The sequence below is a fragment of the Adhaeribacter sp. genome (assembly GCF_057359045.1).
Window position 1 is genome coordinate 1 of the sequence record NZ_JBMQUD010000007.1, and the last position, 43,340, is coordinate 43,340.

Consider the following 43,340-nt stretch of genomic DNA (forward strand, 5'->3'; position numbering starts at 1 on the left):
AATGGATGTATACGGCAAGCTGCACTACAGCCAAGTAGTAGAAGTAAAAGAAAGCAATCCGGTCTTTGCCGTGCCGGCTAGTGTAACGGCTAACCTGAAAAACATGGCCCTGGTGCGTATCAGTGGTGTAAACAACCACCTTATTCTGAATGCTAAAATATTGGTGAAGTAAAAACAGCAATTACATTTTAACTATAGAATAACAAAGCATTATATACAATTAACTTAACTCAAAGGAATCAGAATATTTATTCTGGTTCCTTTTTCTAGTTTATAATAATTGGTGTAAATAAATATCATGAAACAAAAAAGCTGTACCTGCTGCTATACCTTTCCTCAATATTATATATTATATCTAATATTTTAGATTAGCTAAAATTAAAAGTATGCTTCTGAAATTCTAAGTTAAAAATTGTAATTAGCCACTAACGGTTAGTAGAAAGTAATCACCGGCGGATTGCCGATAATAGCTGCGGGTAAAATGCATAAATCAGGATAAGCCGGTATAATTTTTTGTTTCACGTTTGTGCGCAACGGTAACTATTTTCATCCTATTTTTTCTAATTTAGAGCAGCATTTTACTTGAAGTATGGACAAAGAAAACCTTAATCGTTTCGATCGTATTGTGGCCATCCTTATTCATCTGCAATCGGGGCGGGTGGTAAAAGCCCAGGAACTGGCCGACCGCTTTCAGGTAAGTCTGCGCACGGTTTACCGCGATATACGATCATTAGAAGCCTCCGGCGTACCAATATGTGGCGAAGCCGGTGTTGGCTATTCCTTAATGGAAGGCTACCGGTTGCCGCCGGTTATGTTTACCCCCGAAGAAGCCGATAGTTTTGTAGCCGCCGAAAAACTGATGCAAAAATTCAGTGATAAAAGCTTAGGCGCCAATTATGAATCGGCGATGTATAAAGTAAAATCGGTTTTGCGGGGCAGTGCCAAAGACCGGGTAAGTGCCTTAGAAAAGCAAATTTGGGTAAACTTTGGCCAGCAAATATTTAACCAGCACACTCCCGATGCCTTAAATATTATACTGGATAGCATTGCCGAAAAAAAACAAGTAGCCCTGCAGTACCAATCGCTTTATTCTGAGGCGGCAACCGAGCGTTGCATTGAACCCGTTGGCTTGTTTAATGAAAATAATTTCTGGCACGTTTTGGCTTTTTGCCATCTGCGCGCCGAGTACCGCCAATTCCGGACCGACCGGATGTTAGATTTAAAACGTACCGAGGTTCCTTTTACCCAGGAGCACACTAATATTCAGCGACAACCTGCCAGTTGCCCGACAAATCCCAAAATTAAAGTAGTCATTCGGGTAGATAAAGAATCGGCTAAGTATATCCAAACCGGGCGTAAATATTATGGTTTTGAGTCGGAAAGAATTATTGGCAACCAGGTAGAAATGACTTTCCAGACCGCCGATATTCAGGACGCTTTGCCCCGCTGGTACCTGATGTTTGGCGATCACGCCGAAATTATAGAACCGGCCAGCTTCCGGGAACGGGTGCAGGAGCTATTAGAGAAAGTTAAAAATAATCTTCAGCCTCAAAATGAGGTTTATTCTTAATCTTCTAATTCAGCGCAGGCAAAACCGGCATGAGCCAGATTATCTACAATTTCTGACGCCTGGAGCGAAATGGCTTCGACCCGGAGAATGTGGTCACAATCCTCCAGGTCAAAGTTCCATTTTTCGCCAGTATGCATCAGGTTATCCAGTAAAGGCTTAAGCTTGTTTACGCTCTGGTTATTGGTTACCGATGTTCTGAATACAAATACTGTTTTCATATTTTTAAAAATTAGAATATTATCTTTCCCAGAAATGTGGCGGAGTAATGCCCAGCGCCCGTAAATACACAAAGCCTTGTGCCCGATGATGAATTTCGTTATCGATAAAGTAAAAGATAGAAGACCAAACGGTGCCTTCGTATTGTCCAAAGGTAACAATGTGGTCGTGGAATCTTTCCGCCGGAATTAAAGCCCAGTACCGGTCCAGGTCAGCGGTTGCTTCATCCCAAAGAGCTAAAATATTGGCTTTGCTCGTAGCTTTTTCCAGGTGTTCGTTTAGTTCTTCGGGGCCACCGCCGGCAATTTCGCGCAGGCCGGGTACTGCAATCGCCAGCAACTCCTGAACCATAGCGGCAAACGGGCGCATGGTGCCTACGGTAAAATGGAATAATTCATTTTCCGGAAAAGCTTCAATTACGCGGCGGGTTAAGCCCCGGTGTCCCTGCCAGTGGTTCAATAATTCGGCGGGCGTAATAACAGTTGCAACCTGGGTGCTAGAGAGGGTATTTTCCATAGTGCTAATTGGTTTTTGTGAAAGTATATGGCAAAGCTAACACCGCCCAATGACAACCGCGTGTCAGGAGTATTCAGAAATGATTAATTAAATTTTAGCTTAAGCGCTGAGCCTTTGAAATAGAAAGGGAGCCCTTTGGAGCAGATAAGAATAAAGAGTAAAGCTATTCAGAACAGCGTTGTCTGTAAAGAGCCACACAGCAACCCCGAAAAGCAAAAAGGAAAAACACGAAAGGGGAGTAAATCTTAAATTTTGAAAAATAAATATTTAATTATTATATTAGGTAGATATCAAATATTACCCTAAAAATTACCAGTTAATATTCTACTTCATCTAATAGCCGTTTCTTAACTGCTTAATTGAGCTTAATTTGGTACAGGTTTGCCGGTTAACCATTCGGTGGCCAATGCTTTATTCGTAAAATTTTGAATCTGGTAAGAAAAAGGTTCGCTTTTTAAAACTTCTCCTTGCACCATTAACGCCATGCCTTCTAATTTACCCAAAGAGCTAACAATACGGGCTACTCTTTTTAAACGGGTTTGCTTCAGGTCCATAGATACCTGATAGATTAAATTAAAATAGGCAGTGTCGCTTAGTTCTACTACGGCCTGGCTGGAATCGAGCAGCAAATTTTGAATGTGGTAATTTTTAACGTACTCTACTATAATCGCAAAACATTGCTCGGCCTGGCTCAACTGCGAATTAAGTAAATCGGGTAAAGTAGCAAATAAAATATCCGAAGATGGCTCGTAGTTCAGTTGAAAAAAACCACTGCTAAATAATTTCATAATAATGGTAAAGTAAGGTAGAGAGGTGCTTTTAAGTTCTGGTTTGTTATGATGAGCCTTGGTAAACGGTTAAGGTAATCAGCAAACGAATAATCTAATTGAATTTAGCCGGCAAATTCTGTTCATTGCTTTTATTATACCTGCCGGGTAAATATTTGTTTTAAGAATCAATCTTAAATATTGCTGTCTGTGGTTTTATGCGGCGCATTAGAATGCGAAAGCGCTTAATCCGAAACTTTATACCTGTTTAAGAGTAGAAGCGACAAACCTATTTTTTAACAAATACATGCTTTCTCTTCAGTTTGCCAATAGTATCTATTCTGATTTCATTAACCAGATAAACGGTTACGCCGTTTTTTTTATGACTAAACACGGCTTTATTGCTACCTGGAACAACGGCGCGAACCGTTTAAAAGGCTACAGACCAGATGAAGTAATTGGCAAATATTACGGCATGCTATTTCCGGAAGAATACCAACTAGCCGGTAAACCGGAGGAAGAATTAGCCGCTGCTTTAGAAAAAGGTTCTTATGAAGTGCACGGCTGGCGCCGGCGGAAAGATGGAACGCTTTTCTGGTCATTTATTTCACTTACTGCTATTTTTTCGGAAGAAGGCGAACATATTGGCTTTACAAAAGTAACCGGCGATAAAACCGAACAGAAAGAACTTGAGGATAAATTAGACCAACGGCACAATACCTTAATTGATAAAAACAACGAATTAACAAAAATTAACCACGACCTCGATAATTTTGTTTACACCGCTTCGCACGACCTGCGCTCGCCTATTATTAATATAGAAGGGTTAATGCAGGTACTAAAGGAAGAACTAGAACAAGCCCAATGCCTGAGCGATAATACCGAAAAAGTAGTAGGGCAGGTTATAACTTCTGTAAACCGGTTTAAAGACACCATTGAAGATCTGACCGAAATAAGCAGAATGCACAAAAACATAAACGATGGGTTACAGGCAGAAGTAATTGATGTAAAAAAAATGTACAAGGCAGTTCTGGCTGATTTAGATTATCCTTTGAAACAAAAAATCGGTTTTTTACAAACCGATTTTCAGGTTAAAGAGCTTAATTTTTCCCGTAAAAATTTCCGGAGCATTCTTTATAACCTAATTAGCAACGCCATTAAATTTCAGTCGGACCAGAGAGGTTGCCTGGTGCAAATTTCTACGCGGTTAGCAGCGCCCTATGTTATTTTGTGCGTGCAAGACAACGGCTTAGGCATAAATAAACGCCAGCAGGAACAGCTATTTACCATGTTTAAGCGCTTTCACAAACACGTAGATGGTTCGGGAATTGGCCTGTTTATGGTGAAAAGAATTGTAGAGAATGCCGGCGGTAAAATAGAAGTAGAAAGTACCGAAGATATTGGCACCGAAATAAAAGTATATTTTAAATCAGCCCCTTAGCGCATGTTTAAATTTTATCCAATAATTAAAACTTGCCTCTTTCTCCCATTAATCTCCGTCATTCCCAAAGAATCTTATGGGTTAGCTAATCAGAAGATTCTTTGGGAATGACGTATTTCGTCTGATTCTACTAAATTTAAAATTACGCTTAACATATTAAATTAGGCGAGATAGTTATTCTACACATATTAAAAAGCATGCATATCTACTGGGTAATCTTAACTTAGAATGAATAAGCAATACCAGCCCGGATAAAAAACGGTGTGCCGGGCGTAAAGTGGATTTCCGAAATGGGTTCTGTTTCGGTTTTTAACCGCGATTCGGTTTCAAACTGCGCTTCTTTCCAGTTACTGTTTAACAGGTTTTCGCCGGTTAATTTAAATTCAACTTTTTTGTAGGTGTAACTTACTAACGCATCCAACAGAAAATAACCTTCGGCGGTTAAGCTATAATCTTCGTTGGCCGCGCGGTGGCCTAAATAGCGGTAGCGCAGGCTGCCTTTAACTTTTTTATTGTTAGTATAAGTCAGTCCGCCGGTGCTGGTAAAAGTAGGGGCCAAGGGTATAAAATTATTTCCTTTTTCTTCCTCCAGAAACCGGGGTTTAGCCAGGTTCAGGTCGGTATCTAAAATTAAATAATTATTTATTTGGTAACGCGCCGAAAAATCTAAACCGTACCGCCGCGTTTTACCCGAGGGTTCTACTACGCCTTCGTCGCCGACGTACACCAATTCTTGGTCTAAGGCCAGGTACCAAAGGGCACTGTTTACCAATAATTTGCTATTAGCTAAAAAAGATAAGCCTAAATCGGTGCCGCGGGCACCCGGCAAAGCCGCTTTATACCGGGCATTTACCGACACCCGCGCATCGTTGGCGTGAAAACCTACCCCTGATTTTAAATAAAACTGCAATTTAGGCGAGTGCGTGTAAGTAAAGTTAAGCTTGGGGCTAACCCGGTTGGGCGAAGCAGATTGTTTATCGTTTGCAGCCGCATCGTTTAACCTGTTCTGGTAATTAAAATTAAACTGGTCGAAGCGCAAGGCGGCATTGATGGACCAGCGGGGAGATATTTCTAAAGTCTGGCTCAGGTAAGCAAAAGCATTTAACTCGTGCGTATCGCCTTTTTTTATTTCGGTAAGCGTTATTTGCCGGTTTAGCGTGCGCGATAATTCTGAGCCCTTAATGATATCGTACCGCAAACCTAAACCTACATCGCTGCGGAGCGGCCGGCCAAATAAGGTAATTTCCCGCTGATAACTGTTGTTATAGCCGTAAATCTGGCGGTTTTCGCGTTGCCGAATTTGGTCGCCGTTTTGCGGATCGTTCAGAAAAAAGGTAAAGTTAGAATATAGCTCAAAATCATATTTACTAAAGTAAACTTGTTGCCGCAGTGAGGCCGAATTGGCCCAGGTTTTATCTAAAATAATATTGGCATTGTAGCGGGAGGTAAGCCCACCTTCGGTATCGTCGATGGAGCCAAACCGGGAAATAATACCGCTGTTAACGGCTCGTTCCGGAATCTGACCCGAAGCATTCCAGTTACTTTGGAATGCCGAAACGGACGCATTTATAATCAGGTTGTTCCGGAAAATACCCTGGTAGCGGCCAAAACCATTTAGCCGGTTTAAACCCTGCGACGATTTAAAATAGCCGTTGCTAAATAAATATTCGGTAGCCAGGTAAGCTTGCTGATGCCTGGCACGGGCTTGTGCTCCCAGCAGATTAAATAAACCTACTGCCCGGTATGTATTAAAACGACCAGCTTCCAGTTTTATTAAATTTTTATCTAGTGCGGCCTTGGTCCGGAAATCGGCATAGCCGGCAGTTGCAAAGTTTCCTTTATCGGCCTGGTAAGGCCCTTTGCCATAATCTACAGCTTGCACCGTTTCGGGAATAATAAAATGTAAGTCGGCGTAGCCCTGGCCGTGCGCATGCGAAACCATGTTTACCGGTATGCCATCGGTGGTAATATTTACATCGGTACCATGGTCAATGTCAAAGCCTCTTAAAAATATTTGTTCGGCTTTGCCGCCCCCGGCGTGCTGCGCAATAAACAAGCCCGGTACTAAGCGCAATATTTCCTGGCTATTCTGGATGGGCCTTACCTGTAAATCTACCGCCGAAATCAGGTTTAAAGCTTTATCCTGGCTGGCGGAGATAGCTACTTCGGACAGTTGTAAGCTGCCGGCTTGCAGGTGAGATATTATTTTTAAAGGCGCTATATTATCGACAGCCACCCATCTGGTTTCCTGCACAAAGCCTAAGTAAGAAATTTTGAGTTCATAATTACCCGGCACTACATTATAAAAAGCATATTGCCCTAACTGGTTAGTCGTAGAAATCGCATCTATTTGGGGAATAACCACGGTAGCGCCCACCAAAGGCGTGTTGGTGCCTTGCCCGTAAACTACACCTTTTATAGAAGCCTGGTGGGCCAAAGCACTACTACATAAAAAGAATACATAATAAAGAATGAAGTAAAATTTTTTCATGTTGTTTTTGATTATGACAGTTGGCACGAATAAACATAAGTATGAAGCCAACAAAAGGAAGTTGGTAACTACCGGCCAAAAGGCGTAGCCGGTAGCTTATAGAAAACCGGAAAAAATATTGGTTGAAGGTGCAGGCAAGCCAAAACAAAGACCACTTAGGCATTAACTGTTTATAATTTGCTAACCATTTGGCTTAATAAATTTTTGCCTTCGTCGCTAAAGGTGCTATGCTGAAACGGATCAGTGGCCAAGGATTTGCGGATGAGGTTTTCGCCGGCTAGTTGGTCTCCCATCCGGTATTTTACCAATCCCGCTAAACAAATTAAAGTAGCATCCTGGCTGCCGGTGCGGGTAGCTTCGGCCAGGTATTGGGCTGCTTGGGCATAATCTTTTTGCTGATAATAAATTTCGGCGAGTATTTTCAGAACATCAATATTTTGGGGCCGCCGTTTAAATTCTTTTTGGGCGTAAGCCAGGGCTTTTACTTTATCTTTTTTCAGGTCGAGGTAAATTTTAGCTAATTCCAGATCAACAATATGGCCGGCTCTCTGGTCTTCTTCCATGCCCGCAAGCATTTCGTTTAAAGTGCTTTCGGCTAAGCTTTTTCTGTTTTGTTTTTGGTACAACCGTACCAGTTCTTCCTGAAAAGAAAATTCCGGTAAAATAGTAGCGGCCTCGGTCAATAATTTAATGGCAGCCTGGGGGTTTTTGTTTTTATCGGCCAAACGGCCTAAACCGGCCACGGCAAAAGCATATTTGGGGTATTCGGCAAGCGTACGTTGGTACTGGGCCGCGGCCAACTGCAGGTCACCGGATTTTTCGTATAAGGTGCCCAAGGTTACACGGGTCCAGGCGGTTTGTTCCAGACCCGGAAAACCAGCCGTTACCGCCATTTGCATGGCTTCAATGGCCCCGGGTAAATCGCCGTAAATTTCGCGGAGATAAGAAATGCGGGAATATGATTTTAAGTCGGGGCGAAGAGCTGCCATTCGATCGGCCATTTTTATAGCTTCTTCATAATTACCCATTTCTACCTGCGCATCGCAAAGTACGCCGTAAACGGCTGCCCCGTGGGAGTTTAGCTTTAAAGCTTCCTGGCCGGTAATTAAAGCTTCTTTAAACTGGTGCAGAGAAAGCTGAATGGCCCCCTTGGCTACAGTAGCTTCGTACCGCATTACTACGTTATCTTTTTCGCTAGCTAAAACCTCGTTTATCAATTGCAATGCTGCCGGATAATAATATGGGTGATCGCCGGTAACCCGGGCTTCTTGCATATAGGCAAAACCCAGTAGTAATTTACTGTGTAGGTCGTTGGGTTTTGTGCGGAGTTTGCGTTGCAAACCCTGAATGGCGGCTTTGGTATTTAACCATTCGCTGGTAACCGAAATAGGACCGGTTCTTTCTTTTAACGGTGGAATTGGTTCTTGCTGGTTGCGATAAAAATAAAATAATCCGGCTACTAAGGCAATTACCCCCACGTACAAAATATTGTATAAGTATTTCTTTTTCATAGATATTAATTTAAATTATCTAAAATAAACCGGGCCGGCCAAAGCACCGCCAGCCCGGTTTACCATTATTTAGAAATTACAAATTTTAAAGATTCTGATACCTGATTGCCTTTTTGCACCCTTACCAGGTAAGTGCCGTTTTCGTATTTGCTTACATTCACCGGCACTTCGTAAGTACCTGCTTTCCGGGCTTGGTTTTTAACCGGCGTAGCTACCAGTTGGCCGGTGCTGTTGTAAATCTGCAGGGTTATTTCGGCGGGCTCGGTTATATGGTACCGGAACGTAGTTAAATCTTTCGCCGGGTTCGGATACGTTTCTACTTTCTGGATCATAAGCTCCGGTGTGTTTAAGTTAAGGCTACCGCCAACTCTGGCTCCCGGCATTATGGATGGCACCGTAGAAATTGCATTGCCGTTTACATCGCAGTTAATCTGAATGTGACCATCATTAAAACCATCCCAAGGTCTGGCCAGGAAAGGGAAACTGGCCGTAAAGTCTTTGTCATTTTTCTCGACTCCGGTAGTAAACGATAAAACATCTAACAAATCCTGGGTTAAGGGGCTGCCACCCGGCACAAAATCATCGTACCACAAACCTACGGCGGCCAGTACGGCGCCTCCAACGGCTTGTAATTCAATGCGGGTAACATCATCTTCTAAGCGGCGCCCATTCGGAAAGCCATCCATGTTCGGAATAAACTGCAAATCAGCATTGCGGTTAAACCGTTCATCGGCTAAACCCAGGGCGGCGGCGGCAATTAAACCTTCGCTGCTAAAATCGGGTGAATTACGGGGAGTAGACGGCGTAGCCATATTAACCCGCAGCATATCGCCGAAGGTTGGTAAAAAGTTGTTTATAAAGGGCTTACCGGCGGCCAGCGGGTTGCCATTTTTACCGGTAGCCAGTTGGTAAGGCCGTAAATTTGGTATGCCCGTCATAAAGATGGGTAAAATATCAACGGAGCGCGGCTGGCCCATCCGGAGCAAATAATTACCAAACAAATTATCGTCTAGAGCGGTACCGGCTAATGCCGGATTACCTTTTAAGCCGGCTAAGCCATTGGCCCCATTCCGGAAATCGAACTGACCCAAAGAATTGGTCTGGATGCGAAGTTTGGCAAAACCCGGAACCGCTGTTCCAAATTTAGAATCATCCATGTACAGGGCCAGTTCCGGATTGGTAAAGTAGCGCTCAAAATTGCGGTTATCGGCAGTAGAAGGAGTCGCGTTCCACTCATCTTTGCGGCCAATAGGAATAATGGCTTCGTTGGTAAGCGGCATACCCAATCGCGATACCTGCACGTACGGACCCGTTTCGGTTTTGGTACCATTGGCATTCCGGACGGTCATTTGCCGGCGGCTCGCCGAAGCCCAAACGCCGATAACATAATCCGGATCCAGAATATTACGGGCCTGATTCGCGAACTTTTTATCTTTTTGCAGGTTTTCAATCGGAATATCCATAGCAATGGTATGCACGTTTAATTTAGCTAAACCATCGGGCGCATTGTTGGGCCGGATATTTCCTAAATCTGCAATGCCGCCAATATCCACGAAGAAAGGATCGTCTACCTGGCCGCAGAATATTTTTTCGCGCTGGCCAGAAGTTTCAATTGCGGCGCTCATCAGGGCTTCGTAAGGTGTATTGAGGCCTACGGCACTTTCTATAGAACGCGGACCCGCATCGGGTGGTGCTACTTTGCCTAAATATACAATCCGGGACCAGGTTTTGCCACCATCTAAGCTTTTGCTGCAGAAGTAATTTGCTTTTACATTTTCTTTACCCAACCGGTATTTAAAGAAAGTAGTAGGGTCTTCATTTTTCAGGACAAACTCAAAACGGTAGATAATATCGTCGATAGTAGTACTGGCATTGTTTTTAATGTGGATGTCATAAGCAATATTTTCCCCGAAGTTGTAATAATAAGGTCCGCCGTGTGGCGCCTGCACTGGAATAAAATTGGCGATAATAACCATGTTGTTGGGGTTAGCCGGATTCCGAAACGCATACACATCGGTGTTATCGGCCAGGGGGTCGTTCATAATCATGGGCGCTTCCCGGTGACTGGAAGACTCAACAAAGTTGTTTTTAAACCCAATAATAGACAGTACGGCAATAGCCAGTACCATCAGCCAGATCTTAGGTCTGGTTCTGGTAAAAATTCTCATAGATGAAATATTTAAAGGATTTAGTGAAATATTTCGTTACCTACGGAGTGGGATAGCAGATCGGATTTAGAGGTTTTAAAAAATAATTAAATAAATTATTAAAAAAGTTAAATCTATATATTTGCGGGTGTAAATGCAGGAATAACGGTTGGAGCTACTATATAGCGATATCATCTGGTAAAAATTTAATTAGATTCTAACTAAAAGCAAAAGAGCTGTTGCCTGGCAACAGCTCTTTTACTTGGGTAAGTACTAACATATAAAAATTATGACCTTGCCATACTATGTCGCTTTCTTGGAAAAATTAGATGTAAAAAATATTAGAAACTTTTAACCTTTTTTCACCATTCTTTTTTGTGCCTTGCGTTGCTTTTTTTCTTCTTTCATCCGTTTACGAACCCCATCGTCTACACCGCGGCCGGCAGCCATGGGGTCATACACCGAGCCGGACGAAGCTGGAGCGGGCGGGGCTGTTTTTATCTGGTAGCGGTGAACTATATTGGCCGATAAACGTTCGGTAAATCGCGGAAAAAGTCGGTCCGAAATCCAGGCGCCTTTGGCTTTCCAGCCTACAGGCTTTTCGTTTCGGCCCCGGAGCGAAGCCCGAATGACCGCATTAACAACTTTTTGGGGCGGGTCCATAGCTGCCATCCGGGGAGTGCCGCCACTGTAATTAGCTGCATGCCGCCAGAAAGGCGTATCTACGGCCCAAGGTTCTACGGTAATTACCCGAATATTTTTATGCCCGTTCAGCCTAAGTTCCTGGTTTAATGCCTGATCAAAATTTAAAATAGCTCCTTTGGTAGCCGCATAAGAGGCATGGTAAGCCAGCGGAACATTGCTTTCTACAGAGCCCAAATTAATTAAAGTCCCGTAGCCTTGTGAACGGAACTGTTTAATGGCCGCATGGCTGCCGTATATAATTCCTTTCAGGTTAATGTCTACAATCTGCGCTTGGTCGGAGAGAGGAATTTCCCAGAAGCGCCCAATAGCACCTACGCCGGCCATATTAATCCATACATCAAATTTACCAAACTCCTGTAAAGTGGTTTCGGCGAGCCGCTGTACTTCTTCGGGTTTTGTTATATCGGTTGTAACCACCAGCGCTTTACCTCCGGCTGCCCTGATTTTAGTTGCAATTTCTTCGAGTAAATCGGTGCGGCGGGCGGCCAGTACTACGTTGGCTTTATACGAACCCAACTGTTCGGCAACGCCCCGGCCAAAACCGCTGGAAGCACCCACAATTACAAAGGTTTTACCGGCCGTTTTCTGTTGGCCCGATGCTCCTAATTTAGAGGTAGCACAACCACTTAGGAAAATGCAAACTAACATTAAAACCCCGATAAATTTTACTCCAGGAGAATATTTAAAATGCCTATATGGTTTGCCGTTAAAAACCTGGCGGCCGCTAATTATAGATATAATAAAAGTAAATATTGTTTGAAGCGATAAAATACCCGCGGCATTAATGAACTGGCGCTTTTTAAGATGGGCGCAAGCTGTTTCATATAGAAATTGAATAAACATATTTTAGAAATGGAATGGGTTAAAATATTTACTTGATTTAAAGAGATTTAATTGCCTTCCATTTCACGGTTTAATTGTATAATAGTTATACGTAAGTAGATATACGGAATACCCACCTTTACCTTATTCGTCTCAAAAATTTCATGGATTTAAACCAATGTTTTCGGCATTCAATTACCCTGTTCCGGCCTTCAAGAATTAATATTTTAAAATCCCTACTTCCCGGAATTACTTTGGGGTATGCTCTTATTAAAAACTTAACAAATCTGCTTTTAATAAGAGCGGAGTGGTTTCTTAAGCGAACTTACCTAACAAGAGAACTTTTAGATTTAATTCTATAAACCTTATACCAAATAGTAAATAGAGTATTACATAGTTGCCTGGCAAATAGTTTTCCCCACCGGTCATTCTATAGAATTAGAAGATTCCAGCCGGGAAAGAATGGTGGGAAGAGAATAATTGGTATTTCCCTTATGGAGGTGTTTTTTACTAACTAGTATTATTGTAATATTTCAATTAGCTGATAAATAGAAATTTATTGTCAATATATCAAACCTAAACTCTAACCTAAAACTATGAAAAAAATCACCTTTTGGATGTGCTTCTGTATGCTTAGTCTGTTTGGTACAGTAAGTTGTACCGAAGAAGAAACCACTAACATTTACCCCGACCAACCCCGCACGGAGGTGCCCGACGAACTGGTAGGATATTGGCTAAACGGCACTACGTCGATAAGCAATTTCTGGAACTACAACGGTACGTACCAGGGGGCAGCTTATGAGTTGGCATTGGGTTATCGTTTTTACAAAGACGGTAGGGCCAAAGAATATTTTTATTACACCAATACATCTTACAACTGCCGGTCACAAGTGTTAGGCTACAAAGAAGGAACGGTAGAAATTGATATGAACAACAAAACCATTAAGTTTCACCCGGCCGATGGCAATTACCGCAGCTATAATACTTGTTCCTCCAGCCAGAATGGGGTATCTAAAAATTATGGCGCCAGTGAATTATACCCGGCTAAATCAAGTAATTACAGCAATATAGAATTTGTGCCAGGCAATGGCGGTGTGCAAGCCTGGCGCGTACATTACAGCGATGGGTCGGTGGGTAATTACCAAAGATCGCAGGTACCTCAGGATTAACAATTTAGTTTCATAAACTTTTATAAATAGCTAAACCCCGGCAGTAAATCATGCGTCGGGGTTTTTACTAAATATTTAGATAGATTTAATACCTGAAGTGTTTTAATCAGCTTCATCAATCTATAATTTTTCGGAAACTAACCGGCTATTAAATCTTTTTATAAAGTGAGACTAGGTTTGTAAGGCCGCTACATTCCTGATTTAATTTACCTAAATTGGGGCATGCCTTACTTTATTTTTTTATTCGTACAAAAGATTGTTTTTGCCTTAAGTGCTGTTATTTACCCATTAAATTCTTTGCCGCCGGGCATTCAGATTATTACTCATCCGGTAGTACCGCTTATTGCCGAAGCTTCTGGCATAGCCGATAGTAAAACGCATCCAAAACATTTGTGGGTGCATGAAGACAGCGGCAACAAAAACCAGTTGTACTTAATAACACATACCGGCCAAGTAAAACGGCGGGTATATTTAAAAGGTATTAAAAACCGCGACTGGGAAGAAATGGCCTTGGTTTGGAACGAAATATTTATCGCTGATACCGGCGATAACTTAAGGCGTTACATAAATTATTCTTTTTACCGTTTCCCGGAGCCTAAACCGAGCCAAGATACTATTACCACAATAAATCGTATTCGGTTCAAATACCCCAATACATCACACGATGCCGAGGCTTTTCTGGTTGATCCGCGAACAGAAGATATTTATATCTTAACCAAACGCGACACTCTTTCGCTGATTTATCAGATTAAAGCCCCTTATAGTTTAACAAAAACAAACCTAGCTATTTTAGTAGGAAAATTAAAGTACACGGGTGTGGTAGGCGCTGCTCTTTCTCCAGATGGCAAACAGATACTGGTAAAAACATATACCAATATTTACAGCTACAGCCGCTTACCCAACGAAAATATTGCTACCGCTTTGCAAAAGCCTTACCGTGAACTGCCTTACCAGATAGAACCGCAAGGAGAAGCCATTTCCTTTGCCTTAGATAATTCGGGGTATTTTACTTTAAGTGAAAAAAGATTTAGCCCATTAGTTAATCTCTACTTTTATCCGCAGAAGTAAAATTAAAACATTATTTTTTTTATGATAGTGCACTGATTTACAAAATTCTAATAAGCATTGATTCATTTACAAGTTTAATAATATTATCCTTTGATAATGGCGTTTAACATTTTCATGTTAGGCTAAACAGTTCGTTACAACCTAATCTGATATACATAGAATTAAGAACTCTTTTGATAAGCACAGGAGGACTTTTATTATCAGTGTATAAAAAAAGCGGTAGCCAATTAAATGACTACCGCTTTTCTGATTTAACTTTTTAGATTATAAAGTTGTATCTCTGTCCCGGTCAGGATCATTATCTAAAATTCTGGTAGAACCCGTATTGTTGTAATCAGTGTCCGTGTCGGTTGTGTAACGATTATCGGTTCTATCTAAGGTACGGTCGGTACTTAGATTATCTACATCTACTTCCGTTTTCCGGACAGTATCCCGAATTACTTCGTCGCGTTCGGTTACCTCTTTGCCCAAGGTAATTTCTTCTACTACGCGGGCTTCTTTGTTAACTACCGGCACTTCGGCGTGTTCGGTAAGTTCTATTGTTCCTTCCCGGAAAGCATTTAAATCCGCATCGGTAGCCGGACGATTAACCGGGTTGCGCTCTACATGTACATGCTCTTCGCGTAAGCGTAAATGTTCTTCTACAGGGCGTTCTACAATACGGCTTCGTACCCGAACGCCGCCCGTTTCGGTTTCTCTTTTACCTACCGCCAGGTTTTCTTCTATAATCGGAATAGAAGTGCCACTATCACGGGTAAAATCATCGCGTCGGTCGGTGGTAAAATCATCCGTCAGGCTATTGGTGCGATTATAGTCTGTATCGGTGGTGCGGTTATAGTCTGTATCGGTGGTAGTGGTTCCGGTATTTATAACGCCGGCGGTGCCCGAGGTTAAAGCGCCGGTAATACCAGTAGTGCCGGTAGAGCGGTACTGCTGTTCTTTTTCATCCACATCAACAGCACCATTATCATCTAAAATATCGGCGGCACGGTCTGCCTCATCTTCTGATTGCGCATGTACGGTTACAGTGCAACCTCTGCGGGCTACTCTGGAATATTTATCGGCATCATCGTCAGTGCCAAATAAATTCCGGAAAAAACCGCCAATGCTGTCATCATCCCGGTCATTGTCGTAAGTACTGGTGTTGGTGCCGGTTGTGCTCCGGTCAGCTATATCTATGTTGTTACGCATAAAGCCATTGCTTACCAATTGTTGTACTGCATTTTGCGCTTCAGTTGCGTTGTCGAAAATTCCAATCACTGTTTGTGCCATAGTTTTAGTTTTTAAATTTAAAGGTTAAGGATTAATATAAATGGGCGTAAAGCCAGGTAATGTTTTACTCGTTACGGGTAGGTATAATATTTATTTCTACCGGATTCCCGTTACTTCGGTTAGCGCCTTCGCTTGTCCGGGTTACGTTAACTTCTTCTTTTAAAAGGGTAACCTGTTGCGAACTCGCCGTTTGTACCTGCCGGGCAGTAACCCGCAGCTCTTCTACCACTTTCAGACGTTTTTCTACTACCACTACTTCTTCCAGAATAGGTATTATCATGGTATTGCCTTCGTAGCGGATGGGCGGTGGCGCATCTACAAACTGGTTTACGGCTACCCGTTCTACATCGTGTTCGTTATAAGTTATCGGTACGTTTACCGTAACTTCTTCTGCGTGTACTGTTTTAGAAATGCGCATGGTACCAGACTCAACTACCTCTTTGTTTACCTGCACTTGTTCTTCTATTACCGGTATAACATTTTGGGTGTTATGCGGGTTATTTTCGTGCGGTTGCGGTACTGATTCCGGATGACGATTCATATTTTAATAGTATTTAATATCTGAATAAAATTATATTTGCAATTTTTAATATCAACATTGCTTTCACTATAATCATACGGTGCTTTATTATTAATGGTTGATTATGTTTATAATATAAATACCCTAATAGCCGTTCTGAGCCCTTTAACAAAGATTAAAAAAAATGACGTCCTAGTAAAGTATTAAAATAATACAATTGTATATTCTGTTAGATTGTGAGATTTAGGGCTAATAATTTGAATGATAAAAGACAAAATATTAAGGTAATTAAATCTGGATGGCTTAAAGAAGGAAAGTGGTTTATAAAACGCGAGAAAATGAATCAGATGATTTTTATTAGCCAATCGGAGGGACGTATAAACGTTTTAGCTGTTGTTGCGGCTTTTAAGCAAAGTAACTACCCGGCACAATTATTTAAGAAAATACCAGCAGTAAGCCTTTTACACAATTGCATTAAACAACATATAATTACTTTTGTTCGAAAGTAGCTCATAACCAAGGTGTATAGTAGTTTTAAGTTAAAAATAAGCATCTTAGCCAGATTAGCTAAGTACCAAAAAACCTTTTTGCCCGTTATAGAAACATTTGTGAGATTTTGCTTTTATTCTCTTAAACTAAGCTTAGGCCAGTTTATGGTTGAATATGGCCATAACTTGCCGCGGTTTAATTTGTTTAAACAGGGTTAAAGAGGTTAATAAAAATATTTAATTTAAATATATTTAACCTGCTTACTTTTACCGGTTGTAAAATATAGATATATGCAAACAAACGAAGAAACCGATAAACCGCCATTTTTTAACTCCTGGCGCCCGCTGTATGCTTTAGTAATGGTGGTATTGGTTCTGGAGATTGTAATATTTTATACAATAACCCGGTATTTCGAATGAGTATACTGGATTGGTGTGTACTGCTGGGCACCCTGGCTTTTATTACGTTATATGGTATCTGGAAAACCCGCGGCGAACAAGATATCCAGGGCTATTTAAAAGGCAATAATTCCGAAAAATGGTGGACCATTTGCTTGTCGATTATGGCCACGCAAGCCAGTGCCATTACTTTTTTATCTACGCCCGGGCAAGCCTACGAAGACGGTATGCGCTTTCTGCAATTCTATTTTGGCTTGCCCCTAGCCATGGTTATTATCTCGGTGTCTTTTATTCCTATTTTTTACAAGTTAAAAGTATATACCGCCTACGAATACCTCGAAAGCCGTTTCGATTTTAAAACCCGCTCGCTGGCCGCATTTTTGTTTCTGGTGCAACGGGGCTTAGCGGCCGGTATTACCATTTACGCACCGGCCATTATTCTTTCCTCTATATTAGATTGGAACATAAACATTACCATTTGGTTTTTGGGGCTGGTTGTAGTCTTTTATACCGTTATAGGTGGTACCCGGGCGGTAAGTGTTACCCAGAAGCAGCAAATGGCCGTAATGATGGGAGGCATGCTGGTAGCTGGGTTTATTGTGATCAATATGCTCCCCGCCGATGTAACTTTTACCGATGCTGTACAGGTGGCCGGCGAAATGGGTAAGCTTAATTTGGTTAGTTTTTCTTTTGACCTGAACGATCGGTATAATGTATGGTCGGGCATTACCGGTGGTTTGTTTTTGTTTTTATCTTATTTTGGCACCGACCAGTCGCAGGTGGCACGTTACTTAACCGGGCGTTCTATTACCGAAAGCCGTTTGGGTTTGCTGTTTAACGGCCTCCTGAAAATACCGATGCAGTTTATTATTCTGTTTATTGGCGTAATGGTGTTTGTGTTTTACCAATTTGTGCAACCGCCGGTGTATTTTAATAAAATACAAAAAGAAAAGCTTTATGAAACGCCCTACGCGGCCGATCTGATTGAATTGGAGACCCAGCATAACGTAAATTTCAAAGACAAAAGCCGTGTAGTAAAAGAAATGGTGCGAGGCATTCAATTCGAAAATGAACAGGTAATTGCAGAGTCGCGGGAGAAGTTAAGTGCACTAGAAACCACGAGTAAAGAAATTCGGACCGGGGTAAAAGACCTGATTAAAAAAGCCAATCCCAAAGCCGAAACCAAAGATACCGATTACGTTTTTATTTCTTTTGTAATGCAGTATATGCCCACCGGTATTATCGGGCTTTTGCTGGCGGTAATTCTATGTGCCTCAATGTCGTCTACCGCTTCAGAACTAAATGCGCTGGCTTCTACCTCGCTTATTGATATTTACAAACGCAATTTTAAGCAGCAGGGCAACGATCTGCATTTTGTACAGGTATCTAAAGTATTAACCGTCGTTTGGGGCTTATTTGCCATTGGGTTTGCTACTTTGGCTTCGCGCCTCGATAACTTAATTCAGGCAGTAAATATATTGGGTTCGCTTTTCTACGGTACCATTCTGGGTATTTTTGTGGTAGGCTTTTACCTAAAATATATTAAGGCTAGAGCCGTATTCTGGGCAGCCGTACTGGCCGAAACCATTGTGATTGTCACTTACCTGAGTACTGATTTGGCTTTCCTGTGGCTTAATCCGGTTGGCTGCTTGGCGGTAATATTATTCGGGTACATTTTCCAAACCTTTCTCCCGGAAGAAGACAAAAAGTAATTTATTTATAGACTGAGCGTACATAATTTTAAATAAAGCCCAAAATAGTTTATCGGTAGGAATATTCTTGTTAATATAGGAAATACAAACACCTGTATAACGACTATTTTCAAGCTGGCAGCAATTAAAATTAAATTAGTAATGGAGGAAAATACTTACGAACCTGATTGGGATATTTATAACTGTACCATTGATAATAAGCCTGCATTTATTGGACTAGACTTAGAACTAAGAAGGTTTGCGCCTTTAAAAGATAAAAAGAATGTATTAGAAATTACTGTAAAGCTGCTGTCTGATAGAGAGGATGGTTTTCCGGAAGAGAATGAGTGGGAAGCCTTAGGGCAAATAGAGGATGAGTTAGAAGAAACTATAGAATCAAAGTTGAATGCTTTTTTTGTAGGTAAAACTTTGTGTAGTGGTTTTAGAAAATTCTATTACTACGCAGAGAGTACCCTTTTGCATGACAAGTTTATTTCAGAGGTAATGGTTAGATTTCCTAACTATACTTATGAGTACCAAGTTTGGGAAGATGAAGATTGGGAATTTTATTTTGATTTTCTTTTTCCATGTCCGGAAGACTATCAGAAAATTACTAATATAAAAGTTCTTAGAAATTTAGAAGAACATGGAGACCAACCCGAAATACCCAGACAAATTGACCACTGGATTTATTTTAAAGAGGAAGCTAACAGGGAGCTTTATTGGGAGAAAATTAAGGATAAGGGCTTCAAAATAGAAGAACTTAGTTTTGAAGAGGAGTTAGATGAGAATAAATTTAAATTACATATTTCTCACATAGACAAGGTAGATGAAGAAACTATAAACAATATTGTTATTGACCTTTGGCGACTTTCACAAGAATATGAAGGAGATTACGATGGATGGGAAACATTTAGTATTAGAAATGAATAACTACCGCTAACTATACCTTTGCGGCAATCTGCCGTAACATAGCTGAACTGGAATGGGTAGTTGATACAATCATGAAAATACTTTTAGATATTGATGGCGTATTAATTAATACGCCAGCTTGGAAACCGGTAGAATTGCAGACTGATGGTTTTTTGAAGTTCAATGAAAAAGCATCCCAATGTCTATCTAAAATAATAAAAGAAACCAATGCTTCGATTGTTTTAACATCAACCCATAGAATAAATTATTCAATTACTGAATGGCAGAAGCTTTTCGAAGCAAGAGGTATATACCCTTGCGCTATTTCAAAAGTAAATAATAGTTCAACAGTTGCCGAAATTGAAAACCGTGCTGCAGAAATTATGAAGTGGGTTGAAAAGAATCGAGATACTGAAGATTTTATAATTATTGACGATGATCTTTCTATTAATGGATTGCCAGAAAAAATTAAAGAAAATTGTGTCTTAACTAAACCTATGATAGGTTTAAATGAGGAAGCAATGAACAAGGTCTTTGAAATTTTTAAAAAAATTAGTGTTTCCTAATAAATGTATCAGTTGTAGTGCAATCGAATATTTTGCTATCTCTATGCTAATAACTAATAACATGATATTAGAAAATTAAAAAAGCCACCTATTAAGGTGGCTTTTTTAATTTGCAAGAACTAATATTTATATACAGCAGCAGAACTCCAAGTAGATAATGATAAATGCTAAAGCGTTACTTTAATTATTTACTTAAGAACTTCTTAGAGCCGTCAAACATTAAATCTATAATTAGATTAATGATTATTTAGCGGTTTTCCATTCGGCAATGGCTTTCTCGTTCATGCGCACGTAATCGCTGTTTTTAGATTCTTTGGCCATAGCCATAGATTTTTCGGCGGTTGCAATGGCGCTTTTATAATCTTTGTTTTTAGCCTCAATTTTAGCTTGCGCGTGCAGGGTCCAGAATTTAGGATCTTTGGCGTTTGCCAATCTAATCCATTCTAGTGCTTTTTTCGGGTCTTTGTTCGTATCGAAGTAGTAATTAGCGGCTGCCACATACATTTCGGGTTTAACGTCTTTGGCATTAATTACCTGCTCCTGAATCTGGGCCATTACTTTGCTATCTACATCGGTAATGATTTTAACTTTAACCGACGTGTATTCCCATAATATCTCAAGATTGGCGGTGGCCGGGGTTAAATCTGCAAAGTTGATGGTCAGGGTTTCGGTTTTAGTCGACGTTTTAACCGGCTTCACTTTAAAGCGGGCCACATCGTCTTCGGCTTTATAATCCTGGGTGTTAGCGCCTATTTTAGTGTTTTTGCTAAAAGCAACGGTCCATTCGGTTTCGCCCGGAATGGTGTAGATGGCGTATTCGCCGGCCGGTACTTTGGTGCCTTGTAAGGTTACCGGTTCTTTAAACTCAATAACGGTAGCAGCGTTGGCACCGGTGCGCCAGGGCTCGCCGTAAGGGCGTACTTCACCAAAAACTTTACGTCCTTTAGCACTGGGCCGCGAATATTTAACGGTAATATCGGTTAATCCAACCCGTTGCGTAACCATAGCTTGCGGACTCGCCGCCGGAGTGGTAAGTTGGGCCGTTGCCGGCGCACCAAAAGCTGCTGCCAGGCCAATTAATACGGCAAAAGCAATTCCTTTTCTTTTCATTTTCATTAGGGCGTTTTCTAATTGTTATAACAAACCTACTGGTAAATTTAAGAAAAGGCTGGTAATAAAAACCTAAATTACCAGATAATAAAAATGATTAGTCATTAAAAGCTGGTGCCTACACTTAAAGCAAAAGCCGGCGATAGGGTATAGTTTTGCCGGCGGCTTTCTAAGTCTTTATAAAACAGCGGCACGTAACTTAACCGGAAAAGAAAACCACCCTTAGGTTTTTGAAAACGCAAACCCAGCCGGCCAGTTATGTAATAGTCGGGTTCGGTGGGCTCCGAAGAAAACCGGTGCGTATAGCCAATACCACCTTCTAAATTACCAGCTGCGCTGCCCACAAAGCCTAAAAACTCCAACGGTACAATAGGTATAATCTTTCGCTGACCATTAATGGTAGTGGGGTAACCGCCGGCGCCTAATCGTACACTACCTTTAAAGTTGCCCGATTCCATAGTTATGTAATCGAAATTAGCGGTTAAGCCACCGCTACCGCCTAACTCCAGGTATAAGGCTTTATCGGCACTATACCGCATTCGCGGTTCCTGGGCTCGGCTAATAAAAGGTACAAAAATACAACAGCAAAGAAATCCATAGAAAAAAGGAATCCGCATGGGCAGGTTTAGGTTACTTTTAATTACATTATTTAAGAATAATGCCTGATACGTAATTAAAAATATTCTGTACTATAATTAAAAAAGAAGTAATGCAGAATTTAAAATTAAACTAGTTCCAGCCATTAAAGCCGGCAATATCTGCCAAAAGAATAATTAAATAAAATTTTTCCTTTACCAAATATGGTTTATGCTGCCCCAATACCTATTAGTTAATTTCACAAAATAGAAAGCTTGCCAAATTAAGCTATGGCTTTCAGGTAGTTTAAGCCTTTTTTAGTAATAATATATTTTTGATTTATTGAGTTGCGCTTGCGCAAAAAGCTAGAGGCAATGTAGCGTTGGTCAACCAGTTTTATAACAAACTTGCTAAAGTTTTGCTGGTTTATTTCTACATTAATATGCTGCAAAATCTCTGATTTACCTTGCGGCAATACACAAAATTCTAATATTAGTTTTTTTACATCGTCTAGTACTACTGCATTTTCATTTTCTATCATCATAAGATAAGTAGTTGGTAGGAATAATGTTAAAGGTTATTACTCTTTTTAGTTCTGTAACCCTGCTGCATCAATATAGAATTAATAAACCGAAGAATATAGTTAAATAGATAGTAAAACTTAAGTGCGGTTACTTTTTAATTGAAGCAATTCCGGGTTAAATTCTCCTTCCTTCAATTCGGTACCATCGTGCCATTTACAATTGTATTTGCCATTTTTAGTAAAATAATCTATCGTCATGGTTACACCACCCGTAGCAGCAATAACTTTATCGCCGGTTTTAAATTTTTTTGTAAGTTGATTCATAATATAATTTGAAAGGAAAGGTTCTTTGTTATCGGATGCTTGCGCTAAATATGAACATGCCGTAGAAAAAAAGCGAAAGCAATGTAAAAGGGTCATCAGCCCTAAAACGAGTTGTTTTAAACAAATTAGACCTAAACCTTAAATGCTTTAAACAGCGGGTTTTAATAAAAACTGGCTTGCGTATTTTTACTTATACGCTAAAAACCAGATTTACACTGCACTTTTTTGAAACTATTAAGAGAATATTATTCAAGTATGCCCCACTTACCGCTTAACTGTCTTTAAAAGGGGATTTTAGCAAAGCGTTTATTTCATATAAGTATTTGCGTGAGCCGGTTATTATTAACCCGACCTGCCCAAATATGAAATAAAGGCTTTAAGCCGACTACTTAAATATTAATTGGCTACACGGGCTAATTTTAAACTACGCTGCAGTTTAAATTCGTCGTGGCCCAGTTTTTTTAACATGCGGTAATGCGATTGGAGCGCTTTAAAAAAGGTAGGGCTTTCCAGGTAAGGTAAATTGTATTCGGCGGCCGTTTGCTTTACAATTTTAGAAATAGCCGGGTAATGGATATGGCAAACTTTCGGAAAAAGGTGATGTTCTATTTGCTGGTTAAGTCCGCCTAATAAAAAACCCGCTAATTTACTGTTCGTTGAAAAATTGGCAGTGGTGTACATCTGGTGATTGGCCCAAGCCTCTTCAATATTACCGTGCTCGTTGGGTTGCGGAAAATGCGTGCCTTCTACCACATGCGCCAACTGAAACACCAGCCCCATTACCAGACCTTCGGCCAGGTGCATACAAATAAAACCTATAATAAATTGCCACCAGGTAATATCCAGAACCAACAAGGGCAATACTATAAATAAAAAATAATAAAGGGCTTTGTAAAAAAACAAGTTAAAATATTCGCGTTTGGGGTGGTGCGTAGTTGGGTGCTCACCTATTTTTTTCTGAAAAAACTTTACAAAATCTTTCCGGATTACCCACGATAAAGATGCCAGGCTGTATAAACCAAAAGCATAAATGTGCTGAAACCGCTGAATACTGTTTACTTCTTCTTCCGTCGAGATCCGGATTAAGCCCGGTGCTACTTCTATGTCTTCGTCGTGGCCCGGAATATTGGTGTAGGTGTGGTGTACAACATTGTGCGAAATGCTCCAGATATAAGGGCTGGCACCAATTAAATTAAAAACAAAAGCAAAGGTTTTGTTAATATTCTGGTTGGCCGAGAAGGAACCATGAATGGCATCGTGACAAATATTAAACCCAATAAAGGCACTAAAAATACCTAAGAGTAGAGTTAGGCCAAAAATTACGCCTAAATGAAAATTACCCAGTATAATAAGTAAGTAAAGCGAGAAAAAGCCACTTAAAAAAAATATAGCTTTTGCCCACATAGCTTTGTTGGCATGTTTAGAAACACCATTTTCTTTTAAGTAAGCATCCACGCGCTGGCGTGTAACAGCAAAAAAAGCAGATTTATCTTTATTAGTAAATTTAATTTTAGCACTCATAAATAATTTAGTTAAGCATTTGGCTGAAAGAAAAATATTACTGCTACAATTTTTTTAAAGCGGCATGCTTATCCAAATTAATATAATTTGGCTAGGCTAAAAATATAGGTCTTTACTGGCGATAAACCAGAAAGGGGTTATCAATAATTAATCAGGTAAGTAACAGAAAAGAACGCTTTTGGTTTAAAGCATTTATTTTGTATTATATTATAGACAATAAATGACGAAGTTAAATTCCGAATTGCCTTGTAAACTTAATACCAAAAGAGTTTCTTCTTCTAAAGCAAGCTAAAACCAGTATTGGTATATGCAAATAACGCAATAAAGCCGGACTTATTCTAAGTAGCTTAAATATAATAGCAGAATTGCTCCTTTATATCCTGAAAAACGAATCCTTTAATCAGACTTAAAAAGCGGAAAAAGAAGCAATTAGCTCAGATAAAAGCCTTTTGATTTTATCCTTGAAAAATCTTGGCGGATTAAGAATTTATGATTCTGGTAAAAAGCAAAGCACTTGCCAGATGCAAATATTGCAAAGGCAAGTGCTTTTTTGGTGCTAATTATTTTTAGCTTAACTCAAATTGCAGTTTAAGCAAATTAGCATATAAACCGTTTTCGCTTACCGAAAGATCTTCGTGCCGGCCCTGCTCCACAATGCGGCCGTTTTCAATAACTAATATTTTATCGGCTTTGCGAATGGTAGATAAACGGTGCGCAATTATAATGCTGGTCCGGTTTTTCATGAGTTCGTCCATGGCGCCTTGTACCAGCTTTTCTGATTCAGAGTCCAGAGAACTGGTCGCTTCATCCAGAATAAGAATTGCCGGGTTCTTTAAAATAGCCCGGGCAATAGCAATCCGCTGCCGCTGACCACCCGATAATTTTATGCCGCGTTCGCCCACCAAGGTGTCTAAACCTTCGGGAAACGATTGAATAAAATCATAAGCATTGGCTTTACGGGCAGCCGCAATGATTTCCTCTTCGGTGGCATTAGCCCGACCATAAACAATATTTTCGCGGATAGAACCCCCAAACAGCAATACTTCTTGCGGTACAATACCTATATTCTGCCGCAGTTGGGTTAAATTAATTTCGTTTATATTTTGGCCATCAATATTTATCTGACCGGCGCTTAGCTCGTAAAACTTCATGAGCAATTGCACAATAGTAGATTTACCTGCGCCGCTCGGGCCAACTAAGGCAATTTTTTCACCGGCATTAATGGTAAAGGAGATATCTTTAAGTACCGCTATATCGGGCCGGGTGGGGTAAGAGAACGCTACGTGCTGGTAAGAAATATTGCCCTGAATGCTAAAATCTTTTTCGGTGGGTAAAGTGGGGAGGTGCGTTGGTTCAACCGGCTCGTCTATAATTTCGAGAACCCGGTCGGCAGCGCCCAACGACGATTGAACTTTACCATATAAATCGCCTAAGCCACCCACTGAAGCTCCAATAAACGTTGTATAGATTATAAACTGCACCAGCTGCCCAATAGAAAGTTCTTTGCTTTCGACGAGTGAGGCACCAAACCAGAGTACCAGAATGATACCGCCAAACAAACCTACAATAATAAAAGAGACAAAAGCCCCGCGAAAATAAGCGCCGCGCAAAGCAAACTGAACGGCTTTAGACAAAGAGCGGTTATAACGACCAACTTCAAACATTTCGTTGGTAAATGCTTTTACCACATTAATGGCTTGCAGGGTTTCTTCTACAATGATATTGGTTTTGGCAATTTCGTCTTGGGTGGCTTTAGAAAGTTTTTTTATTCTTTTACCAAATATAAAAGCCAGGAGCACCAGAACCGGAAAAGTAGCCAGCATAAACAAGGATAACTTAACCGAAATAACCATAATAATAATGACCCCCACAATCAGGGTAACTAATTGGCGGAAAAGTTCGGCTAAGGTAATAGAAAGGGTATCCTGTAATTGTGCAACATCGGAAGTAATGCGGCTGGTTATTTCGCCTACTCTTTTTTGCTCGAAATACGGAATGGGTAAAACCACAAATTTGGCGTATAGCGACCGCCGGATGTCGGCTACGGTATTTTCGCTAACCTGGGCAAAAAAGTAAATCCGAAAAAAAGAAAAGATGCCTTGAAGTAAAATTACTCCAAATAAACCCAGGGCAATGTAATTGATATCTTTCAGGAGGCGCGAAGCCTGCCCGGTGGCACTATCTACCAGTTGACCGGTTAAGGCCGGGAAGATCATAAAAGTACTACTGGATAGCGCCAGGAAAATAAGGCCGATAAAAAACTTAAAGCGGTAAGGTTTTACGTAAGTAAAAATGCGAACTCCTTTTTGGAAACTTTCTTTGCTGATGCGTTTTTTAGTTTCTTTTCCGGAAGTTGTGTCCGGTTTTAATCCGGCGCGGTTTTTATCCATGAACTATAATATCTGGTAAGCAATGTAAATGGCAAACAGCCAAGCGTAAGGGCAAAGGTAAAAATTCCACGGCATTATTCCGGTAAATGTTTTAACCTTATACCGGTAATACAACATTCCCGGCTCCGGTTAAGTTTACCTTTGTCCTATAATTTATATACTGGCCGGTTAAAATTTGCGGCTAATTAAAATTATTAAGTTAAATAGCCGCTTCCAGCGTAACGGTTTTAGATTTAGATATACTGAGTAAACCCAGAATAGTTAAAATACCGTTTAGGATAAGCACTTCAAAACCAAATTCATAGCCCCATAACCATTCTTTTGAGTTTAGGTTAATAATGTACGTTAGAAGCGGTGCCAAAACGCATACCACCGGTACCAGATTATCGCGTACATTGCGCTGGATAAATACCCCAAAACTAAACAGCCCCAAAAGCGGACCGTATGTGTAGCCGGCAATTTTAAAAACGGCATTTACTACACTTTGGTCGTTTATAATTCTAAAAATTACAATTACCAGCATGAGCAAGCCCGAAAACCCTATGTGCACCAAAAAGCGGTAGCGCTGGCGTTCTTGCTCGGGCCGTTTATCAAAATTAAGGAAATCGACGCAAAAAGAGGTTGTAAGAGCGGTGAGCGCCGAATCGGCACTGGCGTAGGTAATGGCTACAATTCCTAATATAAATACAATGCCCGCAAAGTCCGAAAAATGATTTAACGCCAGGAATGGGAACACATCGTCGCCTTTGGCGGGTAAAGCAATGCCTTTATTAGCAGCGTATAAATACAGCAAAGCGCCCAGCGACAAAAATAAAATATTTACAAAAACCAGGATAATACTAAACCAGAACATGTTTTTCTGAGCATCGGCTAACGATTTGCAACTCAGGTTTTTTTGCATCATGTCCTGGTCCAGCCCGGTCATTACAATGGTAATAAAAGCACCCGATAAAAACTGTTTAATAAAATAGCGGGAATCTTTGTAATCCCAGAAAAATACCTGCGAATATTCGCTCTGGTCGATAGTGTTTACCAACCCTTGAAAAGAAAGATTCAGGTCCTCAGATATCAGGATAATGGTCGAACCCACACAAATCAGCATAGCCAATGTCTGGAAAGTATCGGTCCAGATAATGGTTTTCATACCACCCCGGAAGGTATAAACCCATATGAGTAAAATGGTAATAAGTACCGAAGCCCAAAAAGGAATACCCAAAGCATCAAATACGGCTAATTGCAACACCCCGGCTACCACATATAAGCGCAAAGCAGCCCCAATGGTACGGGCCAGCAAAAAGAAAAAAGCACCGGTTTTATAAGACCAAAAGCCAAAACGTTGCTCCAGGTAAGTATAAATAGAAATCAGGTTTAAACGGTAATAAAGCGGCATTAAAATAGTAGCAATTACCAGGTAACCCACTAAATAACCCAGAACCAACTGCAAATAAGAAAATTGGGATTGGGCCACCATGCCCGGAATAGATATAAAGGTAACCCCCGACAAAGAAGTACCAATCATACCAAAAGCAACCACAAACCACGGCGATTTCCGATTGGCTAAAAAGAAACTTTCGGTAGATTCGTTTTTGCTGCTGGTGATAAATGAAATAATCATAAGCAAGCAGAAATAACCCGCTACAATACTAATAATAAAAGTAGGCGACATAGAGTAAGGTTAGAACTTTGGGATAAGAACAGCAAAGATATTTAGAAAAAAAATAGTTGCCGGCAATTTTTAAAAAGACCAGGCTATGGTGCGGGGGAGAAAGCTATAGCCCAGAATCGTTTTAAACTATACACAAAAATAAGCCTGATTTTCATAAAACAATAAATATGCATATTTATATGCAGCATTTCTGAATGATTCTTTAATTAACTGTTTGCTTTATTAATGGTTATTTATTTATAATCAATTATTTATAAAAGATATTCCGTTTAGTAGATTATTTTATGCTTTAACGTTACGGGGTATTTTACACGGCCAGTACTTCTCCAATGGCTGGTAAAAGTAATTGCCCTTTTATTTTACCCGCAGCGGCAAATTGCTGCATGGCGGTTATGGGTTCGCCGGCCGGCTCATCCGATAAATCGAAGGTACCATAATGCATGGGAATAAAGTTTTTGCCTTCTAAATCGTGAAAAGCCTGAATGGCTTCCTGTGGGTTAAGGTGGCTTTGCTGCATCATATAATCGGGTTTATAAGCACCAATCGGCATAATACATATATCCGGTGCACCAAATAATTGCTTAATCTCCTTGAAATGTTCTTTGTAAGCGCTGTCGCCGGCAAAGAATATTTTTTTTGTGGGGGTTTGTAGCAGAAAACTTCCCCAAAGCACTTTGTTCATGTCGTTGAGGCCACGGCGGTGCCAGTGCGCAGCCGGTAAGTAAGTGATTTTTACGCCGGTTTCCTGCGCTAAACTAAATTGCTGGTACCAACCCGCTTCCTGGAATATCAAACCGGGCACCATTTGCTGCAACAGGCTACCCATAGCTAAAGGAACCATGGCTTGCAGCGCAGGATTTTGTTGGAACAATTGCCGTAAAGATTTTTGATCAAGATGGTCGCGGTGGCCATGCGACAGTAACAGAAAATCGATATTTTTAATGAATTCGGGGGAGCAGGGTAATGGCGTTCGTCTTTTAATAAAGGGTAAGCCGTAGAACACCGGATCGGTTATAAAGTTAAAACCATTTAAACGGATTAAAAAAGTAGCGTGGCCCAACCAAACCACCGCATCGTCGCCGGAAGTAAAAATATTTTGATCAGTAATAACCGGCGGTACGTAATTGTCTTTTTGCTTTTCGGTTTGTTGCGGGTTTTTACTTAATTTCCATTTAAAAACATTCAAAAACGACGGATTATACAGGGTATCGCCGTTCGCAAACTTACCGTTTATAACTTTGTTGCCGGGCCAATCGGGCTTAATTGTTTTAAGCTTAGGATTGAATTTGTAGCTTGTTTTTATCATTACTAAAATATAATAAACCTGTACTACGCCAATTTAAAAGATTAAGTAAAAGCAAGAGCAAAAAAAAGCCCACTATTTAAGTGGGCCAATGAATCTTTTAATGTGTTTTACTTTTTAATACCCGAAAGGATAACCCGGATTATTAAACTGGTTGTTGTAAACATTGCCATTGGAGTACCGGATGCCGCCCGAAACCGACAGGTGTTCGGTAACTTTATAATTGGCCCGTAAATGCAAGCCGCTGGTACCATTAAAGTTTAAACTGTTAAGCGAAGGCGGCAAGGGGTTTTTATTTAAATCGCGCCAAACACTACCGGTTAAATTAAGCCGGTCGTTTACCATGTAGTTACCACCCACATTTAAAATGTAGCGTTGGTTGGCGTAAGGTGTGTAATTAGGCCCGTTATTCTCTACCCGAGGCCCTAAAAAGTTAGATCCAAAGTTATTCAGGAAAGTTAAAGACGCGTAACCGCTGAAACGCTTGCTCACCGGGAACATAACGCTGGGCTCCAGGTAAGTAGTGGTACCAAACAAACGGCTAAATTGTGTGCCCGCCGATAAACCATAGCTCAGTTTACGGGGCGGTGCTAAGGTAGCGGTTGTACTTGGTTCGGCTGGTGAAACCTGTTGCACGGCAGGGGCAACGGCTGGGGGTGTACTTGTTAGCTCGGGAGCAGTATTACCGGAGCTTTGCGCCTGGCTACTCCAGCTAAAGCCTATTAATAAAGCTAATAAGGTTATATGTTTAATCATGATTATAAACTTCAGCAAAAATCAAACCCGATATGGAATTAATTTTATAAATCTAATCAGCAACAATGAATATTACTACTATTTAAACTTTTAATTTAGCCTATTATTGCCTGAGGCAAGTTATATGAAATGTAATAATTTTACTTTGTACTAAAGCATTGGTTTTCAAAAACCAGATTATATTTATTTAACCCCATTTAACTGATGCGCAATTTTGCATTCTAGTCACCACTATTATTCTTAAACAACTGGTCTTTTTTACTGCTGTGTTTGTTTAGGTAAATAGTGATAAATTGTTGTTTATCACATTATAAAGGAATATATAAATTAAAAAGCCTTACCGCTAATATCAGGCGGTAAGGTTAAATACAAAGTTTTATGATCTAAGGTTTACGCAATATTTTTTACTAAACTTTTAAATCATGACCTTATTTTTTTTCTAGTTGGCGGCGTAGTTTTTCTTCGAGACTTTTTAAAATGGGCAACCAGTGTTCGCCGGTATCAGAAGCATAAACATCGGTGCCCGGCACGCCCAACCTGATACCAATTTTGCGGTTATCGGTAGCCTGGTTTGCTTCTACACTTAAATAAACATCTACCCAGTTTATTTCGGAAACAAACCGTTGCATTTTGCTAATTGTATTCCGGATAGCGGCTTGTAAATCGTCGGTTATGGTAATGTCTACGGCCTGAACATCTAATTTAATGCCTTCAAAGTTTTCGGTATAGTTCATCGTTTTATGGTTTAAAGAGTACAGAAGCCCAAACAGCCATTAAAATAAATAGCTGTTTGGGCCAGATAAGTCTTGATAAAACGGATTTCTACCTACTTTGTTCCCCGTTAATATTTTATAAGGGTACCGAATTTTTCACCTCAATAGTGAAGAATATACTACAACTAAATTATTTAGCTTTAGCCGCTAACCAGTTTTTCCGGAACGTACGCATTTGCTTTGTAAGCGACAAACCAGCGTTTTCGTACAGTACTACTTCTATTAAAGGGTCTTCTATTAAGGTTAGAGTAGTTTCTTGCGTTTGGCCCATACGGTTTTGATAAGTTAGTTTTACCTGGTCGCCGGGCTTGTTACTAGTTAAAGCTGCCTTTAAATCAGAGGGTTGGGTAATATTTTTACCGGCTAGGGATACAATTACATCGTCGCGGGTTAAGCCGGCCTGGTACAAGGGGCTACCTACCAACGGATTGGTTTGCAGCACGGCGGCATTGTTGCGGTAAGAGATAAACGTTAATCCAAGGCTAGCTTGGCCGGCATTTACCGGACGTACTATAAAACCGGCTTGGCCCAATAATTTTTTATAATCGGCAAAATCTTTTCCTTTAATGTATTTATCGAAATATTCTTTAGCAAAAGCAGCATTGCGGGTTAAATCAGCTAAAACATTTTGTAAATCGGTAATGGTATAAGGTACTTCGTTCTGGCCGTGTTTCTGCCAAACAGCCCGCATGTAATCATCGAGGGTAATATTCTTGAACCGGCTGCGCAAAGTTAAGTCTAAAGCCAGACCAATTACACTCCCAAAAGGATAATAAGACACGTAGGTGTTTACCCGGTTTACCGGATCAATGGATTGGGCAGCATCGACAAAAGGGGCCTGGTAACTCATTTCGACTGCCGAAAAATATTTGCGGCCGGGCGAGTTGGCTACGTGGTTTAATTCGGCGGATATATTCTGGGCGTATTCGGCTGGGGTATTTACGCCACTGCGGCAAAGAAGCAAATCGCCGTAATAATTGGTAAAGCCTTCGGCAAACCATAACTCACCCGACATATTGGCTTCAGCAAAATTAAAGGGCTCCAGGGCTTGAGGCCGAATGCGTTCTACGTTCCAGGAATGAAAATATTCGTGCGACAATGTGCTTAAGTGGTTGTTTACATTATTTTGTAAGGGACGAGTGCTGGAAATAACGGTAGAATTGCGGTGTTCCATGCCGTCGCCGGTTGCCTGCGGACCGTAGCAAGCCAGGAAAGTATAGCGGCCATTTTCGTAATGGGGGTACTGCCGGAAAACAGCGCCGGCTTCGGCTACTACTTTTTTAGCTTTGGCGGTAAAATCATTAAAGTCGTCGGTAACGTCGCCGGGGTTGTGCAAAGCAATTCTAATCTGCTGGGTTTGCCCCGGTAAGGTCCATTCAGCAATTTTAAGTTCACTTATTTCTACCGGGCTGTCCATTAAATATTGCAGGTGCGGGGCCGAAAAGGTATTTTGCGCTGTTTCTTGTTTTAACTGGGTGGCAATTTGCCAGTTTTTACCCTCAGGTAACTGGAATTGAACGGTTCGCGACCGGTTATCTAATCCCAAACCATACATAAGTGTAGCCGGCATATTTAAATGGATATGTTCAGTGCTTATGCCGGCATACGTACCATCGGCCCGGTCGCCAAAGAGGGTGTAGGTGATGGTTACCTGTCCGTCATGTTTTGCAATATCCCACTGGTGCGGGTTGGGTCGGCTAATTTCCAGTTCAAGGCCCTGGCGATTTACAGCTTTTACATTATAAACATTTTTGGCAAATTCGTGCAAAGCATAGCGCCCCGGCGAAGAACGCGCCATTCGGACCGAGAAAGTACCCGCCGGCAAATCCGAAAAGATAACTTTTATTTCGGCTTCGTGGTGACGCGCATTGGGGAATGTTAACGTATAAGAAATGCTTTGCTGGCCCAGAGCCTTAAGCTGAAAAAGTAAAAATAAAACAGGAATAAATAGCCGGAATTTAAACATGCAGCAAGTATTAAAGAGAAGTAAAATTAAAGGGCGTATTTTTGGTACAACACCGACTTAATCAGATTACCGTAAAAATAAGCGGATTTTTGCGGATCTAAACAGCCATTACTCAGAGATTTTTCCCAATCGGGCAACTCCTTCGCTTTTACATTACTCATTACCCCAAAAAACAAGTACATGCTTTTAAGTAGTATTTTTTGCGCGAATGCCTTAAACCCATTGCCGGCCGGCGGTACAAAATCGGTAACGAGCCAATAGCCATTAACCCGTAAGTGCGGGTATACAGTTTTAACAAGATTGTTTAGGGTGGGTGCCGAAAAAAGGTCGAGTAAAAAAGGCGTAATTATTACATCAAATGTTTCAGTAGGGTAGAGGTCCCGCTCAGTACCTAATCTAAATTCCACTAGGTTAATGTTTGGCAAGTGAGCCGTTAGTTCCTGGCTTAGGCGCAGCATTTCGGCGGATGACTCTACATAAACTATTTTGTTAAAGGCGGTTTGGGTAAGTAGTTCATTTAACAACCAACCGGTGCCGCCCCCCAGTAAGAGCAAATTGCCGGAAGCGGGAAGTTGGGGAATAAAATGCAGTTGCGCCGTCCGGAGAGCATTTCCGAAAACTAATTTTACCAGCCCATCATAAACCGGAGCAATAAAATCAAAGCCTGTTTTATTCATCTATTTCTGTCATTCAGGTGCTGGTTGCAGCCATTCGGCCAGTTTAAATATAGGTTTATGATCTGAATATTTAGTTTTGTAAGAGCTACAAGGCAGTTGTACAATGGCCCGAAGTAATTTTACAATGTAAGATTTATAAGAATTCGGGTAAACAATACAATAATTTAATATAATTATTCAATTTAATTTTTTCGGATACTTAATATTTAAAGAGATTAAATACAATAGATGAATTAAACTTTATATACATTAATTATAAACTTTTAGGTAATTATATTTAATTAACAATATATTTTTAATTTAAATCCAAATTGTTATTATTGCCATTAATTATTCATTTTCAGTCATTTAGTTCTCACCTAACACCATTTAACCTAATTAACACTTATGAAAAAATTCTTCAAATGGACTGGCATTGGCCTGGCAGGCATTATTCTGCTGCTGGTGGCAGTAATGGCTTTTATTTACTTTAGTGTAGAAAGCCGTTTTAACAAAGAGTACCAGGTTGCCGTAGCACCTTTACAAATCCCTACCGATTCGGCCGCTATTGCTTTGGGCGAACACGTAGCCGCCATTAAAGGCTGCACCGATTGCCACGGCAAAGATTTTGGTGGCAACATTGTCATCGACGATCCGGGTTTAGGACTTATAGCCGCCCCCAATATTACTACCGGTAAAGGTGGTTTAACATCGCGGCACAACTCTTATACCGACGAAGATTACATTCGGGCTATTCGCCACGGTATTGGCAAAAATAACAAAACTTTAACCTTAATGCCATCTTACGAATACAATCCTTTATCTAAAAAAGATTTAACTTCATTAATTGCTTATTTAAAAACGCGCCCGGCAGTAGATAAAGAAATGCCCGCCATTAATTTAAAGCCGGTGGCTTATGTGTTAACCCAATTAGACAAAATACCTTTAATATCGGCCGAAAAAATTGACCATACCCTGGCCATGACAGAAGAAGTGCACCCCGAAGTTACCGTAGCCTACGGCAAATATTTAGCGGTATCATGCGTGGGTTGCCACGGCGAAAATTTCCGGGGCGGCGATGCGATTATTCCGGGCTCACCCAAAGTGCCTAATATTACCGGCAAAGGCAGCCTGGCCAATTGGTCCGAAGATCAGTTTATTCAAACCTTGCGCACCGGCGTAACGCCCGAAGGCAAAAAGCTGGATCCCAAATTTATGCCCTGGCCCATGGCGAAAGAATTTACCGAAACCGAAATCAAATCACTTTACTTATTCCTGAAAGAGCAACAGCCTAGCTAATATTTATTATTCGTGTTCAAAATGGCGGTCGATGGTTTCTTCTAATTTATGGAAGATATAATCGGCCGCTTTTTTGCGAATACCGGTGGCATCGCCGGTAAATTCTTCCCGGAACTCTTCGACCTTATTCTTGAAGAAAATAGCTATAAATACCGAGCCCACCGGCTTGGCCGATGTTTCGGAAGCGCCAACCCCGCCCAGCCCCGTAACGGCTATGCTCACTTCGGCTTTTAATAGTTTGTGCAAACCCATTACCATCTCGTTGGTTACCTGCTGCGATTCGGCGGTATACAATTTTAAAGTTTGCTTTTTTACGCCCAATACCTTTTGCTTTACTTCTTCGGCATACGTTACAATACTTCCTAACAACACATCAGAAGTGCCTTTGGCCTTAATAAACTCCGAAACCAGCATCCCGCCGGTTATGCTTTCGGCAAAGGCAATGGTCAGACCTTTGTCTTTCAGCTTCATGGCCAGCCGGGTTAAATCAGAAGTAGACATAAAAACGGGATTAGAATTTTTGCTTTTTACTTACCTGGGAACTAAATAGTTTAATATTAATGAGGGGCAGCTAAAGTAAATTCCTGCACAACCGAATATTCCGGATGCGGGCTCCCCAATTTAGATTGCCACAATGCTATTGTATTTACCTCGTACTCCGGGAAATCTATATGTTGCATGAGCGGAAGCGCCGGGCCGGATAGTTGCTCTTTTTTAAGCCGGGCAATGGTTATATGGGGAATTAAATCTGGATGCGCATTGCTTTGGCCGGGCAAAATCTGGCTTACCGCGTGGGCTAAAGCGGCGTAAGCCGGCTCTTCGGCAAACCGGACCCACACCAGCCGCGGCGATTTTAATTTAGGACCTGGGGCAATTTCCCGAAAGTGCAGCTTAAACGGATTGGTACTGGCCGCAATTGCTCCGAGTTGCTGAATTAGTAGCGGTAGTTTGTTGTCGGGTGTTTCGCCTAAGAAATGTAAGGTTAAATGCCGATTGGCCATTGGCACCACCCGAACACCCGGCACCTGGTAGGCGGGTAGCTGGGCCGTAATAGCAGCTTGTACAGTAGGCGTTAAAGGTGCGGCAATAAATAAGCGCATAGATAATTGTTAATTTTGACCAAATAAACCTAATGTTTTTTTTAACGGGTTTAAATGGTAAAATGATAATCCGGAATTTAGCTTTCTGGTAAAGATATGCGTATAGGTACTTCTGTATGACTAAATTGATCCGGAAATCGCTGGCAATATTTGCCTTATTTACCGTTGAGCTTTTATTTATCTGGGCGGTATTTATAACCTGTATTCTGCTGTTTTTTTTCCTGGCCCGCGAAATTTTAGAAGATCAGGAAATAAATTTTGATGCAGGTGCTTTTGCCTGGGCCGATAGTTTGGCTTCGCCGAAGTTTAATGGTTTAATGACCAATATAACTTTTTTTGCCTCGCGCAATTTTATAACCGCAGCCTCGCTGTTGCTCATCTTTTACTTTTTATTTGTGCGCAAACACCGCTGGTATTCTTTAAAAGTGCCGGTAATTGCTTTGGGTAGTATTTCGCTGAATTTAATTTTAAAGTATTTATTTAACCGCGAACGACCTATAATACCGCACCTGGTGCAATCGTATGGTTTAAGTTTCCCGAGCGGTCATGCCATGATTAGCGCTTCTTTTTACGGTTTGCTTATTTACCTGGTGTGGCAGCACGTTAAACCGCCTGCCTTAAAATGGGTGCTTACACTTTTTTTAATATTATTTATTCTTTTAATAGGTTTTAGCCGGGTTTATCTGCACGTACACTACGCCAGCGATGTTTTGGCTGGTTTTGCCGCCGGCTTTCTGTGGGTAATTATTGCCATTTACCTGCTCAAAAAGCTCGAAAAATATTCGCGGCGGCATTTAAACCCCGTAGTAGAAGCCAAGACTTAAAAAATATTTATTAACCATTTGCAATATTAAACCTAATTCTGCTACATTTGTGTCCCGATAATCAAGGTGCTTTTAAAGGCAAGTTGGTTAAACTTATTACCAGATAATGCGCACGTGGCGGAACTGGTAGACGTGCAGGTCTCAGAAGCCTGTGGGAGTTGTCCCGTGGGAGTTCGAGTCTCCCCGTGCGCACATTGCCAATAAGAAGAGCCTGTAAAGTAACAACTTACAGGCTCTTTCTTTTTTGTATCACATTAAGTATAACGCTTTTTAAAATATCGGTCATTTGCCTAAATTCTTTACCAGCCGGGTAAAAACAGATTTAATTAAGGTAAACGCAAATTATTGATGCCATTATCTTAGCCACTTGCTAAGATAATGGCTTGAGTATGAAACGAGTAATTTGCCTGGTATCTAAAAACCCGAATATTGAATAATGTATTTTACAAATATTTGAAATATTATGTGGTATTTTGCCGACCTTTAAGCTTGTAGAAACTTTGTTTAGATTAACCTGGCAGATATTTTTATACTAAATAAGCCGCGGTGGCAGTAAGCAGAAGTAACATGCCCTTATACATAAAAGCTTTAAAATTTAACAGTAATGATTTAGAAAACATGACTTTTGATGAATGTTATGAATTACTGTTGATTTTTAGGTATCTGCAGTTCCGCAACGATACCACCATCGAAAAGCAAGTGCTGGAAAATCACATGGAAGCCATCCGGAAACGCATGGCCGTTTTAAACGGCCCTACTGATAATAATCATAACTTAATTTAAAAATTAAGCCTCAATCCTATTTAGAGCATTATAATTAAATTTTGTATTGGTAAACTAAAAAAGAACAGGTTTCTTTCTGAATAGTTTGCCGCGCCAAATATTAATTTAAAACAAGCTCTCAAACTACTTGGCACACAAAATGAAACTTTGCTTGTAGTTTTAACCTATCTTTAGCTGTATAAAATCTGCCGGAAAATCTAAAGTAGCTCTAGCGGAGTAATGCAACAGATATGCAATATTATTTGCCGGAAGAATTTACCTGAACAAAACAGCGAATTATTTATTATACCTACATGAAAAGATTTTTATGCCTGGCTACCGTTATTTTGTTGTTTGGTTTATTAAACCTGACAGCGCAACCAGCCCCGGTAAACCATACCGTATTCGATAAACTCCTGAAGCAACACGTAAGTAAAACCGGCAATGTAAACTACAAAGGGTTTATCCGCGACAGTACTGAGTTAAACAAATATTTAAAAACCCTCAGCAGCAATCCGCCCCAGAATGCCTGGTCTAAAAACGAGCAGTTGGCTTATTGGATTAATGCTTACAATGCATATACCATACAGCTAATCATTAGAAATTACCCGCTTAAAAGCATTAAAGACATTGGTAGTAAAATAAAAATACCGTTTGTAAATACGCCCTGGGATATTAAGTTTATCCGCATCGGCAAAAATACCTATGACCTGAACAACATTGAACACGATATTTTACGCAAAAACTTTAATGAGCCCCGCATTCATTTTGCCATTGTTTGTGCATCGGTTTCTTGCCCAAAGTTGCGGAACGAGGCCTTTGTGGGTGCCCGGATTAATGAACAGCTAACGGCGCAGGCCCGCGATTTTATAAATGACCCCAGACACAATAAAATAACGCCTGCTAAAGCCGAGCTTTCATCGATATTTAGTTGGTTTAAAGAAGATTTTACCAAAAATGGGAGTTTAACTGATTTTATCAACCAGTTTGCCCAAACCAAAATACGCCCCAACACGAAAATTTCTTACCTGGATTATAACTGGAACCTGAACTAATAATAGGGAACAGCCTTTGCGCCAGCGGAGCAATATTTTAAAACATACACCCTTTACTTTTACGAATGGATACTTATTTAGATACCACTGCCGATGTTTATAAGAAAGCCGCTTTAAGTCCGGAGTTGGGTTTATGTTGTACTACTACGCCGGTTTGGCAATTACCCGGCCTTACTATTCCGCAAAAAATGCTGGAGATGAACTACGGTTGCGGCAGCACCGTACATCCGCGCGATTTAGTTAATAGTCCAAGTGTACTTTATGTTGGTGTAGGCGGAGGAATGGAGTTGCTGCAATTTAGCTATTTTAGCCGACGGCCAGGAGCCATTCTGGGCGTAGATGTGGTACCGGAAATGCTGGCTGCTTGCCAGGCCAATATAGCTACCGCCGAGAACGTAAATCCTTGGTTTAAGTCTGAATTTATTCAACTAAAAGAGGGTTCGGCTCTTAATTTACCGGTTGCGGACGCCAGTATTGATGTAGCCGCGCAAAATTGCTTGTTTAATATTTTTAAAGCAGCCGATTTGTGCCTGGCTCTTTCTGAGATGTACCGGGTTTTGAAACCACACGGTCGCTTGGTTTTATCGGACCCGGTTTGCGAAACGGCCATGCCCGAAAGTCTGCAAAACGACGAAAGATTACGCGCCCTTTGCCTCAGTGGCGCTTTACCATTAAACGACTATGTGCAATTGCTAACTGCAGTGGGATTTGGCACCATTGAAATTCGCGCCAAAAGACCGTACCGCATTTTAGCGCCGGAACATTACAATACCCCGGAGTTAATATTTATTCAGAGTGTTGAAGTTTGCGCCATTAAAGACCCCATGCCGGCCGATGGGCCCTGTGTTTTTACCGGTAAAACCGCCATTTACTACGGCTCTGAGCCCTTCTTCGATGATAATAATGGCCATACACTTTTGCAGAATCAGCCTTTGGCCGTGTGTGATAAAACCGCTGCTAACCTGGCTAATTTAGGCCGTAGTGATATTTTTATATCAGAATCTACGTATTTTTATGATGGCGGCGGTTGCTGCTGATCATATAATGTGTGCTATATCTTTAATTCTAAAATATAAACATGCTATTGCCAACTATATTAAATTATTTTATTTAAAAACAGGGTATTTATTTTAAAGCTATAAAACTTACTGTACTAGTTTAAGTTTAACTAATTTTTAACAGAATGAAAACGGCTTGCAAGTACTTCCCGATTAAATATTTTTTTATTGGATTTTACGTACTTGGCGGCTTGTTTATTCCTTACTTACCGTTTTCCGTGTCGGCCCAGAACCTTTCCGTAAAAGCCCAGCAGGGCGCTGTAGTTTCTATTGATGAATATGCCTCTAAAGCCGGGGTAGATATGTTAAAACAAGGTGGCAACGCCATTGATGCCGCTGTGGCAACTGCTTTTGCTCTGGCGGTTACACACCCCTTTGCCGGCAATTTAGGTGGCGGTGGTTTTATGCTTATCCGGTTGGCCAACGGCGAAGAAGTAGGCGTCGATTTCCGGGAAATGGCGCCGGGCAAAGCAACTCCCGAAATGTTTTTAAAACCAGATGGTACCGTAGATGCCGATAAAAGTAATTTTGGTTATTTGGTGGCGGGCGTACCCGGCACGGTAAAAGGTTTAGAAGCAGTTTGGCAAAAATACGGTTCTTTGCCTTGGCCAACTTTACTAAAGCCCGCCATTCTTTTAGCCGAAAAAGGTATTTATTTAAATAAATACGATGTAGCCAGCCTCGCCAAAAACAAAGAACACCTGGCCCGGTATCCTGAGTCTGTTAAAATATTCTTTAAGCCCGATGGCAGTACATACGGTGCTCAGGATTTATTTATCCAGGAAGATCTGGCCCAAACTTTAAAGACCATTTCGCGGTATGGCGCCAAATCCTTTTACCAGGGCCGGCTGGCAAATAAAATAGTAAAAGACTTTCGGGCAAACGGCGGCATTTTAACCAAAGATGATCTAAAAAAATACGAAGCTAAATTCCGGACGCCAGTAAAAGGTTCTTTTGCCGGTTACGATGTAATAGGCATGCCATTGCCCTCGTCGGGAGGTATTGCGGTGCAGGAAATGCTGAATGTAGTGGACAGACTTAAACTAGACTTAGAAAAGCCGCTTTCGCCGGAGAACCTGCATTTATTAATTGAAACCATGCGTCACGTTTTCCTGGATCGTACGCGTTATCTCGGCGATGCTGATTTTGTAGATGTGCCGGTACAAAAATTATTGGCCCCGCAGCACGCGCAAGCTACCGTCCGTAAAATTTCACCAGCCAAAGCTACCCCATCGGCAGAATTATCGAATAAAGTACTGGTAACCGATGAGAATATAGAAACTACCCATTTTTCGGTGATTGATAACAAAGGGAACATGGTTTCTACTACCATTACTTTAGAAGAGGCATTTGGTTCTAAAGCCGTGGTAAAAGGATTGGGTTTTTTGCTAAACAACCAGATGCACGATTTTAACATCAATCCCCGGCAAGCTAATTTCCGGGGATTAGCCGGCACCAACCCCAACGGCATCCAGCCACACAAACGGATGCTTAGTTCAATGTCGCCTACGTTGGTGTTAAAAGATAGTAAACCTTATTTAATTACGGGTTCACCCGGCGGACGTACCATTTTAAATACCGTTTTACAAATGATTTTAGCCACTTCGGTGTATCGTTTATCTTTGCACGAGGCCATGCAGTTGCCCCGGTTAAGTCACCACTGGATGCCCGATTTAGTTTACATCGAAAAAGATAAATGGGACCCCGCTATTATAGAAGCGTTAAAAGCCAAAGGCCATGCTTTTTCAGAAGTGGAATCGCTTGGCGACGCGCATTCTATTTTAATTAACCCGGAAACTGGTATTTATGAAGCCGAAGCCGACCCCCGCCGCTCCGGTTGGGCCGAAGGGTATTAATGGCTTTTACTCTTAAACTAATCATTATAAAGGTCTTAACTTTTTAAATTTTACTGGTATAATCAGAACAAAAACGCACGAGTTCATTTATTTTTATTAATTCAAGTATAACCTTTTATAGATAAATATTCGTTTTTAACGCTATCGTTTTTTAATGCGCTAAATGAAATCATCAGTTAAAATATTAAAAGGTTTATATGTTAGTTGGTGAAAGAGTTCCTGTCCGGTATGTATTTAATAAAGTAAAGATAGACGCCCTTCGGGTACTTTGCATCTCCACTCTTTTTCATATTCTCAAGAGTTTTTTCGCCGATTACCTGCCCTCCATACCCTTACAATTGCCTACGGTTTTAGGTACGTCCATTTCTCTTATTTTAGCTTTCCGGATTAATCAGTCGTACGACCGCTGGTGGGAAGCCCGCAAGGTATGGGGTGCTATTGTAAATGATTCCCGTTCTCTTATTCTGCAGCTCATGGGTTTTATAAACACAACCCCAGAATCAAACCCGCAAGACAGAAATACTATTCAGAAAATTACTTACCGGCAAATTGCCTGGTGTTATAGTTTGGGCCAAGCTTTGCGCGGCCTTGATCCTTTAGCTAACCTGAACCAATATATCTCCGATGAAGAATTAGCTTTTCTGCAAACCCAAAATAATAAAGCCTTTGCCATACTTTCTTTACACACCGCCGATTTAAAACAACTGCGCCAACAAAACAAATTAAACGATTACCAGCACATTCAGTTAGATAATACGCTGGTTCGGCTTTGCGAGTCGATGGGAAAAGCAGAACGGATTAACAGTACCGTTTTCCCGGTTACTTACCAGTTATTTGTTCATTTTTTTATCTACCTGTTTTTGATTATTCTGTCTTTAGCTCTGGTAGAAAGCATTGGATTTTATGAAATTCCTATTTTAACTGCTATTGCGTCTACCTTTTTTATGCTGGAAAAAACCGCGAAGCATTTGCAGGAGCCTTTTCGGAATAAACCCACCGATACCTCGGTTACGGCCATTGCCCGGACCATTGAGGTTAATTTAAAGCAAATAATAGAAGCGCCGGATGTGCCTAAACCTTTAGCACCGGAGGGCTTTTACCTGATGTAAGAAATAATTTCTAACAAACGGGATTAAAATGTGTTTTTCTATTTTAATCTAGCTTTAATCTCGATTTAATTTAATATTAATCTCTATGCTTTAAGTTTGTAGATATAAAAAAAGACGTTATAATAACTATAGATATGAGAACACACACAAAAGAAACGCAGAATGGTTTAACGCCCGATATGGCCATTCAATTCCTGAAAGAAGGAAACGAGCGCTTTATGAATAATTTAAAGGCCAATCGGAATTTGTTGCAGCAGGTAAACGAAACCGCTACCGGCCAGTTTCCTTTTGCCACTATTTTGAGTTGTATCGATTCCAGAACTTCGGCCGAATTAATTTTTGACCAAGGGTTAGGCGATATTTTCAGTATCCGGATTGCGGGTAATATTTTAAACGAAGATATATTGGGTAGCATGGAGTTTGCCTGTAAAGTAGCCGGTTC

The 43,340-nt window shown here is 40.8% G+C and carries 39 protein-coding genes and 1 tRNA gene; 17 read left to right on the plus strand and 23 right to left on the minus strand.

The features are described 5' to 3' along the window. The first annotated feature begins 589 nt into the window (after nt 1-589). Entirely contained in the window at nt 590-1,570 is a 981-nt protein-coding gene (locus ACO1R6_RS01535; RefSeq protein ID WP_486261702.1) for a helix-turn-helix transcriptional regulator, read from the plus strand. Here the strand turns inward: ACO1R6_RS01535 and ACO1R6_RS01540 are convergent. The 3 genes from ACO1R6_RS01540 to ACO1R6_RS01550 all read right to left on the minus strand — a co-directional run bounded on the left by ACO1R6_RS01540 (nt 1,567) and on the right by ACO1R6_RS01550 (nt 3,090). Continuing rightward, complete coding sequence (locus tag ACO1R6_RS01540) at nt 1,567-1,788, minus strand: hypothetical protein (RefSeq protein ID WP_486261703.1); 222 nt, start codon at nt 1,786-1,788, stop codon at nt 1,567-1,569. The genes ACO1R6_RS01535 and ACO1R6_RS01540 overlap by 4 nt on opposite strands. Before the next feature lie 19 nt (nt 1,789-1,807). Then, complete coding sequence (locus ACO1R6_RS01545) at nt 1,808-2,302, minus strand: DinB family protein (protein ID WP_486261704.1); 495 nt, start codon at nt 2,300-2,302, stop codon at nt 1,808-1,810. A gap of 365 nt (nt 2,303-2,667) precedes the next feature. Continuing rightward, nucleotides 2,668-3,090 (minus strand): hypothetical protein, encoded by a 423-nt coding sequence (locus ACO1R6_RS01550; protein WP_486261705.1) that lies wholly within the window; start codon nt 3,088-3,090, stop codon nt 2,668-2,670. Between the two features lie 286 nt (nt 3,091-3,376). Between ACO1R6_RS01550 and ACO1R6_RS01555 the strand changes: the two genes are divergently transcribed. Then, entirely contained in the window at nt 3,377-4,510 is a 1,134-nt protein-coding gene (locus ACO1R6_RS01555) for a sensor histidine kinase (protein ID WP_486261706.1), read from the plus strand. Between the two features lie 223 nt (nt 4,511-4,733). Here the strand turns inward: ACO1R6_RS01555 and ACO1R6_RS01560 are convergent, their stop codons facing one another. The 4 genes from ACO1R6_RS01560 to ACO1R6_RS01575 all read right to left on the minus strand — a co-directional run bounded on the left by ACO1R6_RS01560 (nt 4,734) and on the right by ACO1R6_RS01575 (nt 12,012). After that, complete coding sequence (locus ACO1R6_RS01560) at nt 4,734-7,001, minus strand: TonB-dependent receptor (RefSeq protein ID WP_486261707.1); 2,268 nt, start codon at nt 6,999-7,001, stop codon at nt 4,734-4,736. 170 nt (nt 7,002-7,171) lie between these two features. Beyond that, nucleotides 7,172-8,512 carry a tetratricopeptide repeat protein gene (locus ACO1R6_RS01565; RefSeq protein ID WP_486261708.1) on the minus strand — a complete coding sequence of 447 codons (1,341 nt, stop codon included), beginning with the start codon at nt 8,510-8,512 and terminating at the stop codon, nt 7,172-7,174. 65 nt (nt 8,513-8,577) lie between these two features. Continuing rightward, a complete protein-coding gene (locus ACO1R6_RS01570) occupies nt 8,578-10,680 on the minus strand; it encodes a T9SS type A sorting domain-containing protein (protein ID WP_486261709.1) in 2,103 nt (700 codons plus the stop codon). Between the two features lie 330 nt (nt 10,681-11,010). After that, a complete protein-coding gene (locus ACO1R6_RS01575; RefSeq protein ID WP_486261710.1) occupies nt 11,011-12,012 on the minus strand; it encodes an SDR family NAD(P)-dependent oxidoreductase in 1,002 nt (333 codons plus the stop codon). 770 nt (nt 12,013-12,782) lie between these two features. Between ACO1R6_RS01575 and ACO1R6_RS01580 the strand changes: the two genes are divergently transcribed. Together ACO1R6_RS01580 and ACO1R6_RS01585 are read left to right on the plus strand one after the other, a co-directional pair. Next, nucleotides 12,783-13,355, plus strand: coding sequence for a hypothetical protein (locus ACO1R6_RS01580; RefSeq protein ID WP_486261711.1), 573 nt, complete (start codon nt 12,783-12,785; stop codon nt 13,353-13,355). Between the two features lie 222 nt (nt 13,356-13,577). Then, a complete protein-coding gene (locus ACO1R6_RS01585) occupies nt 13,578-14,423 on the plus strand; it encodes a hypothetical protein (protein WP_486261712.1) in 846 nt (281 codons plus the stop codon). 264 nt (nt 14,424-14,687) lie between these two features. Here ACO1R6_RS01585 and ACO1R6_RS01590 read toward each other — a convergent pair whose 3' ends face one another. Together ACO1R6_RS01590 and ACO1R6_RS01595 are read right to left on the minus strand one after the other, a co-directional pair. Then, nucleotides 14,688-15,695: a DUF2382 domain-containing protein gene (locus ACO1R6_RS01590; RefSeq protein ID WP_486261713.1), complete on the minus strand. Its 1,008-nt coding sequence runs from the start codon at nt 15,693-15,695 to the stop codon at nt 14,688-14,690. A gap of 64 nt (nt 15,696-15,759) precedes the next feature. Next, on the minus strand, nt 15,760-16,236 hold the full coding sequence (locus ACO1R6_RS01595) for a YsnF/AvaK domain-containing protein (RefSeq protein ID WP_486261714.1): 477 nt from the start codon (nt 16,234-16,236) through the stop codon (nt 15,760-15,762). A gap of 758 nt (nt 16,237-16,994) precedes the next feature. On the opposite strand from ACO1R6_RS01595, the gene ACO1R6_RS01600 reads away from it, so the two are divergent. From ACO1R6_RS01600 to ACO1R6_RS01615, 4 genes are all read left to right on the plus strand, one after another. Further along, nucleotides 16,995-17,123, plus strand: a complete 129-nt coding sequence (locus ACO1R6_RS01600; protein ID WP_486261715.1) for a hypothetical protein — start codon at nt 16,995-16,997, stop codon at nt 17,121-17,123. Continuing rightward, nucleotides 17,120-18,814, plus strand: a complete 1,695-nt coding sequence (locus ACO1R6_RS01605) for a sodium:solute symporter family protein (protein WP_486261716.1) — start codon at nt 17,120-17,122, stop codon at nt 18,812-18,814. Before ACO1R6_RS01600 ends, ACO1R6_RS01605 begins: the two co-directional genes overlap by 4 nt. Nucleotides 18,815-18,955: 141 nt before the next feature. Further along, nucleotides 18,956-19,726, plus strand: a complete 771-nt coding sequence (locus ACO1R6_RS01610) for a DUF695 domain-containing protein (protein WP_486261717.1) — start codon at nt 18,956-18,958, stop codon at nt 19,724-19,726. A gap of 71 nt (nt 19,727-19,797) precedes the next feature. Next, entirely contained in the window at nt 19,798-20,271 is a 474-nt protein-coding gene (locus ACO1R6_RS01615; protein WP_486261718.1) for an HAD domain-containing protein, read from the plus strand. A gap of 243 nt (nt 20,272-20,514) precedes the next feature. Here ACO1R6_RS01615 and ACO1R6_RS01620 read toward each other — a convergent pair whose 3' ends face one another. From ACO1R6_RS01620 to ACO1R6_RS01675, 12 genes are all read right to left on the minus strand, one after another. After that, nucleotides 20,515-21,381, minus strand: coding sequence for a DUF2911 domain-containing protein (locus ACO1R6_RS01620; protein WP_486261719.1), 867 nt, complete (start codon nt 21,379-21,381; stop codon nt 20,515-20,517). A 104-nt stretch (nt 21,382-21,485) separates the two neighbouring features. Then, nucleotides 21,486-21,998, minus strand: coding sequence for a hypothetical protein (locus ACO1R6_RS01625; RefSeq protein ID WP_486261720.1), 513 nt, complete (start codon nt 21,996-21,998; stop codon nt 21,486-21,488). Nucleotides 21,999-22,240: 242 nt separating this feature from the next. Next, a complete protein-coding gene (locus ACO1R6_RS01630) occupies nt 22,241-22,501 on the minus strand; it encodes a hypothetical protein (protein ID WP_486261721.1) in 261 nt (86 codons plus the stop codon). A 117-nt stretch (nt 22,502-22,618) separates the two neighbouring features. Further along, nucleotides 22,619-22,804, minus strand: a complete 186-nt coding sequence (locus ACO1R6_RS01635) for a DUF2158 domain-containing protein (protein WP_486261722.1) — start codon at nt 22,802-22,804, stop codon at nt 22,619-22,621. 396 nt (nt 22,805-23,200) lie between these two features. Further along, nucleotides 23,201-24,325 carry a fatty acid desaturase family protein gene (locus ACO1R6_RS01640; RefSeq protein WP_486261723.1) on the minus strand — a complete coding sequence of 375 codons (1,125 nt, stop codon included), beginning with the start codon at nt 24,323-24,325 and terminating at the stop codon, nt 23,201-23,203. Between the two features lie 566 nt (nt 24,326-24,891). Beyond that, complete coding sequence (locus tag ACO1R6_RS01645; RefSeq protein WP_486261724.1) at nt 24,892-26,715, minus strand: ABC transporter ATP-binding protein; 1,824 nt, start codon at nt 26,713-26,715, stop codon at nt 24,892-24,894. 199 nt (nt 26,716-26,914) lie between these two features. Beyond that, entirely contained in the window at nt 26,915-28,381 is a 1,467-nt protein-coding gene (locus ACO1R6_RS01650; RefSeq protein WP_486261725.1) for a sodium:solute symporter, read from the minus strand. A gap of 307 nt (nt 28,382-28,688) precedes the next feature. After that, nucleotides 28,689-29,687 carry an MBL fold metallo-hydrolase gene (locus ACO1R6_RS01655; protein ID WP_486261726.1) on the minus strand — a complete coding sequence of 333 codons (999 nt, stop codon included), beginning with the start codon at nt 29,685-29,687 and terminating at the stop codon, nt 28,689-28,691. Nucleotides 29,688-29,801: 114 nt separating this feature from the next. After that, nucleotides 29,802-30,440: a hypothetical protein gene (locus ACO1R6_RS01660; RefSeq protein ID WP_486261727.1), complete on the minus strand. Its 639-nt coding sequence runs from the start codon at nt 30,438-30,440 to the stop codon at nt 29,802-29,804. A 428-nt stretch (nt 30,441-30,868) separates the two neighbouring features. Beyond that, nucleotides 30,869-31,174: a ribosome hibernation-promoting factor, HPF/YfiA family gene (gene hpf, locus ACO1R6_RS01665; protein WP_486261728.1), complete on the minus strand. Its 306-nt coding sequence runs from the start codon at nt 31,172-31,174 to the stop codon at nt 30,869-30,871. 169 nt (nt 31,175-31,343) lie between these two features. Continuing rightward, nucleotides 31,344-33,179: a M61 family metallopeptidase gene (locus ACO1R6_RS01670; RefSeq protein WP_486261729.1), complete on the minus strand. Its 1,836-nt coding sequence runs from the start codon at nt 33,177-33,179 to the stop codon at nt 31,344-31,346. 26 nt (nt 33,180-33,205) lie between these two features. Further along, nucleotides 33,206-33,856 (minus strand): class I SAM-dependent methyltransferase, encoded by a 651-nt coding sequence (locus tag ACO1R6_RS01675; RefSeq protein ID WP_486261730.1) that lies wholly within the window; start codon nt 33,854-33,856, stop codon nt 33,206-33,208. A 387-nt stretch (nt 33,857-34,243) separates the two neighbouring features. On the opposite strand from ACO1R6_RS01675, the gene ACO1R6_RS01680 reads away from it, so the two are divergent. After that, nucleotides 34,244-35,134, plus strand: a complete 891-nt coding sequence (locus ACO1R6_RS01680; RefSeq protein ID WP_486261731.1) for a c-type cytochrome — start codon at nt 34,244-34,246, stop codon at nt 35,132-35,134. A gap of 6 nt (nt 35,135-35,140) precedes the next feature. Here ACO1R6_RS01680 and ACO1R6_RS01685 read toward each other — a convergent pair whose 3' ends face one another. Together ACO1R6_RS01685 and thpR are read right to left on the minus strand one after the other, a co-directional pair. Next, on the minus strand, nt 35,141-35,635 hold the full coding sequence (locus ACO1R6_RS01685) for a CinA family protein (RefSeq protein WP_486261732.1): 495 nt from the start codon (nt 35,633-35,635) through the stop codon (nt 35,141-35,143). A gap of 56 nt (nt 35,636-35,691) precedes the next feature. Continuing rightward, a complete protein-coding gene (gene thpR, locus ACO1R6_RS01690) occupies nt 35,692-36,234 on the minus strand; it encodes an RNA 2',3'-cyclic phosphodiesterase (RefSeq protein ID WP_486261733.1) in 543 nt (180 codons plus the stop codon). Between the two features lie 116 nt (nt 36,235-36,350). Between thpR and ACO1R6_RS01695 the strand changes: the two genes are divergently transcribed. From ACO1R6_RS01695 to ACO1R6_RS01730, 8 genes are all read left to right on the plus strand, one after another. Next, a complete protein-coding gene (locus tag ACO1R6_RS01695) occupies nt 36,351-37,058 on the plus strand; it encodes a phosphatase PAP2 family protein (RefSeq protein WP_486261734.1) in 708 nt (235 codons plus the stop codon). 108 nt (nt 37,059-37,166) lie between these two features. Continuing rightward, nucleotides 37,167-37,250, plus strand: a tRNA-Leu gene (locus ACO1R6_RS01700). Nucleotides 37,251-37,625: 375 nt separating this feature from the next. Continuing rightward, nucleotides 37,626-37,841 carry a hypothetical protein gene (locus ACO1R6_RS01705; protein WP_486261735.1) on the plus strand — a complete coding sequence of 72 codons (216 nt, stop codon included), beginning with the start codon at nt 37,626-37,628 and terminating at the stop codon, nt 37,839-37,841. Between the two features lie 293 nt (nt 37,842-38,134). After that, nucleotides 38,135-38,875 (plus strand): DUF547 domain-containing protein, encoded by a 741-nt coding sequence (locus tag ACO1R6_RS01710; RefSeq protein ID WP_486261736.1) that lies wholly within the window; start codon nt 38,135-38,137, stop codon nt 38,873-38,875. 65 nt (nt 38,876-38,940) lie between these two features. After that, nucleotides 38,941-39,912 carry an arsenosugar biosynthesis arsenite methyltransferase ArsM gene (arsM, locus tag ACO1R6_RS01715; protein WP_486261737.1) on the plus strand — a complete coding sequence of 324 codons (972 nt, stop codon included), beginning with the start codon at nt 38,941-38,943 and terminating at the stop codon, nt 39,910-39,912. A 146-nt stretch (nt 39,913-40,058) separates the two neighbouring features. Beyond that, a complete protein-coding gene (gene ggt, locus ACO1R6_RS01720; RefSeq protein WP_486261738.1) occupies nt 40,059-41,789 on the plus strand; it encodes a gamma-glutamyltransferase in 1,731 nt (576 codons plus the stop codon). A 197-nt stretch (nt 41,790-41,986) separates the two neighbouring features. Next, nucleotides 41,987-42,898 (plus strand): bestrophin family protein, encoded by a 912-nt coding sequence (locus ACO1R6_RS01725; RefSeq protein ID WP_486261739.1) that lies wholly within the window; start codon nt 41,987-41,989, stop codon nt 42,896-42,898. A gap of 134 nt (nt 42,899-43,032) precedes the next feature. Beyond that, a partial coding sequence (locus tag ACO1R6_RS01730) for a carbonic anhydrase (RefSeq protein ID WP_486261740.1) occupies nt 43,033-43,340 on the plus strand: 308 nt, incomplete at its 3' end.

What these genes read in the sequence shown, in the direction of transcription:
- ACO1R6_RS01585 (WP_486261712.1), top strand. Translation starts at nt 13,578, where the DNA reads ATGCCTTACTTTATTTTTTTATTCGTACAAAAGATTGTTTTTGCCTTA.
- ACO1R6_RS01555 (WP_486261706.1), top strand. Translation starts at nt 3,377, where the DNA reads ATGCTTTCTCTTCAGTTTGCCAATAGTATCTATTCTGATTTCATTAAC.
- ACO1R6_RS01625 (WP_486261720.1), bottom strand. Translation starts at nt 21,998, where the DNA reads ATGCGGATTCCTTTTTTCTATGGATTTCTTTGCTGTTGTATTTTTGTA.
- ACO1R6_RS01675 (WP_486261730.1), bottom strand. Translation starts at nt 33,856, where the DNA reads ATGAATAAAACAGGCTTTGATTTTATTGCTCCGGTTTATGATGGGCTG.
- ACO1R6_RS01580 (WP_486261711.1), top strand. Translation starts at nt 12,783, where the DNA reads ATGAAAAAAATCACCTTTTGGATGTGCTTCTGTATGCTTAGTCTGTTT.
- ACO1R6_RS01725 (WP_486261739.1), top strand. Translation starts at nt 41,987, where the DNA reads ATGTTAGTTGGTGAAAGAGTTCCTGTCCGGTATGTATTTAATAAAGTA.
- ACO1R6_RS01605 (WP_486261716.1), top strand. Translation starts at nt 17,120, where the DNA reads ATGAGTATACTGGATTGGTGTGTACTGCTGGGCACCCTGGCTTTTATT.
- ACO1R6_RS01590 (WP_486261713.1), bottom strand. Translation starts at nt 15,695, where the DNA reads ATGGCACAAACAGTGATTGGAATTTTCGACAACGCAACTGAAGCGCAA.
- ACO1R6_RS01550 (WP_486261705.1), bottom strand. Translation starts at nt 3,090, where the DNA reads ATGAAATTATTTAGCAGTGGTTTTTTTCAACTGAACTACGAGCCATCT.
- ACO1R6_RS01640 (WP_486261723.1), bottom strand. Translation starts at nt 24,325, where the DNA reads ATGAGTGCTAAAATTAAATTTACTAATAAAGATAAATCTGCTTTTTTT.
- ACO1R6_RS01695 (WP_486261734.1), top strand. Translation starts at nt 36,351, where the DNA reads ATGACTAAATTGATCCGGAAATCGCTGGCAATATTTGCCTTATTTACC.
- ACO1R6_RS01705 (WP_486261735.1), top strand. Translation starts at nt 37,626, where the DNA reads ATGCCCTTATACATAAAAGCTTTAAAATTTAACAGTAATGATTTAGAA.
- ACO1R6_RS01575 (WP_486261710.1), bottom strand. Translation starts at nt 12,012, where the DNA reads ATGTTAGTTTGCATTTTCCTAAGTGGTTGTGCTACCTCTAAATTAGGA.
- ACO1R6_RS01545 (WP_486261704.1), bottom strand. Translation starts at nt 2,302, where the DNA reads ATGGAAAATACCCTCTCTAGCACCCAGGTTGCAACTGTTATTACGCCC.
- ACO1R6_RS01630 (WP_486261721.1), bottom strand. Translation starts at nt 22,501, where the DNA reads ATGATGATAGAAAATGAAAATGCAGTAGTACTAGACGATGTAAAAAAA.
- ACO1R6_RS01655 (WP_486261726.1), bottom strand. Translation starts at nt 29,687, where the DNA reads ATGATAAAAACAAGCTACAAATTCAATCCTAAGCTTAAAACAATTAAG.
- ACO1R6_RS01635 (WP_486261722.1), bottom strand. Translation starts at nt 22,804, where the DNA reads ATGAATCAACTTACAAAAAAATTTAAAACCGGCGATAAAGTTATTGCT.
- ACO1R6_RS01650 (WP_486261725.1), bottom strand. Translation starts at nt 28,381, where the DNA reads ATGTCGCCTACTTTTATTATTAGTATTGTAGCGGGTTATTTCTGCTTG.
- ggt (WP_486261738.1), top strand. Translation starts at nt 40,059, where the DNA reads ATGAAAACGGCTTGCAAGTACTTCCCGATTAAATATTTTTTTATTGGA.
- ACO1R6_RS01615 (WP_486261718.1), top strand. Translation starts at nt 19,798, where the DNA reads ATGAAAATACTTTTAGATATTGATGGCGTATTAATTAATACGCCAGCT.
- ACO1R6_RS01595 (WP_486261714.1), bottom strand. Translation starts at nt 16,236, where the DNA reads ATGAATCGTCATCCGGAATCAGTACCGCAACCGCACGAAAATAACCCG.
- arsM (WP_486261737.1), top strand. Translation starts at nt 38,941, where the DNA reads ATGGATACTTATTTAGATACCACTGCCGATGTTTATAAGAAAGCCGCT.
- ACO1R6_RS01600 (WP_486261715.1), top strand. Translation starts at nt 16,995, where the DNA reads ATGCAAACAAACGAAGAAACCGATAAACCGCCATTTTTTAACTCCTGG.
- ACO1R6_RS01570 (WP_486261709.1), bottom strand. Translation starts at nt 10,680, where the DNA reads ATGAGAATTTTTACCAGAACCAGACCTAAGATCTGGCTGATGGTACTG.
- ACO1R6_RS01535 (WP_486261702.1), top strand. Translation starts at nt 590, where the DNA reads ATGGACAAAGAAAACCTTAATCGTTTCGATCGTATTGTGGCCATCCTT.
- ACO1R6_RS01560 (WP_486261707.1), bottom strand. Translation starts at nt 7,001, where the DNA reads ATGAAAAAATTTTACTTCATTCTTTATTATGTATTCTTTTTATGTAGT.
- ACO1R6_RS01680 (WP_486261731.1), top strand. Translation starts at nt 34,244, where the DNA reads ATGAAAAAATTCTTCAAATGGACTGGCATTGGCCTGGCAGGCATTATT.
- ACO1R6_RS01710 (WP_486261736.1), top strand. Translation starts at nt 38,135, where the DNA reads ATGAAAAGATTTTTATGCCTGGCTACCGTTATTTTGTTGTTTGGTTTA.
- ACO1R6_RS01660 (WP_486261727.1), bottom strand. Translation starts at nt 30,440, where the DNA reads ATGATTAAACATATAACCTTATTAGCTTTATTAATAGGCTTTAGCTGG.
- ACO1R6_RS01565 (WP_486261708.1), bottom strand. Translation starts at nt 8,512, where the DNA reads ATGAAAAAGAAATACTTATACAATATTTTGTACGTGGGGGTAATTGCC.
- ACO1R6_RS01620 (WP_486261719.1), bottom strand. Translation starts at nt 21,381, where the DNA reads ATGAAAAGAAAAGGAATTGCTTTTGCCGTATTAATTGGCCTGGCAGCA.
- hpf (WP_486261728.1), bottom strand. Translation starts at nt 31,174, where the DNA reads ATGAACTATACCGAAAACTTTGAAGGCATTAAATTAGATGTTCAGGCC.
- thpR (WP_486261733.1), bottom strand. Translation starts at nt 36,234, where the DNA reads ATGCGCTTATTTATTGCCGCACCTTTAACGCCTACTGTACAAGCTGCT.
- ACO1R6_RS01540 (WP_486261703.1), bottom strand. Translation starts at nt 1,788, where the DNA reads ATGAAAACAGTATTTGTATTCAGAACATCGGTAACCAATAACCAGAGC.
- ACO1R6_RS01670 (WP_486261729.1), bottom strand. Translation starts at nt 33,179, where the DNA reads ATGTTTAAATTCCGGCTATTTATTCCTGTTTTATTTTTACTTTTTCAG.
- ACO1R6_RS01685 (WP_486261732.1), bottom strand. Translation starts at nt 35,635, where the DNA reads ATGTCTACTTCTGATTTAACCCGGCTGGCCATGAAGCTGAAAGACAAA.
- ACO1R6_RS01645 (WP_486261724.1), bottom strand. Translation starts at nt 26,715, where the DNA reads ATGGATAAAAACCGCGCCGGATTAAAACCGGACACAACTTCCGGAAAA.
- ACO1R6_RS01610 (WP_486261717.1), top strand. Translation starts at nt 18,956, where the DNA reads ATGGAGGAAAATACTTACGAACCTGATTGGGATATTTATAACTGTACC.